Here is a 54,430-nt window from a genome sequence, read left to right as displayed (position 1 = left end):
GCCAGCGCGTCCTGGCCCGTGGTGTCGCCCGGCAAGGCGTCGTACGCCTTCTTGAGGTTTTCGGCAGCGTTCTGGACAGCCGAGCGTTCGGCCTCCTTGAGCTGGCCCGCGTTCTCCTTGACGCTGTTCCAGTCGTCCTGGACGGCCTGGTGGGCCTCCTTGATCTGGTCCTTGGTCGCGGACGACGGGTTGAGCGCCCTGAGCTTGGCGTTGTCGGCCTTGAGCTCGGAGAGGTCGGTGCACAGCTCACTCGCGGCCTGGGTCGCGTCCTCCGACGGCGAGCTGCTGTCGTCGGAGCAGGCGGTGAGACCGAAGAACGCGGTGGCGCAGAGCACGCCGATGACGGGAAGACGCTTCATGGGAACTCCTCGAGCGAGACGGCGCAGGTACGGATGTGCGGATCCACACGGAACCCATCACCACATACACACGGTCGAGCACATTCCGCATCCGCGCCCGCGCCGTCCGGAGCCCGCACAGCCCTCCCGCGGTCCGGCTCCTCACCCCGGTTCCAGGCGGGTTGCCTTCCGGCTGACGGCACACGGATACCGACTCCGGCGCAGCGCCGGGCGGGTGAAGCCGCCACGGCATCACGGCCGCGCCGGCCCGACGACCACGGCGGAGCCTCAGGGGCCCGACTCCGATGTCCCGAAGCCGTCATCGCCGGGTAGCAGCCCGAGCATGTCGAGCAGCAGCTCGCACTCCGCGGGGCTCTCGGCATGAGCGGCCACCGCACGGCGAGCCGCCGCACGGTCGGCCGGAGCAGCCTCGGACGGGGACAGCACAGCCAGATCGTCGCACGCGAATGGATCTTTCATGAGGCGATGCGACCACACCGCCGACGGAACGGCAGCCCGCCGTGCTCCACTCGCCACGACCGCTGACGGAATCGAGCCCAAGGCGGCCCGACGCCTCCGTAGCGCTTGGATCCACCTGTCGGCAAGCCACTCACGCGCTGGTTTCCCCCGCGGTGATCAGGGCCGCGACCGCCGGCAGACCGGCCTCGGCCAGGGCCCGGCGCTGACGGTCGGCCGACGTCCCCTGCTGGAGGAGCCGATGGACGAGCGAGCTCACCTCGCGGTAGTCACCGTTCTCCTCAAGGGCGGGGCCGATGTGGCGCAAGAGCATGCACAGCACGTCCCCGCTGCTCCGCAGCCGCCCGTCCGGGTCCACCAACGTGCCGCTCATCCCGTGCCGGGCGGCGTGCCACGTCGCGGCCTGCAGGAGCTCCGGTCGGCACAGCGCGGGAGCGGCCCCCGCCTTCTCCTCGGCGATCGCGGTCGCGGCGAGCCCGCGGACGACACCGGCGAGCATCACCGCGTCGTCCGCCTCCAGCTGCACGTCACAGCAGCGCACCTCGACGGTCGGGTACCGCTCCGAGAGCCGGGCGTGCCAGTACAGCTGCCCCCGGTCCGGGATCACCCCCGATTCCACGAGCCCGTCCACCCGCGCCTCGTAGTCCGCGACGCCCGCGAAATACGGTGGTGGACCGCTGACCGGCCAGCGGCCGAAGACGATCGTGCGCCAGCTGGCGAAGCCGGTGTCCCGCCCGTCCCACAGGGGCCCGTTCGAGGACATCGCCAGCACGGTCGGGAGCCAGACGCGCAGCCGGTTCAGGACGGCCACCCCGGTCTCGCGGTCGGGGACGCCCACGTGGACGTGCATCCCGCAGATCAGCTGCTCGTCGACCAGCAACCGGGCCTCGCCCCGCATCTTCAGATACCTCGCCGTACTCGTGACGGGCACCGGGGAGACGTCCCTGACCGGGGCGGTGGCGGAGATCGCGATACGGCACCCGTTCGCCTGCGCGGCGGAGGCGACCGCGTGACGCAGCCGCAGGAGATGCCCCCCGACCTCCTCCAGGCCCGTGCACACGGGCGTGGCGACCTCGATCTGAGCCTGGAGCAGCTCGTCCTGGACCTCCCCCTCGTCCGCGATCGGCGCCAGGCGGGCCGTGGCCCGTACCTCCTGCACGAGCGGAGCGGGGAGGAGCGTCTCCGGGTCGACCAGCAGGTACTCCTCCTCGACCCCAACAGTGATCATGCTGGGTGGCTACCCCGAACCCGCCGTGATCACCCAGGTGAAGGACTATTTCGGCACGATAGGGCGCAATATGCGCCGCCCGGGCCGGATGGGCCCAAGCGGGTCACAGGCCGAAGACGCCGCCTTCGACGAGGATGAGCAGGCCGAGGGCGATCAGGACCAGCGGCAGCAGGACGTGGCCCCAGCGGGCCAGCGCCTGGGCGATGACCGGACGGGTGGCGAAGTACCGGCCGGCGAAGCACCACACGGCCACCAGGACGAGGAACACCACGGCGTACACGCTCATCCCGCCGATGCCGGCGGTGGCGAAGACGGGCACGTAGACGCCGATGTTGTCGCCGCCGTTGGCGAAGGTGACCGCGGCGACCGCCAGCGGGCTCGGCCCGCCCTCCCCGGCCCGGGCATCCTCCTCGTCCTCACCGCTCTGGCCGTGGTCCTTCCACGCCTGCCACGCAGCCTTGAGACCCAGCGCGAGCGGCAGAAGACCGAGGTAGGGGATGGCGGACTCGGGCAGGAACGTGGCACCGAACGCGGCGGCGACCGCGACGGCGAGGATCGCGGCGAAGCCCAGGTACTGGCCGAGCACGATGCGGCGCGTGGAGCCTGGGTGTCCGGCGCCCCGGGCGAAGAACAGCGCCAGGACCAGAATGTCGTCGATGTTGGTGACGGCGAACAGCCCGGCCGCCTGCCCGATGATGCCCAGGTTCACGAGTGGGTGCCTTCCTGCCGGTGCCGTGGTGCCGTGGTGCCGGGTGACGCTACCGGGAGCCCGTGCCGGCCCTGCCGGCGGGGCGGGGCCCGGTCGCGACCGGGACACCCGCGTCGGGCCCACCCCGCCCGGCTGCGCCCCCGGCTCATGAGCCGAGCGCGTCCTCGATGCCCTGCTGCCAGTACGTGACCGTCAACGAGCTGTCGTAGTAGACACCCGTGGCGGGCAGCGGAGGGGTGGCGGACGCTCCGCCGCTGCTGTGGGGCGTCCGGCCCTGGAAGGCGATCGCGAGGCGCTGTCCGGTCGTCCCGCCCTCGCCGCTGCCGTCGGCGGCCGACAGCATGGCTCCCGCGTAGCCCGACTGGCCGGGCGCGAGGGATACCACTGCCTGGGGCTGGGTCTCCTTGCGCGCGGCCGGCGCCCATTGCATCTCGTCGAAGCGGAGGACCGGATAGTACGTCAGATCGCAGACCTTCGAACCGGTGTTCTTCACCGTGATCAGCATGTGGTTGAGCGGACGGGAGACCGTCTGGACGGTCACCTCGGTGTTGGAGCCGTTGCACAGGACGCGGTTGCCCGCGGCGGACGGGTCCGACGGGCCCTTCGCGTCCCCCGGGGCGCTGCCGGTCTTCGCGCCGCCGGACGTCTTCGCGCCTCCGGTCGTCGTCGCGGAGCCCGTGGCCGGGGTGCCCGACGTCCCCTGCCGACCGGCCGTGGGGCTGGGGGAGTTGCTCGCGCCGCCCGTCGGTGACGGGGTGGCGGTGGTGGAGCCCGGCGGGGACGCGGCTCCTCCGTCCTTGATGCCCGTGCCGTTCTGGCACGCGGTGAGGGCGAGCGCGGCGAGGGCGACAGCGGCCGCGCTCGCCAGCCGTCGGGCCGTCCGGGGCCGGGACGCGGGGGCGCTGCTCGTGGTGGGGGTGCTGCGGAACGCGGTCATGGCTGATTCCCCTTCATATGACATGGCTGCGGCGGTCGGTCGAGGTCGGCGCCGGGAGCGGTGTGCTTGGATGGCTCCAGCCTGTGCGGTGATCCGTCCCAGCCGCGACACCCGATGGGAAGTCAGGGATGCTGGAACGCTGGAACAGGCTCTGAGCTGCTGAAACAGTCCGCTCCTGGGACGCGGGACGGGACACGGGGTGGGAGGAACAGTGTCGGAAGACACTGCTGAGGCCGGGTTCGCGCGGCTGCTGCGGGAGTTGAAGGACCGGTCCGGGCACAGCTACGGAACGCTCGCCAAGCGGCTCCACATGAGTACGTCGACGCTGCACCGCTACTGCAGCGGCGACGTCGTCCCGACGGACTACGCGCCGGTCGAACGCCTCGCCCGCCTCTGCAAGGCCTCGCCCGATGAGCTCGTCGAACTGCACCGGCACTGGGTGCTGGCGGACGCGAACCGCCCCCGCAAGGGCGGTGAGCCGGGCGGCAGGGCTGCGGCCGGCGCCGCCAAGGTGACGCGGCGATCGCCGGAGGAGCCCGATCCCGGTCCGGCGACCGAGCCCGCGCCGCCCGCGCAGGCGCCCGTCGAGACGCCTCCGGCTGACCCGGCCGACCCGGCCGATCTCGCCGCCCCGGCCGACCTCACCGATCTCGCCGACCTGGCCGAACCGGCCGATCCTTCAGGCCGGCCCGCGCCGAAGAAGCGCCGCCGTCTGCGCAGGGCCGTCCTCGCCGGGATCGCCGTGGCCGCCGTCGCGGGGGCGGCCGTACTCACTGCGAACCTGTCGGCACGAGACGCCGGTGTCCGGGACGGCCCCGTCGGCGCCGCATCCCTCGCGGACGGCGAAGGGCGACGTACGGATGGCGGGGCGGCGTCCGAGGCACCGCCGGGAACCTCGCCCACGCCCTCCGTGCCTGCTGCCCCCGGCGCCGGGGCAGCTACCGAGGCCGCCGGTCCTGGTGCCGGGACCGAAACCGGAACCGAAACCGGAACCGGAACCGCGACCGGCACCGCCGCGGCGAGTCCGCCTCCCGCCGGCCGGGGCGACGGCACCCCGCCCGTTGCGCCGGTGAAGGTGACCACCCAGCCGCACACCTGGGAGACCCCCTGCGGCCAGCACTACCTGATCGAGAAGCCTCCGGCCCAGGTGGCCCCGCCGCCCCTGGAACGGGACGCTCCCGCGTGGGTGGCTGCGGCCGGAGCCGTCCCCGCGGGTGAGCAGTACGTCACGCTGACCCTTCAGGGCTCCGGCAAGGACACGGTGGTCCTGGACAGCCTGACCGTCCGTACGGCCGGCAAGCGTGCGCCGCTCGCCTGGAACGACTACGCCATGGGCTACCCGGGCGTCGGCTGCGGCGCCGGCGTTCCGACCCGCTCCTTCACCGTGGCCCTCGACGCCACGCGCCCGGCCGTCGTGCCCGAGGCGGGGCAGCCGAACTTCCCGTTCAAGGTGAGCGAGTCCGAACCGGAGGTGTTCTACGTCAAGGCCGACGCCTCCGCGTACGACGTGAGCTGGTACCTGGAACTGGCCTGGTCCAGCGGCTCCCACCACGGCACCCTCAAGATCGACAACAACGGCAGGCCGTTCCGTACCAGCGGCCACAACGGGCGGCCCGGCTACGAATTCCCCCTCGGCGGCGACGGATGGGTCAAGGCGGGAACGACTTCCTGAGAGACGGCCTAGGCGAAACCACCCCATACGGCGGCTCCGCGCTCCGCGGCGCCGACGGCGGCGTCGATCCGGTACGCGTCGTCCGTCGCGTCGCGTCCGCCGGCGGCGTGGTCGTACTGGCCGGCGAAGACGTGTTCGCCGGCCGGGACGGTTCTGCCGGGTTTGAGGGTCCACCGGTAGACGAGGAAGCCGCCTTCGTCGCGGGCGGTGAGGTCGAAGTCCGTGGCGGGGAGGGTCCGCCAGCTGCCGGTGTCCTTCACCCCCTCGGTCAGGGCGATCCGCAGCTCGACGACGAGCGCGGTGAGCGGCTTCCCCGCCTTGAGGGTGACGTTGCTCTGTGCCCAGTAGGCGTTGCTGTGGGGGTCGACGGAGCCGTCGGCCCACAGCGGGCCGTCCTCGGTGCGGGAGCCCGCCGCCGGCGGCGTCGTGCGGCCGGCGGCGGCCGTCGGGGCGGCTGCCGCCGGGTTCCGGGGCGGGTCCGGGGCGTGCACGACGGCGAGGACCGTGAGGGCGCTCACCGCCAGGGTCCCGGCGGTGGCCACGGCCGCGAGGACCACCTTGGGCCGGGGCAGGGCGCGGGTGCGCGGCCGGGCGTCGGGTTCGGGACGGGCCATGCCGCGCTCGACCCGGGCCAGCATGCGGGCGCGGTCGGGCCGGTGGGCATCGGCGCTCTCGCGCAGCAGGCCGCGCAGTTCGTCGGTCACCGGCTTCCCCTCCCCACCAGCTCGTCGGCGGCCCGGGCACCGAGCAGCCTCTGCAGTTCCGCCGTCCCCTTCGAGGTCTGGCTCTTCACCGTACCCACCGATATCCCGAGCGCCGCCGCGGTGTCCTTCTCCGAGAGGTCGAAGGCGTACCGCAGTACCACGCAGGCGCGTTTGCGGAACGGCAGCCGGTCCAGTGCGGCCCGTACGTCCATGACGGCGGCCATGTCCGGGCCGTCGGTCCGCTGTGAGCGGTGCGACCAGAACAGCAGGACGCGGCGCCGCTCGCGCACGGTGCTCCGGATCCGGCTGCGGGCGAGGTTGGCGACGATCCCGCGGGCGTAGGCGGCGGGGGAGTCGGCGCGGCGGACCCTGTCCCAGCGGTGCCAGAGCGCGACCATCGCGTCCGCGGCGAGGTCGTCGGCGGCGTCCGCCTCTCCGGTCAGCAGGTGTGCCAGGCGGGCGAGTTCGGCGTGGTGGCGTTCGAAGAACGCGTGGAAGTCCGCGGCCGCCTCATCTTCGGTCATGGCCTCGGTACGGCCTCTCGGTGCGACGGCGACGGGGGCGTTCTCGGGCAGGTGCCGGAGCCTAGCAGCCGGTTCGAGCGCTTGTTCGGCTACTTCGGGCCGCCGGGGCAGGGTCCGCATGCCGGTGCTCATCAGCCCGTCGGGTTCCAGCCGTCGGTGCCGGCCAGGTAGGCGCGGGCGGTGTGGGCTGCGGCCTGGTCCGGGGCGAGCTGGGGCCGGTTGGCTCCCGTGCCGGCGCCGGGGCCCGTGTTGGCGTACTCGGCGAACCGGGCGGACTTCCAGGAGAAGCCCCCCATGTCGGTCCATGGCCCCTCGGTCTTCACGGCAGCGGGCAGGCTCGTGTTGCGGATCACCAGCTGGCCGACCGCGCTCGCGCCGGGGTGCCAGGGCCGGCCCAGGAAGTAGGTCCCGGGCCGGGCCGGGCTGCTGATCGTGCTGTCGGTGATGAGGATCCCGTACGGCTTGGCCGCGTCGGTGTTCGGCGCGGCGAGGTAACCGTTGTTGCCGCCGGCCGCGGCGCCCCGATCGCGGAGGGTGATGTTGACGTGGTCGTAGACGGCGGTGGCGTTGCCGAAGACGAAGTCGACGTCGCCCGCGATGAAGCAGTGGCGGAAGTACTGCCGGTACTGGCCGGTGGCCGAGGGAGCCCAGTTGAGGACGGTGTCCTGATGACCGATGAAGCGCGAGTTGACGTACTCCTGGCGGTCGCCGGACGCGTTGACCGCGACGGCCTGGGTGTCCTTGACGTCCGGGTGGGCCGACCTCTCCCAGGTGTTCTGGACCGTCACACCGGTGACGGTGATGTCGTTCGCCGAGAAGGTCGCGGTGGCACTGCCCGCGGTGCCGTACGTGCCCCCGCCGGGCTTCGGGGTGCCGGAGGCGTTGTCGTACGTGATGACGACGTCCTCCGCGTTGCCGGTGGCGCCCTTGAGGGTCAGCCCGGCCTTGGAGGCGGGGACGTTCACCGTCTCGCGGTAAGTGCCGCGCGAGACCAGGACGGTGTCGCCCGCGCCCGCGGCGTCGACGGCGGCCTGCACGGTGCGGTGGGTCGCGGAGCCGTCGGCGGCGACCGTCAGCGTCCGGCCGCCGGCCGGACCGGAGGGGGCGGGAGCGGAGGGGGCGGGGGCGGCCTTGCCGCCGGATTCGGTGAGGACGCCGGCGCCCGCCTTCGCGGCCAGCTTCGCCGGCAGTCCCGCGGCGGGTTCCAGTCCGGCGGTGAGGGTGGGCTTCCAGCCGACGGTGGCCTTGATCTTCTTCCCGGCGTCGGCGGAGTTGTGGGCGGCGACCAGATCCACGGGGGAGCCGCCGACGAGGTTGCCGCTGCCCGCGACGGCTCCGGTGCCGTCGCCGCTGAGCAGCTGCGAGGTCTTGCGGTCGGACGAGAGCTTCCAGTAGTTGTTCTGCGCGACGACCTGCGCGCCGGCGCGGGAGTTGACGCTGTAGCTGTGCGCGTAGCCCTCGGACGCCGTGGTGTCGTAGTAGTTGTCGTACAGGTGGATCTGGCCCACCCGGGCGAGCGGGGCGCGTTGGACGATGCCCCTGAAGACGTTGTGGTGGAGCGTCACCCGCAGCTTGGTGTCCTGGTCGCTGCTGCCGATCAGCATCGTCTTGTCGTGGTGGGAGAAGGTGTTGTACCCCACGGTGACCAGGTCGGAGGCGTTGGTGATGTCGAGGGCGCCGTCGTGCACCTGGTACTCGCGGCCGAAGCGGACGGGGTTGGCGGAGTCCGGGTGCGGGGCGTCGGAGAAGCTGTTGTGGTCGACCCAGACATGGGTGGCGCCGCGCAGGCTGACGGCGTCGTAGGCGGAGTTCCAGTTGCCGGTGGAGCCGTCGGTCGGATCCCACTGCGGGAAGCAGTCGCGGACGTCGGTGAGCGACAGGTTTCGGATGATCACGTTGTCGGCGTTCTTCACCACCAGGCTGCCGCCGGTGATGCCCGCTCCGGTGCCGGGCACACCGATGACGGTGGTCCGGGCCGGCACGGTGAACACCATGCGGGCGGCCTGCCTGGCCTGCGCCGCCCTGCGGGCGTTCTCCTGGGAGCCGGAGGGCATCTTGGCGCGGCCCCAGACGGCGGGATCGTAGGCCTTGAGGTAGGAGTCGAGCGAGTAGCCGGTGCCCTCGGCGTAGTCGGCGCAGCTCTGCGGCTTCCCGCTGTCATCGGTGTTGGCATCGATCAGGCCCTTCACCCGGACGATCCGCGGGGCGTCGGCCGGGCCCGCGGCCAGGGCCTTCGCCAGTTCGGCTCGGGTGGAGACGGTGAAGACGCGGGCCGCGGCCGCGGCGCGGCCACCGGTGGTGCCAGAGCCGCTCGCGGCCCAGCCGTCCCGGGCGGGCAGCACGCCGTGGGCGAGGTCGGCCGGCGCCACGGCATCGGCCTTCACGACCAGCGGTACGGCGCCGAGACCGGCGGCGGCCAGGGCGGCCGCTCCGACCAGGGCAAGCCTTCGACGGCCGGTGCGGCGGCGGTGCGGGGAAGCGGACATGCGCGGTGGCTCCTTGGGGTGAGGTGCACTGTTCACCCCTCAGTTGCCGCCGGAGCCCGAAAGGTTGCCGGGCGCTGGACGGGATCTGCCGACCACGGTGAATCCCGCCGAGCGTCCACGCGCACCGTGACACCGGCTGGAGCGGCCGGCGGTAGGGCGGCTGCCGAGCGCCCGGTCAGCAGCCGCTCGGGGCGGACGGGGGGACGAAGGTCGCCGCGAGGGCGCGGTCCTGCTTGACCTTCACGTCCATGGCGCCCCGGCCGGCCGCGGTGTAGGAGGTCGGCATCTGGAGGTCGGACGGCAGGTCGGCCTCCGCGATGTCGGCGCCCACGTGGACGACCGACAGCGAGCCCCGGCATCCCGAGGACTGCGGCGGCACGCTGCCGTCGACGATCCCGTCCGCCGGGCCGACCGCGAGGACGGGCCGGTCCATGAAGACGTACCGGAACTCCTGGCGCGGGGAGGGCCGGGACAGGCCCGAGGTCGTCCCGCCGCGGGTGACGTCCACCCAGAACCGGCTGAGCGTCACCTTGACCGGGGCGCAGGGGCGTTCGGTCGGATCGGGCTCGAAGCTCAGTCCGTCGCCGTCGATCTTCAGGGCCTTGCTGCCGTAGGAGCCGCTGGTGCTCTTCAGCCGTGCGAGGTAGGTGGTCAGCTTCTCCGGGTCCATGACTCCGGTGTCCACGCACGCCGCACTCGGGGCTGCCGAGGTCGGGGCCGGTGCCGACGGAGCGGTCGTGGCGGGCGGTGAGGTTGCCGCGGCCGCGGATGGCGAGGGTGTCGGGGGCGTGGCCGACGCCTTCCCGTCCGAGGACGCGGCCGGCGCCGCCCCGTCCGAACAGCCCGCCACGGCGAGTAACAGCGCCGCAGTGCATGCGGCAACGGCGAGCGTTCTTGATCGGTGACGCATGTGAGCTCCGCTCCGGTCGGGTGAGGTGCGATGTCTGCCATGGTGGCAGGCAGCCGCCCGTCGCGCCGCTGCTTACGCTTCTCCCGCCCGCCCGGCCCGAGTTGACGGCCGGCGTCCGTGGACAGCGAGATTCTCTGACGCCCTCGACACCGGCGCCGCCGCGACGGATCTCAGGCCGCCCCGGTCCGCGTCAGCCGGCGAATCCAGGCACCACCAGGCCGGACTCGTACGCGATCACCACCGCGTGGGTCCGGTTCTGCGCGCCGAGCTTCGTCAGCACGTTCCCGACGTGGGTCTTGACCGTCTCCAGGCTCACCGTGAGCGACTCGGCGATGTCCGGGTTGGACAGGCCGGTGGCCATCAGCCGCAGCACCTCCTCCTCCCGCCCCGTCAGCGCCGCCTTCGGCAACGCCTCGGCGGAGCCCAGGGGGCGGGCGGCGACCATCCGGCTCAGTGCCGCCGGGAAGAGGATCGCCTCGCCCGCCGCCACCACCCGTACCGCCTCCGCGATCTGCTGGACCGGAAGCCGTTTGAGGACGAAGCCGCTGGCCCCCGCGCTGAGTGCGGCGGTGACGTAGCCGTCGTTCTCGAAGGTGGTGATCACCACGACCTTCGGCGGCGGCCCGGCCGACCCGGCGAGGAGTTGCCGGGTGGCCTCGATGCCGTTGCACCGCGGCATCCGCACGTCCATCAGGACCACGTCCGGCCGCAGCCGCCGCGCCTGCTCGACCGCCTCGACGCCGTCGGCCGCCTCCCCGACCACCGCGATCCCCGGCCGTGCCGCGAGCAAGGTGCGCAGGCCGCTGCGGGTGACCTCGTCGTCGTCCGCGATCAGGAGTGTGACGGGGGTGCCGGCAGGGCTGGTGCCGACGGGGCCGGTGCCGGCGCCGGTCGCGGCGGCGGAGCTTGCGTCAGGGCTGGTCGTGACGGCTTCGCTCGCGTCAGAGACGATCATGCCGACCACCGTACCGGCACCCGGACCGCCAACCGCCAGTGCCGCGGCCCGTCCGCACCGCCCTCGATCTCACCGAGCGGCAGCCGCACGCCCTCGGCCGGTCCGGGCAGCCCGTGACCGGATGCCGGGCTCCTTTCACCACTACGCTGCCCGTCATGAGCTTGGAATGGGAACAGGTGGTCGTCGACGCGGCCGACCCCGTCGCGCTGGGACGCTGGTGGGCCGAGGCCCTCGGCTGGGTCGTGCTGAACGACGCGCCCGACGAGTTCGAGATCCGACCGGAGGCTGACCGGATCCCGGGCCTGATCTTCGAGCCGGTCCCGGACGGCAAGACGGCGAAGAACCGTCTCCACCTGGACTTCCGGCCGGACGACCAGCGCGCGGAGGTCGACCGTCTGCTGTCCCTCGGGGCGCGCCGGGCCGACGTGGGGCAGGGCGAGCAGTCGTGGGTGGTACTGGCCGATCCCGAGGGCAACGAGTTCTGCGTGCTCCGGTCGCGGCAGGGCTGACGGGCGTCCTGTCGACCCCGCGCGACCCGGCCTGTACCCAGAGCGCCCGGTCTGCGGCGTCCCGGAGCGATCCCGGACGATCGAACATACGATGGGCGGGAACCGGCGCGGGCGGCTCGCCGTGCCGCCCGCCCAGACCACTCGGGGTGGAGACGTATGGCACAGGCCGCCGACGCAGCGCGGACCGTCATCCTGACCGTGGACGACGACCCGGGAGTATCCCGCGCGATCGCCCGTGACCTGCGGCGCCGCTACGGGGCCACGTACCGGATCGTGCGCGCCGAGTCCGGCGAGTCCGCGCTGGAGGCGCTGCGCGAGCTCAAGCTGCGGGGCGACCTGGTGGCGGTGATCCTGGCCGACTACCGGATGCCGCAGATGAACGGCATCGAGTTCCTCGAACAGGCCCTGAACGTGTACCCGGGCGCGCGGCGCGTGCTGCTGACCGCGTACGCCGACACCAACGCGGCGATCGACGCGATCAACGTCGTCGACCTCGACCACTACCTGCTCAAGCCGTGGGACCCGCCCGAGGAGAAGCTCTACCCGGTCGTGGACGACCTGCTCACGGCCTGGCGCGCCAGCGACTACCGGCCCGTGCCCGCCACCAAGGTGGTAGGGCACCGCTGGTCGGCGCGCTCCTCCGACGTGCGGGAGTTCCTGGCCCGCAACCAGGTGCCGTACCGCTGGTACTCCTCCGACGAACCCGAGGGACAGCGGCTGCTGGAGGCCGCCGGGACCGACGGACAACGGCTGCCCCTGGTGATCACTCCGGAGGGCACCGTGCTCATCGAGCCGGAGGCGCCCGACCTGGCCGCCCACGTGGGCCTCGCGACGACGCCGACCGCCGACTTCTACGACCTCGTCGTGATCGGCGGAGGCCCGGCCGGGCTCGGCTCGGCCGTGTACGGGGCCTCCGAGGGGCTGCGGACCGTACTGGTCGAGCGGTCGGCGACCGGCGGGCAGGCCGGCCAGAGCTCCCGCATCGAGAACTACCTCGGCTTCCCGGACGGCGTATCGGGCGCACAGCTCACGGACCGCGCCCGCCGCCAGGCCGGCAGGTTCGGCGCCGAGATCCTCACCGCGCGCGAGGTCACGGGGCTGGAGGTCAGCGGTGCGGCGCGCGTCGTCCGCTTCTCCGACGGCACGACGGTCGCCGCGCACAGCGTCATCCTGGCGACCGGCGTGTCGTACCGGCAGCTCCACGCACCGGGCTGCGACGACCTGACGGGCTGTGGGGTGTACTACGGCTCCTCGCTCACCGAGGCGGCTTCCTGTCAGGGGCAGGACGTGTACATCGTGGGCGGCGCCAACTCCGCCGGGCAGGCGGCGATGTACCTGGCCCGGGGCGCGAAGTCGGTGACCCTGCTGGTGCGCGGGGAGTCCCTGAGGGCGTCGATGTCGTACTACCTGATCCAGCAGATCCAGGAGGCACCGAACATCACGGTGCGAACCCGGACCGTGGTGGAGGCAGCGCACGGTGACGGGCACCTGGAGCAGCTGACACTGCGCGACGTGGACAGCGGATCGACCGAACTCGTCGACGCCCAGTGGATGTTCGTCTTCATCGGTGCGGCCCCGCTGACCGACTGGCTGGACGGCACGGTGCTGCGCGACGAGCGCGGCTTCATCCTGGCCGGACCGGACCTCACCCCCGACGGGCGTCCGCCTGCCGAGTGGGAACTGGACAGGCCGCCCTACCACCTGGAGACCAACATTCCCGGCGTGTTCGTGGCGGGCGACGCGCGCGCCCAGTCCGCGAAGCGCGTCGCGTCCGCCGTCGGAGAGGGAGCCATGGCCGTGATGCTCGTCCACCGCTACCTGGAGCAGTCATGAGCGGGCAGCCCATGCCCTGCAGCCCGCACGAGATCGCCTCGCTGTTCCTGTTCGAGAAGCTCTCCACGGAGCAGCTCGGGCGGCTGTGCGCCGAGGGGCGGGTGGAGCGGTTCGAAGCCGGTCCGGTGTACACCGAGGGCGACCCGGCCACCTGCTTCTACGTGATGATCGAGGGCACCGTCGTGCTGTCCCGCCGGGTCGGCGGCGACGACGTGGAGGTGAGCCGCACCTCCCAGCGAGGGGTGTACTCCGGGGCCATGCAGGCGTACCTCGGCGACCGGGTGCCGCAGGTGTACACCAACTCGATGCGGGTGGCCGAGCCGACGCGGTTCTTCGTCCTGCCCGCGCAGTCGTTCGCGGACGTCATGCGGGAATGGTTCCCGATGGCCGCCCACCTGCTGGAAGGGCTGTTCTTCGGCTCCAGGAACACCCAGCGGGCCATCGGCCAGCGTGAACGGCTCCTCGCCCTCGGCTCGTTGTCCGCCGGGCTCACCCACGAGCTCAACAACCCGGCCGCGGCAGCCGTCCGGGCCACCGCGACCCTGCGGGAACGGGTCGGCAAGATGCGGCACAAGCTGGCCGTCATCGCCCAGGGCGACTACTCCCGCGAGGCGATCGCCGACCTCATCGAGATCCAGGAACGCACCGTCGAACGCGTCGCGAAGGCGCCGGCGCTGAGCCCTCTGGAAGCGTCCGACCGCGAGGACGAGCTCGCCGACTGGCTCGACGACCACGGCATCCTGGAGGGCTGGCGGATCGCGCCGACGTTCGTGCAGGCCGGGCTGGACGTGGACTGGCTGGAGCAGGTCGCGGCGTCCGTGGCCGAGGACATCCTGCCGGGGGCGATCGGCTGGCTCAACTACACGGTCGAGACCGAGCTGCTGATGGACGAGATCGACGACTCCACCAACCGCATCTCCCACCTCGTGGACGCCGCCAAGCAGTACTCGCAGCTCGACCGCGCCCCGCACCGGGTCGTCGACGTCCACGAACTCCTCGACAGCACCCTGCTGATGCTGTCCGGGAAGATCGGCTCCCGGATCCGGCTGGTCAAGGACTACGACCGCTCCCTGCCGGACGTGCCCGCCTACCCGGCGGAGCTCAACCAGGTGTGGACCAACCTCATCGACAACGCCGTCTTCGCCATCGGGAGCACCGGCGGCGAGGGCACGCTGACGGTCCGCACGGCACGGGAGGGGGACCGGCTGCTGGTGGAGTTCCGCGACACCGGGCCAGGCGTCCCGGCGGACATCCGCAGCCGCATCTTCGATCCCTTCTTCACCACCAAGCCGGTCGGCGAGGGCACCGGCCTCGGCCTGGACATCTCCTGGCGGATCGTCGTCAACAAGCACCACGGCAGCCTCCAGGTCGAGTCCTCGCCGGGCGACACACGCTTCCAGGTGCTGCTGCCGCTGACCGCCCCGGAGACCGAGAGCGCCGCCGAGACCGAGACCGAGACCGAGACCGAGACCGTTCCGGAGACCGAGACCGAGGAGCCCGTATGACCGACATCAACGGAATCGACCCGAGCGTCCCGCCCAGCGGCACCGGCTGCGGCGACTGCGACGCGGTGGGCGGCTGGTGGTTCCACCTGCGACGCTGTGCCCAGTGCGGCCACATCGGCTGCTGCGACTCCTCGCCCGCCCAGCACGCCACCGCCCACTGGAAGTCCAGCGGTCATCCCCTGGTGCAGAGCTTCGAGCCGGGCGAGGAGTGGTTCTGGAACTACGACACCGACGAGCTGTACGAGTCCGGCCCCGGCCTCACACCACCGGACTCCCACCCGGCGGACCAGTCGGTGCCGGGACCGGCCGACCGGCTTCCGCAGGACTGGATGGGCCGGCTGCACCGCTGAACGCTCCGCCCAGGAGCCGTTCCAGGTTCTCGTCCGAGAAGAACTCCGCGGGCGAGGTGACCCCCGCCGCCACCCTGGCGAACCCGTCCATGGCCGGACGGCTGCGCGATACCGCACCGAGCAGCTGTTGCATCTCGGGTGGGGGCGGGTCCAGTGCGGCGAGCTCGGCGGTGAACTCGTACATCGGCATGACCTGTCCGTCCCTGTCCTCCTGGGCGTCCTTCATGGCGCTGTCGAAGCTCCGCCTGCCGGTGAAGGTCTGGTCGAGGGCCCGCGCACAGAGTTCCGCGTCGCGGAAGGCGTCCTGGATGCCCTGTGCGGTGATGAAGTCCTTGAGGTAGCCGGCATCTCCGACCAGCGCCCAGCCGGGGCCGTACGGTCTGCGGAAGTGGTTGGGGACCGCCATTCCCACGAGGCGTTCCACGCGGGTGGCCGACGCGAGCCGTTCGGCGAACGAGGGAACCAACGCCATGGTGGCCAGGTAGCCGGCCTCGATGTCCGACCGGTTGGCCTCGAAGTCGCGCATCGGCAGGCCGCAGATGACCACGGTCCGGTCGTCGTTGGTGGGCCACGCGGCAAAGGCCCGGTCGGGCCGGACGTAGGTCTCGAACCGGCCGTTCATGGGCAGTCCCGTCCAGTAGGAGTAGTAGCTGCACTGGAGCTTCGGCTTCTCGGCGTACGCCACGGCGCCGACGGCCTTCGCGACGAGCGAATGGATCCCGTCCGCGCCGACGACGACGCGGGCGTACTCCGTGACGCCGCTCCCGTCGGCGCCGTGTCCCCTGATCCCCGTCACGGCATCGCCGTCGATCACGAGGTCCTCGACGGTGAAGCCCTCCCGCACCTCCGCCCCGGACTCCCGGGCGGCGTCGACGAGGATCTTGTCCAGGACCGTACGTCGCGGGGCGTACGAGGCCCGGAACCCGGCGCCGGCCGGTGAGCCCTCGATGGTGAAGGGCCCGAAGTCGAAGCAGTAGGTGTCGATCGGCGGACAGCCGCTCGCGACCACCTGGGGGAGCAGTCCCCACCTGTCCAGTGCAGCGAGGCCGGGCGGGTGGACGAGATGGGTGGACACCGTGTCGCTCGGGAACCTCGCCCTGTCGACCGCGAGCACCCGGTAGCCCCGGCGGGCCAGGAGCATCGCGGTCGGCGCGCCGGCGCACCGTGCCCCGACCACGATGGCGTCGTAGTTCCGGTTCGTCATGACGATCACCTGCCGGTCGTTCGGCGGCGAAGGGGGAGCCCCTCCGGTCGAGAGTTCGTACGGTGAAACGCTAGGCGGCGCGAGCGGGCCGCCGCGTCCCCAGAACGTCCACTCCTGCACGTGGGTAGTTCTTCCCGGCCGTCAGACGAGGCCGTGCTTGTGGGCGTACGCCGTGGCCGCCGAACGCGATGACACTCCGAGCTTGGTGAAGATGTTGCTGAGGTGACGGGCAACGGTCTTCTCGCTCAGGAAGAGGTCGTCCGCCACGGCCCGGTTCGACTTCCCCACCGCCACGTGGCGCAGCACCTCCAGCTCACGGGCCGTGAGCAGTCCCGCCGCCCGGGTCGTGGCCTTGAGCGCGAGTTCCTCGGCGCGCAGGAGGTCCGGTGCGGCCCCCAGCTCCCGGAAGACCGACTCGGCGGCCTCGATCTCCAGCTGCGCGGTGATCTCGTCACCGGTCTCCCGGCACGACAGGCCGATGAGCAGGCGGGTCCGGGCGGCTTCGTACGGTGCGTCGAGGTCGCGGAACATGGCCGCAGCATGGCCGAGCGCCGCCTGGGCGCTGCGCGCCTCACCGGCGGCCAGGAGCACCGCGCCCTCCGCCTGACCGCCGACCGCGGCCAGCAAGGGGGAGTCCAGGGCCTCGGCGGCCACGGCCAGTTCCTCCGCGGCGGTCCGCGCGTCCTCGATCCGGTCGACGGCCAGCATGACCTCCACGTACGCCGGCAGGATCCGGTACCGCAGGCTTCGGTCGCCGGCCGCTTCGAGTGCGGTGCGGATCGCGCGTTCGGCGGCCCCCGTGTCCCCGGTCGCGAGCAGCGACAGCGCCACGCCCGGCTGCGCGCTGTGCCCCCGTCTGCTGGCCTCCCGGTAGGCCAGCTCCGCCTCCTCGTACTCCCCGCGCATCCGATGGAGCTCGCCGAGCTGGTAGTAGGCGGCGTCGGCGGACTCCGAGGCGGGCTCCGAGCGCATCCACCGGCACGCGCGGTTCGCCTCCTCCAGGGCGTCCGCCCAGTCCCCGTGCAGCCGCATGATCTCGACGCGATGGGCCAGGCAGATGCCGCGGTAGGGCACCAGCTCCTGCTGCGCGGAGCACCACCGGGACAGCTCGGCCGTCCACTCCCGGGCCCGGCGCAGGTCGAAGGCCTCATGGCAGGCCGAGATCACCGCGCAGTAGGCGAGCCCGGACACGACGGGGGACACCTCGCCCGCCGTCACCGCGACCATGGCCTCGTCGAGCAGCTGGACCCCTTCCCCGGCCCGCCCGAGCCGGATCAGGCTCTCGCCGATGCAGACCATGGCGAAGGTCATCAGGTCCGGATCCCCGAACCGCGTCGCGATCGCCAGCGCCCGCTCGGCCACGGCCCGGGCGTCCGCCGTGTCCCCCGCGAGATAACTCCGGAGCCCCCTCAGCGCCAGGAGGTACCCCTGCTCGACACAGGCGGGCTGCGCGGCATCGAGGAGCCGCTGCGCCCGTGCCATCCAGCCGGCGCCACGGGACCATTCGCCGCTGAGCACCAGGTCCAGCCCCAGCCAGAACACGCAGCGGACGGCCCGCGGCACGTCACCCCGGGTCAGCCACGCATGGTGGGCCCTCGTCCACAGGTCGGCGCTCTCGGGAGCCTTGCCGATCAGGTGCGCGGCGAGGGCGAGCCGCTCGAGGCCGTCGGGATCGAGCGGCTGGTGCCGGTCGGCCTCCGACAGGACGGCGAACACCTCCCGCCACGCGTGCCGCGACCACGCTTCGTCGGCCGACGGCAGCTCTGCGGCTGGGTTCATGCCCCCAGTCTCCACCGAGTGGCACCGTTCGGCGCCACTCGGTGCCATTGCGCGCACCAAGCAGCCCATGAATACGCGTGGCGTCACAATGGACCGGATTGGCTTCCCTGTATCTCCGCAGGTCAGAGCAGGTGTGTGCGAAACCTGCGCTCCTCTTGGTCTCGCAAGCCTTGCAGATGGCGCCATGATGGTGCCATCATGGCGTCATGGACCTCACCCCGTATGTCGACACCCTCCGCCGCGAACTCGCGGTGGCTGCCGAAGCAGGCGGGCAGGACGCCCGCGAGCTGGCCGAGCGGCTCACCGCGCCGCTGGAGTCGGCGACTCGTCTGACCCTGCTCAATGTGCTCTCCGCCGCGATGGACGAGGTCACCCGCGAGCTCGCCCCCGGCTCGGTCGACGTACGTCTGCGCGGGCTCGACCCCAACTTCGTGGTGATGCTGCCGCCCTCCCACGGCGGCCCCGCGGAGCCGGCCGCGCCCGTCGAACCGGTCAAGGCGCAGGCGCCCGCCGACGGCGACGAGGGCGGCACCGCCCGCGTCAATCTGCGTCTGCCGGCCCACCTCAAGGCGCGCGCCGAGGAGGCCGCGAGCCGCGAGGGCCTGTCGGTCAACGCGTGGCTGGTCCGGGCCGTGTCGGCCGCGGTCGACGGCGGTGGCGCGCCGCGTACGCCGGAGAGAACGCGCACCATCGGACAGAACTTCACGGGCTGGGTGCGCTAGCCGCGCCCGCACCGCCCCACTTCATCCACACCACGTCCCACCAGCGGGGACGACCCCAGGACTCATGAGGACGGTACAGCCATGCCTTCTTTCGACACTCCCGAACCGATTTCGGCCACCGCCCACGTGGACGCCGGTTCCATCCGCTTCATCGCGGGCGACCGCCTCGACACGGTCGTCGAGGTGCTGCCCCGCGACCCGAAGCGGGACCAGGACGTGCGGTCGGCCGACCAGACCGAGGTCACGTACGCGAGCGGTGTCCTGACCGTCAGGACGCCCAAGCAGCGCTACCTCTTGGGGCGCACCGGCACCGTCGACGTGACCGTCGAACTGCCGACGGGTTCACGCGTCGACATGACCGGCGCCTGGGCCCAGGTGTTCGGCGAGGGACGCCTCGGTGAGGTGCGCGTGAAGACCTCGTCCGGCGACGTCCGCCTCGACACCACCGGCCCGCTCCAGCTGACCGCCTCCCACGGCTCGATCACCGTCGACCGGATCGAAGGCATGGCCGAGATCAGCACCAGCTCCGGCAGCCTGCGCGTCGGCACTGTCGCCGGCCCCGCCGTCCTGAAGAACTCGCACGGCACCACGACCGTCGGCGCCGCGACCGGCGACCTGCGGGTGAGCGGCGCCAACGGCGACATCGACATCGCGCGCGCCGAGGGCTCGGTCGCCGCCACCACCGCGCACGGCACTCTGCGCGTCGCCGAAGTGGCGCGCGGCACCGTCCAGTTGGAGACGTCCTACGGCGCCATCGAGATCGGCATCCGCGAGGGCACCGCCGCCTGGCTCGACGTCAACTCCGACCACGGGCAGGTACGCAACACGCTGACCGCCTCAGCGGCGCCGGAGGAGACCGAGGACACCGTCGAGGTCCGCGCCCGGACCCGCCACGGCAACATCGACGTGCGCCGCGCCCGGGCCTGAACACCGGCCCCACGAACTCGCCCACTGCTCCCAGCCCCTTCAGCCTTCGAACGGAGGGCTCCATGCCTTCTTCTGTCATGCCCACGCCAAGGCAGGGCGACCGTCCGCGGTCGCACGCCGCCGTCTCCGCCCTCGCTCTGCGCAAGTCGTACGGCGAGAAGACCGTCCTCGACGGCATCGATCTGAACATCCCGGCCGGATCCGTGTTCGCCCTGCTCGGGCCCAACGGCGCCGGCAAGACCACCACCGTGCAGATCCTTTCCACGCTCATCGCCGCCGACAGCGGCCAGGCCGAGGTCGCGGGCCACGACATCGCCACCGCCCCGCAGGCCGTGCGCGCCGCGATCGGTGTCACCGGTCAGTTCTCCGCCGTCGACGGGCTGATCACCGGCGAGGAGAACATGCTCCTCATGGCGGACTTGCACCACCTGTCCAAGCGCGAGGGCCGCCGCACCGCCGCCGAACTGCTGGAGCGCTTCGATCTCACCGAGGCCGCATCGAGGCCGGCGTCCACCTACTCCGGCGGCATGAAGCGCCGCCTCGACCTCGCCATGACCCTGGTCGGAGGCCCGCGGATCATCTTCCTCGACGAGCCCACCACCGGCCTCGACCCGCGCAGCCGCCACAACATGTGGCAGATCATCCGCGAGCTGGTCTCCGACGGCGTCACCGTCTTCCTCACCACGCAGTACCTGGAGGAGGCCGACCAGCTCGCCGACCGTATCGCCGTGCTCAACGACGGCAAGATCGCGGCCGAGGGCACCGCGGAGGAGCTGAAGCGGCTGATCCCCGGCGGGCACGTCCGGCTCCGCTTCTCCGACCCGGCCGCCTACCGCGGCGCGGCCTCCGCGCTGCGCGAGGTCACCCGGGACCACGAGGCCCTGGCGCTGCAGATCCCCAGCGACGGCAGCCAGCGCGAGCTGCGCTCCATCCTCGACTGGCTGGACTCCGCCGGCATCGAGGCGGACGAGCTGACCGTGCACACCCCCGACCTCGACGACGTGTTCTTCGCCCTGACCGGCAGCACCGACCAGCGCAAGGAGGACCTCCGATGAGCTCCCTGTCCCTCGCCTTCCGCGACTCGAACACCATGCTGCGCCGCAACCTGCTGCACGCGCGGCGCTATCCGTCCCTCACCCTGAACCTCCTGCTCACGCCGATCGTCCTGCTGCTGCTCTTCGTCTACGTCTTCGGCGACGTGATGAGCGCGGGCATCGGCGGCGGCGGCGCCGATCGCTCCCAGTACATCGCCTACGTCGTGCCGGGCATCGTGCTGATGACCATCGGCGGCACCGTGGTCGGGACCGCGGTGTCCGTCTCCAACGACATGACCGAGGGCATCATCGCCCGCTTCCGCACAATGGCGATCCACCGCGGGTCGGTGCTCATCGGGCACGTCGTCGGGAGCGTGCTGCAGTCGGTCGTCAGCGTGGTCCTCGTGGGCGCCGTCGCCGTGGCCATCGGCTTCCGGTCCACGGATGCCACGGCCCTGGAATGGCTGGCGGCCTTCGGGCTGCTGGTGCTCGTCGCCCTGGCGCTCACCTGGATCGCCGTCGGGATGGGCATGGTCAGCCCGAACGCCGAGGCGGCCAGCAACAACGCGCTGCCGCTGATCGTCCTGCCGCTCATCTCGAGCGCCTTCGTCCCGATCGACGCGATGCCGGGCTGGTTCCAGCCGATCGCCGAGTACCAGCCGTTCACCCCGGCCATCGAGACCCTGCGCGGGCTGCTGCTCGGCAGCGGGATCGGCAACAACGGGTGGATCGCGGTCGCCTGGTGCCTGGCTCTCTCGGCCCTCGGCTACTACTGGTCGAAGGCGTCCTTCAACCGCGATCCGAAGTAGCCGGGACGGCCGCGCGGGCGCACCGCGCCCCTAGCCGGCGGTCAGCGCAGCGTCCAGCATCCGGCGGGCGACCGCCGTGAGTTCCGCCAGGTCGGGCGCTGGCCGGGTGCGGGCCAGCGCGCCGACGAGGCGGTCGAAGAGCACGCCTTCGGTCCAGGCGACCAGCAGCTCGGCTGACTCCCGGGGCCGGGCGGCGCCCAGCGCCGCCAGGACGGCGGCCGCCCGGGCGCGGGACGCCAGGCCCGCCTGATGGAGGGCGGAGGCCAACTCCGGCGTGCGCGCGGCCTCGAGGCTGAGCTCGTAGCGGGCGAGCTGGCGCTCGCGGCCCGTGGTCAGCCAGCGGTGGAGCAGCGCCCCGACCGCGGCGGCGACGTCCTCCCGCGAGGCGAGCTGCCCCGACTCGACGTCGTCCAGGTCCAGTTCCGAGATGCGCGCGTAGCAGGCGCCGATCAGGGCCGTACGGGTGCGGAAGTAGTACGAGGTACTGCCCGCGGGCAGGCCCGCCGCGGTGTCGATCGCACGGTGCGTGAGCCCCCGCAGGCCGGCCGCGGCCACGGTGGCGATCGCGGTGTCCGCGATGAGGGTACGGCGGTCAGGGGTGGACATGCCCTCACTCTACAGTTGTAGAGTGAGGGCTCTACGGATGTAGAGGGTCTGAACCGAACCGAAGAGGTGTTCCATGCCGAAACGTCACGCGGTGGTGGCCGGGGCCGGAATCGGCGGCCTCACGGCCGCCATCGCACTGCACCGCCGCGGCTGGCACGTCACCGTCTGCGAACGTGCCCCCGAACCCCCCACCACCGGCGCCGGCATCGGCCTCGCCCCCAACGCCCTGCGCGCACTCGACGCCATCGGCGTCGACGCGGCCCGCGCGACCGGCAGCGCCGTACCCACGACGATGGGTCTGCGCCGCTCCGACGGCCAGTGGCTCACCCGGACCGGCACCGCGGACATGGCGGCCCGCTACGGCCTGCCTCCGATCGCCGTCCCGCGCCCGGCCTTCACCGCCGCCCTGGCCGCCGCGCTGCCGCCGGAGGCCCTTCGCTACGGCACCGCCGTGACCGCCGTCGACGACGCCACGGGCCGCCCGACCGTCCGTACGTCCGTCGGCGCGGACCTCCCCGCCGATCTGGTCGTCGCAGCCGACGGCATCCACAGCCCGCTGCGCCGCGCGTACTTCCCCGCGCATCCCGGCCTGCACTACATCGGCGAGACCGCCTGGCGGGCCATCGTGGACGCCCCTGACCTCCCGATCACGGACATGAGCGAGACCTGGGGGCGGGGCGAGCGGTTCGGCGTGACCCCGCTCTGCGACGGCCGGTTCTACCTCTACGCCACCGCGGTCGTCCCGGCCGGCACCCGGTCGGCCGACCCCCGCGCCGAACTCCGGCACCGCTTCGGCTCGTGGCACGACCCGATCCCCGCCCTGCTGGACGTCGTCGGCCGCCTGGCCCCCGACGACGTCCTCCGGAACGACCTCTACGACCTGGCCGCTCCGCTTCCCCGCCTGCACCACGGCCGGATCGCCTGGCTCGGCGACGCCGCCCACGCCATGGCCCCCAACCTCGGCCAGGGCGGCTGCCAGGCCATCGAGGACGCGGTGGTCCTCGCCCACCTGCTGCCCGCCGGAGACAGCGGAGGCGGGGGCGGAGGGGGCACGGACCCCGTCCCGGCCGCCCTCGCCGCGTACACCGCCGCCCGCCGGGACCGCACCGACGCCGTACGCGTCCGAGCCCGCCGGATCGGTCGCCTGGGCGCCCTCCGCAGCCCGCTCGCGGTGGCCGCCCGCGACCTCGCGGTCCGTGCCACCCCCGCCCGCCTGGCCCTGCGCGGCATGGACGACCTCTTCAACGGCTTCCGCCTCCCCGGCTAGCAGGAGCCCACCGCCCGCGTGGGGGCGCCTTCCCGGAGGTGCACCGCATTCGGTGGATCGCCGTACACGTGGCGCCGGATGAGGGCAGGCTGGAGGGACGGACCGGCCGCCGCAGCCGGCCCGGCCGGGCTGGAGGGGGTGTCGTGGTGGACGCGGAGCTGAACGAGCTCGGGGCGGCGCACGAGGGTGCGGTCGGGGTCCTGCTGGCCGACGGAAGCGAACCGGGCCCGGTGCACTTCGACGTGGGCAGCGGCGCGCAGGTCCCGTCCTCGACGGCCTGGCACGCCTACGACGGCCGACGGGGCCGGCCGAAGGCGGCGGTGCTGCGGGGGGCGTGCGCGTGCGGCTGGCGAGGACCGGCAACCTACCCGCTGGACTGGGCACGCCTCGGCGACGGTCCCCTGTGGGAGGCCGGCATCGACCTGACGGGCCCGCTCGCCGATATCGGCGCCCACCTGAGCGTGATCCGGGACAGGGCCGTTCCGCTGCCCGAACCCCTCACCGCGCTGCTGGTCCAGCTGACGGACCAGCTCTCGGCGGCCGCGGTGCAGAGCCCGCTCGTGGCCCTGAAGGCCTTGGCCGACCTGCGGTACCTGGTAGCCGGTGCCGGCCAGGACGCGGCGCGCGCGGTACGGATCGCACAGATCCCCTGGGAGGAGGTGGCGGTCGCGCTCGGCACGAGCGAGAAGGCCGCCCGCCGTTACGTGACGGGCTACCTGCACCCCTGAACCCGCTTCGGCCGACGACACCGGGCGACGCCGGCGTCCGCAGCTCCTCCTGCCGCGGTGGTTCCGCGGCAGGAGGAGCCGAAGGGCACCCGTCAGGTGCGGTACGCGAAGTAGACCGCGTCCGGGTAGGACGCGATGATGCTCGCGAGGGACTTCCGGTACGTATTGGTGGAGTGGTAGGTGAGGTACGGCATGCCTGCGCTGCTGCGGTACGTCACCATCATGGAGTGGTCCTTGGACCCGTCCTTGTTGAAGTCCACCTGCAGGATGTCACCGACGTCCGTCTGATAGACGTTGGCCAGGTTGGCGGCCCGCTTGTTGGACAGCGTGAACCACGCCCACTCGTTCGCACCGACCCAGGAGTCGGACTGGCGGGCGCCGTCGTACCACCAGTTGCGGTAGTCAGACGTGGAGCCCGGAACGGCCTTCCAGCCACCCGCCTTCAGCGCCTGGCTGATGAAGTTGGTGCAGTCACCCCCGGCTCCGCTGAACTTGCGGTACGCCGGGTTGTAGTTGCTCCAGTACTTCTCCGCGTACTTCGCCATGGCGGCGTAGTCGTACGTACCGCCGGTCTTCGCCTTGGGCTTGGCCGGGGCGGGGTACTTGGTGGACGCGGGAGTGCCGTCCGGGTACTGGTTGCCGTCGTCCTTGACCACGTTCGGCTTGGCTGCCACCGGCTCGTTGATCGCGACGGGGCCGTTGTCCTGGGACTTGATCGAGGTCAGTTCCCAGCCACCGCCCCGCTTGCTGGTGAGCGTCAGCTCGTAGCGCGTCCGGAAGTCGGTGGTGGCCGGCTCGTCCCCGCGCAGTTTCTTGTAGGTGAGCGTGGTCTGCTCGGTGACCTGGACGGTCGCCTTCCCGCCGGTGACCGTGGCACGGTCGACGGCGACGCGGGTGTCGGCGCCCGTGTAGGCCTCGCCGAGCTCCGCCAGCCGCGATTTGCGCGACTGCAGCGACGAGATCGCGGCGTCCTCGTCCTTCTTCAGCTGGGACGACATCCGCGTTTTCGTGGAGTTTTGGCCGGAGTTGCGGTGTGCCGGCTGATCCTCGACCAGGGCCTGGGTGCGCTGGGACAGCACATCGTCGGCTATGCGGGCAAAAGTGTCGGAGGTGGCACGATCGGCCGCCTCGGGCCCTGTACCCGCACTCGCGGAGTACGCGAACATGCTGCCGGACGCCAGGGCTACGGTCAGGGCCGCGATGGCGGCGGGCCTGAACCTCTTAGGTATCACTGTGTTTCCCCTTGTCACCCGGTACACACGAACCGGGGGAGGGCATCTTCGCACAACTGGGCGACTCTTTCGTCGCGTTCCGCTTCGCCGACGGCCACCAGGCCCCGTCGCCCCGCCTGCCGGGCGCTCCGCCTCCGTTTCGCCACCGCGGACGGCCCGCCCGGAGCCTATCGGCGAGATGCGGCCACCACCTGGCCGACTTCACAGCAAGTGCATCTAGGGTGTGTGGGAAAGCACGGCACAGGGGGCATTCGGAGTGGGCAGGCAGGATTCGGCTGCAAGAGGGCGAGCACGGGGCAGGCGCGCGGCTCCGGAGGGTACGGAGGGTACGGGGGAGACCCGGTCGGGCCGCCGGGACGCGCGCGGGGCGCGCCGCCGCCCCCGGTCGGGGGCCGGCCGGTTCGGCGCCCTCGCGCGGGCGGGAGCCGGCCGGCTCGGAGCCCTGGCACCGGCCGCAGCCGTGGCGCGTACGCAACTGCGGCGCCTGCGGCCCGCCTTCCCGAGACCGGGCCGCAGCGGCTGGCGCCGGTGGATTCCCTCGTGGCGCCAGTGGCTGGGTGCCTGCGTGTACGCGTTCGTAGCCCTGACGGGCTTCGTCGCGTACGCGTACGCCACCACGGACATACCCGACGATCTCAACTCTTTCGCCCGGCAACAGGACAATGTCTTCTACTGGGCGGACGGCTCCACGATGGCCCGCACCGGCTGGGTCAGCCGGCAGGAGATGCCGCTGGACAAGGTGCCCCCCCAAGTCCAGGGAGCCGTACTCGCGGCCGAGAACGCGAGCTTCTACACGGATCCCGGGGTCTCTCCGTCCGGTGTCCTGCGCGCCCTGCGCGCCGGGGTGACGGGGGGCGAGACGCAGGGCGGGTCCACCATCACCCAGCAGTACGTGAAGAACGCCTACCTGAGCCAGGACCGCACCCTGTCCCGGAAGTTCACCGAGATCCTGCTCGCCGTGAAGCTGGACAACCAGAGGGACAAGAAGCAGATCCTGCAGGACTACCTCAACACCAGCTGGTTCGGGCGCGGCACCTACGGCATCCAGCGCGCGGCCCAGGCCTACTACGGCAAGGACGTCTCGCAGCTCAACCCCAGCGAGGGCGCCTTCCTGGCCTCCCTCCTCAAGGGCGCCGGGCTGTTCGACCCCGCCCTCAGCAAGGAGAACCACGACCGGGCCGTCGAGCGGTGGGCCTGGATCCTGGACCGCATGGTCGACACCGGCCGGCTCTCGCGCGCCGAGCGGGCCACCTACACGCGGTTCCCCGAGCCCACGGGCGCGTCCCTCCCCGGCACTCCCGGCGCGCAGACCGGCTACCTGGTCGAGCTGGCCAAGGCGTACGCGACCAAGACCGGCCACATCCCGGACGCCGAGTTCGACCTCGGCGGCTACCAGATCTACACGACCTTCGACAAGACCCGCATGACGGCCCTGACCGCCGCCGTCCAGGAGGCGCAGAAGGACTTCGACCCTGAGCGGCGCCCCAATACGGACAAGAACGCCAAGATCGGCGCGGCGAGCGTCGCCCCCGACGGGCGGCTGCTCGCCGTGTACGGCGGCCCCGACTACCTGAAGCAGGGCTTCAACGAGTCGAACGCGACGACTATCCCCGCCGGCACGGCGTTCACGCCGTTCGTCTACGCCGCCGCGCTGGAGGAAGGGGTGCTGCGCACGCGCGGCAAGGCCCGTACGCCCGTCTCCCCGTCCACCCCGTACGACGGCAATGACCAGGTGACCGTGCAGACCCCCGAGGGCCCGTACTGGGACCGCAGCGGCAAGGTCGTGAAGGGCCGCAACGACGGCGGCCGCAACTGGGGTCAGGTGACCTTGCGCCAGGCCGTCGCCAACTCCGTCAACACCCCCATGGTGCAGCTCGGCCTCGATGTCGGCCTCGACCGGGTGGAGTCGTTCGCCGAGCGCTCGGGCCTGCTCGGATCGAGCCTCGGGCCGCGGATCCCCACGTTCGCACTCGGCGAGAACTCGACCCCCAGCGCGATCCGCATGGCCGGCGCCTACGAGACCTTCGCCGCCGACGGTATGCACACCGACCCCTACTCGGTGCGCTCCGTCACCCGAAACGGCGCCGCGCTGCCGCTCGACGCCCCGAAGCCGACCCGGGTCGTGAAGGCCGAGACCGCCCGCGCGGTGACGGACGCCCTGCGGTCCGCCGTCACCGAGGGGTCGGCGAAGGCGGTGGCCAAGGCGCACGCCGGCGCCGCGGGCAAGACCGGAACGACCGCCGCGAACACGGCGGGCTGGTTCGTGGCCAGCACCGAGCAGGAGTCCACGGCCGTCGTGGTCTACCGGATGGCGCTGACCGACCTGGTGCCGCTGCCACTGGCGGGACTCGGCGGCGATGCCCCGAACACGCCCGGCAGCGACCGGGCGCTGCACCTGTGGTCGAACTACATCAAGGCGGTGAAGTAGGCCGGCCGGCACGCGCCGCCCGGTTCGCCCGGCGGCCCTCGCGGCGCGCCGCCGGGGCCCGGCTACTTGATCAGCTACTTGATCAGCGCGGTCCAGTCCGGCGCCTGCGCCGGGTCGAGCGTGCGCAGCTGGGCCAGGACCTTCGGGTCCTGGGCGTCGAGCCAGTCCGCCAGCTCCCGGAACGACACGCAGCGCACGTCCTGGCGCGGGCAGACGTCCTTCATCACGTCCTCGACGGCCTTCATGTAGATGCCGCCGTTCCAGTCCTCGAAGTGGTTGCCGATGAACATCGGCGCCCGGCTGCCGTTGTAGACACGGTTGAAGCCGTTCAGGTACGAGCCGCGGGTCTGCGCCTGCCACCCCGCGAACTTCGCCGGGTCGCCCTGGGTGCTGTCGCCCGACTGGTTGTAGAGGAAGTTGAAGTCCATGGACAGCACCTGCAGCTCCTTGCCCTGGAGGGGCACGAGCTGGAGCGGGAAGTTCCATATGCCGTCCTGCTTGGACGGCCACAGCTGGAAGTCACCCGAGGAACTCGCGTCATAGCGCCAGCCGTACGGCTTGATCGCCGTCAGGAGGTTCTTCTGGCCCTCCAGACAGGGCGCGCGGCCGCCGACCACCTCCCGGTCCGGGTCGAAGGGCAGGGGCGCCTCCTTGGTGAACCCGGTGTTGGTCTTCCAGTTCTTGATGAAGGAGTACGTCTGGTCTATCTCGCTCTTCCATTCGGTGGGGCTCCAGTCCCCGCCGCCCTTGGGCCCGCAGAAGTGGCCGTTGAAGTGCGACCCGATCTCGTTGCCGTCGGTCCAGGCGCCGCGCAGTTGGCCGAGAGTGGACTGCACGTGCGGGACGGTCGGGTACGAGATGGCGGCCGCGCCCGGACCGTGCTGGGGCGGGCTGTAGAGCGTCTTCTTGCTCTCCGGCAGCAGGTAGATGCCCGTGAGGAAGAAGGTCATGTGGGCCTTGTTCGCCCGGGCCACCTGGCGGAAGTGGGAGAAGAGGTGGTCGTCGCCTTCCAGCGCGCCGTCCCAGGAGAACACCACGAACTGCGGCGGCTTCTCGCCGGGCTTGAGCCGCTCGGGCTTGAGCTGACCCGGCTGCGGCCCGGTGTAGGAGGTGGAGCCGTCTCCCAGGACCTTGACCTTGCCGTCCCAGGGCTCTTCCGCGCCCTTCGCGGCGGCGGCCCCGTCGGCCGCCGCGCCCGGTGCCGAGAGCTTCGCGTCGCGCTGGCCGGTGTCCGAGGAGCCCAGCGTGAAGGCGTACGCGGTGGCGGCGGCCCCGCCCAGGGCGATCACGGCCACGCCTATGCCCAGGCGCCTGCGGTTCTGCGCCTTCCTGCGTACTTTGCGGCTGCTCCGGGACTCCGCCCGGGTGCCCGCGGCGGCGTCGGTGTCGGCCATCGCTATCGTCCCCCCTGCTCACCGCAGCAGGGCCGCGTGTGGATGCTTCGTACGAATATAGAACTTGTCGTCACTCCTCCCGCACCCCGAGCCCCTCCGGAACGTCGCTTCACAGCCAACCCACAGTCCGGTCAGGGACGCTCGCCCGTCCCGGGCGGGGCCTGCTGCCCGGCGCCACCGCGTGTGCGCCTCGCCAGGGGCGGGATCCTGCCGAGGACCACGAGCCGGTGGCGCAGGGCCATGACGACCACCGCCGTCGCGAGGATGACCACTGCGCCCAGGCGCAGGATCGCGTCGTAGGCCTCCTCGGGCGGCCGCTGCGGCGTCATGGCCGAGATCGCCGCCGCCGTCCCGGCCAGGGCGATCGCACCCAGCGTGACCAGGAACGTCAGCAGTACGCCCGATGCCTCCCCCGCCCTGGCCGGCGCGACGACCTGCTGGGTCGCCACGCTGGAGAAGGTCCAGCCCAGACCCAGGCCCAGGCCGCACCACGCGAACACCGGCACGTACAGCCACCAGGCGGTGACCTCGGTCAGCGCGTACATCCCCGTGCCGGCGACGACCCCGGCCAGCGCCATCACCGCGGTCGGCCGCATGTGCGGGGCCAGCCGCGCCCCGAGCGGCCCGCTGAGCGCCACCAACAGCGCCGGGGCCAGGAACACCGTGCCCGCCAGGAGCGGCGAGAGGCCGCGTACGCCCTGGAGGTAGAGGGTGGCGAGGAAGACGGTGACGCCGTAGCCCATGTTCGAGAGCGAGCCCATCCCGGTCACCAGGACGTACGGGACGTTCCTGAACAGCCGCAGATCGACCAGTGGGTGCCGGGCCAGCCGCTCCCGCAGCCAGAAGAGGCCGCCGGCCACCACGGCCACCGCGAAGCAGGCAAGGGTGCGGGCGCTGCCCCAGCCCCAGGCGTCTCCGCGCTCCACGGCCAGCGTCAGGGTGGCCAGCGCGCACACGATCAGGGCGCAGCCGAGGAGATCGAGCTGGCGCGGCACCGACGTATCGCGCGAGTCCGGGACGTACGCGAGGGCGGTGAGCAGGGACAGCAGGCTCAGCGGCGCCATCAGCCAGAAGATCCAGCGCCAGCCGGGCCCCTCGGTCAACCCGCCGCCCACGAAGGGCCCGAGCGCGGTCCCGATGTTGGCGACGCCGAATACGGCGCCCAGGGCCCTGGCTCGGCTCTGCCCGGGAAAGGTGTTGGTGATCACGGAGACGGACACCGGGAAGACGAACGCCGCGCCCACCCCCTGTGCGATCCGGGCCACCACCAGCGGACCGAGGCCAGGAGCCAGCGCGCAGCCCACGGACCCGACCGCGAACAGGGCGGTCCCGGCCAGCAGGGTGCCGCGCCGCCCGAAGACGTCCCCCACCCGGCCGCCGACGATGAAGAAGCAGCCGATGGCGAGCATGTACGCGGACAGCGTCCACTGCGCGGCCGAAACCGTGACACCGAGCTCCGCCGAGATGCCGGGAATGGCGAGATTGAGGGCGAAGAAGTCGAGCTGGATGCAGAACAGCGCGACCGCGACCGCAACGAAGGCCCCCCTCCGCCCCGCCGCCGAGGACTCAGCGCGCATGAGGGCGTTCCTCTCAGCCGGCGCCGTCGGGCACCGCCGATGGGCCGCGCGGTGTGCCCTCATCCCATTGTGGAGCGGCCCGCTGCGCTCCGCAGCCCGGTCCCGCTCCCCGCCGCGGGGTCCGGTGCGCCGGCGGCACCCTGCCGGCGGCGGGTCAGGCCTCAGGCGTCCAGGGGCCGCCAGGCGGGGCCGTCGCCATCCTGCTGGACGTGTCCGAACACCACGTCGGCGAAGTGGACGCCGAAGCCGATCGTGCCGGGTTCCGCCAGCTCGGCGACGAGGCGGCGGCGGTGGCCGGCGGTCAAGGCGGGGTCGTGGTCGAAGGCCGAGGACCAGTCGGGGCGGTCGACCTGGATGGGGGAGTGCATGGCGTCACCGAAGGCGATCAGGCGCCGTCCGCCCCCGGTGATGACGTACTCGGCGTGCCCGACGGTGTGGCCGAGGGTGATCCGGACGCGTACGCCGGGGAAGATCTCCTGCCCGTCCGTGATCGTCCGCACGCTCCTCGCGAGGGCCGCGACCTGCTCGGTCATGCCCTCGGCCTCCAGGAGGTCGCGCCGGTCCCACTCCGGCTGGGAGATCAGGTAGTCGGCGCGGGAGAACACGGGCCGGTCACCGCCGGGTGCCGGGTGACAGGCCCAGCCGAGGTGGTCGGTGTGGAGGTGGGTGAAGGCCACCGCTTCGATGTCCTCGGGGTCGCGACCGAGTGCGGCAAGGCTGTCCTGGAGGGCGCCTCCGTGGATCCTGCTGAGGGGGCCGTCCGGCCCCTCGTACGTCTGCGGGCCGAAGCCCGCGTCGATCAGCAGCGCGCGGTCGCCGTGCTCCACCAGCAGAGCGCCGACGCTCCCCACGAGGTGGCCCGTGGCGTCCAGGTACTGCGGGTGCGCGGCCCACACCTCGTCGGTGGTGTCCGGGAGCATGGGCAGCGGCCGGAACCGCACCTCGCCGTCCGGCACGTACGACACCTTCGTGTCGCCCAGCAGTATCGAGCGGATCCCGGCCGGCCGGCTCAGTCGTACGTCCTGCACAAGCGTCAAGTCAGCCATGGGAGCTCTCCTGTGAGTCGTCATCAGGTCGCCGCGGCGTCTCCCGCGGCGACGAGGCCAACCATAAGCATCAAGTTCGAATCATTCAAGCTAGAAAGGTTTCGTCTTGACGGACTTGCTAAAGTGGTGGCATGACGATGTCACCCGAGCAGCAGGCCATCGCGGAGCGACAGCTGTGCGGGCTGGTGAACGGACTGGCCCAGCGGATCGCCGAGCACGTACGGGAGCGCGCCACCACCTTGGGCCTCACCGCGTCCCAGGCGACCGCGCTGCGGGAGATGAGCGGGCCGATGACCATGCGCGAACTCGCCGAACGCATGAGCTGCGAGCCCTCCAACACCACCTTCGTCGTCGACAAGCTGGAGAAGCAGAGCCTGATCGAGCGCCACCCGCACCCCACCGACCGCCGCGCCAAGCACCTCGTCCTCACCGCCGAGGGCACCGCACTGCGCGAACGTCTCCTCGGGCTCCTGGCCGTGGACTCCCCGCTGTCCGGCCTCACCCCGCAGGACCAGCGCGCACTTCACGGCCTGCTGGAGCAGGCCATCACCCCCGCGTGAGTCCGGGGCGGCGCAGCGCTCGGGGCGCGGGGGCGCCGCGAACCGGACCTGCTGGGGGCCGCATCCGCGTGAACGCGGGCACAGCCTCCGCGTTCACTCCGCAGGTGTGGGCGTGATCCGGCGGGTGGCGGAGCGCAGTGCGAAGGCCATCACCACTTCGAACACGCCGAGCAGGACGAGCCACAGTCCCAACAGCCGTGTCAGGGCGACGGCGGAGTCCACCGGGAAGCAGAGCACGACGACTCCGGCGACGGCGCCGAGGACGCCCAGGCCGAAGAGCAGGCCGCGATGCACGAGCGCGCGGTCGGCGATCGCGACGTAAGCCCTGAGCACTCCGGTCAGCAACCAGTAGACCCCGACGATCAGGGACAGCGCGCCGATCGTCTGCAGGGGATGTCGCAGCACCAGGACGCCGGCCAGGAACGCCAGCATGGCGATGAGGACGGTCGCCATTCTGCTGCCGCCCCGGTCGCCGCTGTGCGAGAAGGCCGTGACGAAACGGAAGCCGCCGGCCACCAGGAGCTGCAGACCGATGATCACGGCCAGGATGTGCAGCGTCTCATCGGGCCAGACGAGTATCAGGATGCCTGGGATCAGGGTCGCAAGGGCGAAGCCGAGTGCCCAGCGCCACGAGCTTCCTAGCTGCTTGAGGACGTCCTCGGGGTCGCTGTGTGTGTACTGCGGTGCCGCGTCGGGGGTCATCACGCCTCCTGGGCCAGCCGAGCGGCCCGCGGGGGCGCCTCGAAGCCGCCGGACATGCCTCATTTACCCTTCAGGCCCATTTTAGGCCGTTGTGGTCTGCCTCGCTGATCCCGCGCCCGCCTCTTCGACGAGCCCTCCGGTGGCCAGCCACCGTGGTGCACAGGGGTTTTCCCCCGGTCAAGCCGGAGGGAGACCCCATCGCGACCGGCTCCCGCCCCAGGCCATGATCATTTCGCCGCAGTGGCACACCGAACCGAGGAGTGATCAGCATGACCGCGCACCACCAGGCGATCGGCCGACGGGGGCTGCTCACCGCGACGGCCGGGCTCGCGGCCACCGCCCTGCTGGCCCCGGCAGCCTCCGCCGCACCCGCCACCAAGGCGACCGGCGGCCGGCAGGCCGACGCGCTCCGCACCCTGGAGCGCGCCGCCCACCCGCTCCGGTCGACGGAACCCGGCGGCACCACCACCGACCTGCGGGCGCTGGGGGCCATGATCGGAGACGCCGAGGTGGTCGGACTGGGAGAGGCCACCCACGGCTCGCACGAGTTCTTCGCCATGAAGGAGCGCGTATTCCGTCACCTCGTCGAGGAGAAGGGATTCACCACCTTCGCCCTGGAGATGAGCTGGACGGCCGGCCTGCGGATCGACGAGTACCTCCAGGGCGGCGCCGGCGACGCCCGGCAGATCGCAAAGGAGACACTGACCGGATCCCCCTGGGAACGCGAGGAGTTCGTCAGCCTCATCGCCTGGATGCGGCGGTACAACGACCGGCACCCCGGCCGGAAGGTCCACTTCATGGGCAACGACGTCGGAGCACCCAAGCTCGGCGACGCCGCCTTCGACCGGGTCACCTCCCACGTCCGCGCGAGCCACCCCAAGGACCTCGCGCGCCTCGAAGCGCTGTACGCGGGCCTGCGACCCCTCGACGACGTCTTCGCCTACCTGCGCAAGCCCCTCGCCGAACGACGCGACAACGCCGCCACCGCCCAGCAGGCACTCGACCTGGTCACCGCGAACAAGGGCGCCGGCGGTGAGGCCTACGAATGGGCCGAACAACACGCCCGCAACATCGCCCAGACCTTCGCCTTCGCCTCCCTCGACCTGTCCGATCCGAAGTCGGTGTCCGCCGCGGAGCACCTTCGTGACCGGGTCATGGCCGACAACACCGCCTGGTGGCACCGCCGCACCGGCGCCAAGATGCTGTTGTCGGCGCACAACGGCCACGTGGGCTACCTGTCCACCGACCCCGTGATGTACCCCACGACTCAAGGCGTCTTCCTGCGCAACGCCCTCGGCCGGGGCTATGCCGCCATCGGCTTCACCTTCAACCGGGGGTCGTTCCTCACCGGGACCACCCTCGGCGGAGCCTGGGGCAAGGTCACCGTCCCCGCGGCCACCCCCGACATGCACGAGTACACCCTCGACCGGGTCCACCACCGCGACTACTACCTCGACCTGCGCACACTGCCGGTCGCGGGCCGCAGCTGGCTGAATGCCCCCCGCCCCGTCTACGACGCCGGCTCCTCCTTCAAGAACGACCCGCTCCCGACCCTCGCGATCAGCCAGGCCTACGACATCCTCATCCACCTGCACCAGGTCCACGAAGCCACCCCACTCTGACCAGGCCACGCACGGAGCTACCGGCGGTCCCAGTCGAGGCGGAGGACGGCGAGGTCGTCGGTGTGGCGTCCGGCGTTGAGTGCCCTGCTCTGCTGGATGAGGGCGTCGAGGTGGGTGGCGGGGTCCGCGGGCGGCAGCTGGTTGATCAGAGTCAGGAGTCCGTCGGCGCCGAGTCGCCCGTCGGTCGCGCCGTTGTGTCCTTCCGTGAGGCCGTCGGTGTAGAGGGTCAGCGCGCCCGCGTCCGGGAGGGTGACGACGGTGGCGGGCCAGTCGCGCAGCGCCGGGGCGATGCCCAGCGCGATCCCGTGTTCGGCCGGCACCTCCCGGGTCTTTTCCGCGGTGGTCAGCAGGGGTTCGTGGTGGCCGGCGAGGTGGAGGGTGGCGGTGGCGGCCTTCTGGTCGAGCGTGAGCAGGGTGCAGGTGGCGAACAGCGGCTGGGTTCCGCGCTCGGCGATCAGAAGACGTTCCATGAGGTGGAGCAGATCGGTGCCGCGGTGTCCGCCGAGTACGAGCGAGCGCCAGGCGATGCGCAGGCAGACGCCGAGTGCCGCAGCGTCGGGGCCGTGTCCGCTCACATCGCCGACGACGGCGTGCAGCAGCCCGTCGTCGCCCTCGACGACGTCGAGGAAGTCCCCTCCGAGCAGCGCCCTGTCAGAGCTGGGCAGGTAACGGGTGGTCACTGTCACGGCGGAGGTGTCGAGGATGGGCTGGGGCAGCAGCCCGCGTTCCAGACGGGCGTTCTCCTCCGCGCGCAGGCGGGCCGACTGGGCTTCGGCGGCCGTGCGCTCGGTGTGGCTGCGGTAGACGGCGTAGCGCACCGTGCGGCGCAGCAGGTCCGCGTCGACCTTGCCTTTGACGAGGTAGTCCTGGGCTCCGGCGGCCATCGCTTCGGAGCCTGCCTGCGTCTCGGACAGGCCGGTCAGGACGATCACCGCGGTATGCGGGGCCAGGCTGCGGACGGTGGTGACCGCGGCCGTGCCCGACACGTCCGGCAGGTGCAGGTCGAGGAGGATGCAGTCGATCGCGCGGGCTGCGAGCTCGGTGCGGGCCGCGGCCACGGACGTGCTCGTGGTCAGCTCGAACCGCAGCTCCGTATCGAGGAGCAGTTCCTCGACCAGCAGGGCATCGGCCTCGTCGTCCTCTATGAGCAGGATGCGGTACACCGGTTCGGCCTGCGCCGCTCGGGGGGCAGCTGTCATGGCCGCGGTCATGGCATGAGCTCCGCGTCGGACCGGACCACTTCCGCCATCGTGGACGGGCCTGCGAGCCCGGGAGGTTCGCAGGCGAGGGTGAACGCGATGCGGGTGCCGTCCTGGTGCTCCGGGTCGACGGCGATGGTCCCGCCGTGGAACTCGACGATCTTCTTGCACATCGCCAGGCCGATGCCGCTCCCGGGATAGACGTCCTTGGTGTGGAGCCGCTGGAAGATCACGAAGACCTTGTCGGCGTACTCGGGGGCGATGCCGATGCCGTCGTCGGTGACCGTGAACCGCCACAGCGCGCCTTCGGCGACGGCCGTCACATGGATGTGCGGTGCCTGTCCGGGGCGGTGGAACTTGATCGCGTTGCCGATCAGGTTCTGCCAGAGCATGCCCATCTGCGTGGGGTCGGCGACCAGGGTCGGCAGCGGGTCGTGAGTGATCAGCGCCCCGGTCTCCTCGATGCTGACGCTCAGCGCGGACAGGGTCCGGTCGAGGACCTCGTCCAGGTCGACGGCCTGATGGGTGTGGTGGACCCGGCCGACCCGGGAGAAGTCGAGCAGGTCGTTGATGAGCGTCTGCATGCGGTTCGCGCCGTCGACCGCGAAGTCGATGTACTGGTCGGCGCGGGCGTCGAGCTGCCCTCCGTAGCGCCGCCGCAGCAGCTGGGTGAAGCTGGAGACCTTCCGCAGCGGCTCCTGCAGGTCGTGCGAGGCCACGTACGCGAACTGTTCCAGCTCGGCGTTGGACCGCTGGAGGTCGGCGGTCTGCGCGTCCAGGCGCCGCCGGGCCTCCTCGCTGAAGGCCAGCTCCCGTACGAGGCGTCGGCGCATGGACTCGATCTCGCCGCTCAGGCGCCGCAGGTCGGCGGGCCCGGTCGAGGTGATGGGGTGGCCGAAGTCACCGCCGGCAATGGTGCGCGCGTCCGCCCCGAGCTGTTCCAGCGGCCGGTTGATGCCGCGGCGCAGTGCTTCGAAGACCAGGCACGCGAGCAGCGCGATGACTGTGGCGATCGCCCCGAACACCCAGTTCCGCAGGGTCATCGTGGCCATGAGGTCGTCCCTGGCCCGGGTCCGGTCCGCGCGCAACCGTTCCTGCTGGGCACTCAAGGCCGCGCGGACCTTGTCGAAGGCGGTCTTGCCCTCCGCGGCGCGTTCTGCGGCCGTCTGCGAAGGCGCGCCGGGGGGCACCGCGGCGATCGGCCGGGCGATCCTCTCCTGCCAGGTCTCCACGGTTTCCTGCACCGTCCCCAGGTCCCTCAGGGCTGGGGCGTCGCCGTGGAGCAGCTCCGAGAGCCGGGCGATGTCCGCCTTCTGCTCGTCGAGGCCTTGCCGGTAAGGGCCGAGGAAATCCGGTGCGCCGGTGAGCCCGTAGCCGCGGATCCCGGTCTCCTGGTTCAGCAGGGCTGCTTCCAGCCGGAACGCGGTCGACAACGCCGGGGACCTCACGTCCACCAGATCCTTGCTGATCGACGCCGTACGCCCCAGCACCCAAGCTCCCGTCACCCCGAGCAGGGTCAGCACCGCCAACGACACGGCCACCCCGACGCGAAGCCACCGCCGGGTCGTCCACGTGGAGAGCCTCCGCGCACGCGGCAGCTCCTCGTCCCCGGTCATCCTCTGATACCCCTCCGCAGTGACGGCCGCCTTCAAACGGGCGCAGCGCACACTGTAGAGGGCATTCGACAACGATTGTTGTCGTAGGTCGTTTCGGGGCCTAAGGTGCCAGGTATGCCGGGCAAGAATTTCGTATTGCGGACCAATCCGACGGAGACAGCCGCTGTCGCGGACGCCGTGGTCGGCGGCCTTGCACGGCACCTTGCCCTGGAACTCCTGCAACATCCCCCGCACCCGACAGCGGACGATCCGGCGCGGGCCCTCAGCCTGCTGCACCTGCTGGAGCACCTTCAGCGGGCTGCTGAACGGCTCCAGCGGGCAGCCGCATTGGACGCCGCGCGCGCAGGTGCCGGATACCCCCAGATCGGCCGGGCATGCGGCATGACCCGCCAAGGCGCCCGCCGCCGCTGGCCGGGGCTCTTCAACCACACCGACGACGCACCTACGGAGCACCAGACGATGAACGCCCCCGCCCGCCCGTTCGATGTCCTTCTCGTCGAAGACGACGTCGCCGACGCCATGCTCATCGAGGAGGCCCTCTCCGAGCGCGGGGCCCGCAACCTGGTCCAGGTCGCCGACGGTGTCGCGGCCCTGGAATACCTACGCGACCCGGACAGCGTGCGTCCCGACCTCATCGTGCTCGACCTGAACATGCCCCGGATGAACGGCCGTGACCTGCTCCGGGTCCTGAAGAACGACGCAGAACTGCAGACCATCCCGGTCGTGGTCCTCACCACCTCCTCGGCACCGGACGATGTCGTCGGCGCCTACAGCAGCCACGCCAACGCCTACGTGACGAAGCCCGTCAACCTGGAGGAATTCGAGCGGGCCGTGCAGAGCATCGACTCCTTCTACCTGGACACCGCAACCCACCTGCCGCGCACCTGACACCGGCCGCGGCTAGGAAGCGTCGCCCAGAGCGGCGGTCCACCCGTGCCGTCGAGCCGGGGCAGGCTGAGGACGATCGTCCCGGCGGGACGGCGTTCACGTGCATGGCCCCGGCTCGGCGGGGCAGTCTGACGGGGCCGCCGCGCGCAGCCGTCTCCGATGCCGGGTGACGGGCCCGCCGTGTGGTCCGCCACTGCGTCCGCAGCTCGTCGGACGCGTGCCGATGCATGGCGCGTACGGGATGGCTGGCGGAAGGATCGGGGTCTACGGTTGAACTAGGCCTGATGCGAAGGTCCCCGTCGGCCGCAACAGCCGAGCGGAGAAGGGCTGTTCCGCTCTTGCAGGGGGGTCCCGAACTACTCAGTCCCAAGGATCGCCATGCCCCTCCATGACAGGCGACGTCTCGTCACGCTCTGTGTAACACCGCTCATCGCCCTGTTCGCCCTGGCGCCCACCGCCGAGGCCAAGGCGCCGCTCCCCGCCGGGCCGGCCTTCTGCGGTCTGGGCCCGCCCAAGAACGCCTACGAGCGCGGGTGTGACGACGGCTACCTCGCGGGGTTGTCAGCCGGCGCCAGGAACGGCAGCCCTCCCGCGTGTCAGAAGCTTCCGCCGCCGTTGTCGCCGGTCAATCCCAACCCGTACGAACAGGGCAAGCTCGCGGGCTACAAGTACGGCTACGACCGTGCCTACCAGGCCGCGTACCAGAAGAACTGCGCCAACCGGCCGACGCCGCAGCCCACGCCGAACCCGAACCCGCGGACCGCGCAGACCCCGGCGAGTATGGCCGCGGCAGGACAGGCAGCGGGGAGGGAATTGGGCCTCCAGGACGGCAAGACCTGCATGCGGACCAACGCGCGCCTGGTCCCGCCGCCGACGCCCGACCCGCTCGTCATCGCCTACCAGAACGGCTACAACGTCGGCTACGACACCGCGTACGACGAGGCGTTCCGGCAGCACTGCCTCAGCAAGACGAACCCCTGACCGTGGCGCATCCGCAGGTCAGGGCCCCGATTGACATTGTCTTGGGGTCGTCGTTGACTGGAAATGAACGACACGAAGGCAACTGATCAGAAAGGTCGCGGCCATGTATCGCCGCCGTCCGAAGCTGGTTGCCCGGCCGCTCCTCGTGGCTTTGGCCCTGTCACAGGCGGTCGCAGTCGGGGGACTCACCGCTCAGCCTTCAGCGGCGGCCGTCGTCCGGGGTGACTACTGCCAGGACACGGCCGACGCCTATTCTCAGGGCTGTCGCAAGGGAGCCGACGAGGGCTGGGGTGTGGGATCCCTGTGCAAACCGAAGCCCGTTCTGTCCCCCGGCGACCCCTGGAACCAGTACCGCCACGGATACGTCAACGGCTTCAACGCCGGTTACGACGCCGGGCTCAGGGTCTCCGGATGTCCGCCGATCTCGGGTCCCGTCCCGGCGGAGACCACGCCGCCACCGCAGCCGCCACCTGCGCCGCGGGTCGACCCGGAGCACGAACGCAAGCGGCCCGAATTCGAGGCCAAGTGCTCCGCCAAGATCCCCTCGACCGCGACGCCGGAAGCGCGGAACCGGATGATGGCCGACTGCATGAAGGATGCGGGCTATACCTGGACCGCTCCCGACCCGGCGGTCGAACAAAAGCGCCTCGACGCCGAGGCACAGTGTTCCGCGAAGATCCCCGCGACCACGGCGTCCGAAGCGCGGCAGCGGATGATGGCCGACTGCATGAAGGAACACGGCTACACCTCGACCCCAGCCCGCGATCACCGTTGACGATGAGCCGCCGGGCCCCTTCGCCGCCACCTCCAACGGCCGGCCGCCTGGGTGAAAGGCGCTCGAAGCAGGGCCGGCGGATCCGGGGATGGGCGCATCCGGCGAGCGCCGCCGCGCAGGGTCGTTCAGCGGCCGAAGGTCCGTCGGTACGCACCGGGCGTCGTGCCCAGGACGGCCCGGAAGCGGCGTCGCAGGTTGACGGCGGAGGACAGGCCGACCCGGATCGCGATGGCCTCGACCGGCAGCTCCGTTTGCTCCAGCAGCACCCGGGTCGCGTCAAGGCGCTGGGTGAGCAGCCACTTGCCGGGGCTGTGGCCGAGCTGTTCGGCGAAGCGCCGGGCGAGTGTGCGGCTGGACACTCCCGCCTGCTCGGCGAGGCGGCCCACGGTCAGCTCGGTGTCGAGCCTGGACAGGGCCCACTCCAGCAGCGGCGCGAGCGACTCGTCGGTCCTGACGGCCACCGGCTGGGCGGCGTACTGGAGCTGGCCGCCTTCCCGGTGCGGGGGCAGCACCATGCTCCGGGCGACCTGGGCCGCGTAGGCGGCGCCGTGGTCGCGGCGTACCAGGTGCAGGGCCAGGTCGATGCCCGCTCCGGACCCGGCGCTGGTGGCCACGTCGCCGTGGTCGACGTACAGCACGTCCGCGTCGACCTCCACCCGTGGAAACGCGGCAGCGAACTGCTCCGCACGCCGCCAGTGCGTCGTCGCCCGGCGCCCGTCCAACAACCCGGCCTGCGCCAGCACGAACGCCCCCGTACAGATGGACACGACCCGCGCCCCGCGCCGGTGCGCCGCAGACAGGGCGCTCAGGACGTCCGGTGACACGGCCGCCCCGGTCGGCTGCCAGCCCGGAACGACGATGGTGTCCGCGTCCGTCAGCGCGTACAGCCCCGCCTCCACGTACATCGCGGGTCCCGTCGTGGCGGGGAGCGGTCCGGGACGCTCGGCGCAGACCGTGAAGTCGTAGTGCACCGGCAGATCCGGCCGCACGGAACCGAACACCTCGGCGGCGCAGGCGAGTTCGAACGGGGACTGCGGCGCGTTCAGCAGCGCGACCACACGATGACGGCTCATGGCAGGAATGTACCTGAGGGTGTCTTTTCAGACTCTCGGCCGGGGGCCCGCTCCACGCGATCGTGGGCGCATGAGCGAAACAACGCCTACGGGCCCCTTGAAGACCACCGTCCACATCGACGACATCGAGCCGGGAGACGTCGCCCCCGGCATCGTCCGCCGCAGGCTTCCGGCGACCGAGTTCGCCAGCGGCTGGCTGATCGACTTCGCCCCGGACACCGAGTGGCCGGATGTCGACGTCCACGCGACCGAGGAGCGGTACTACGTGCTGAGCGGCGAGGTGATCGAGGGGGAGGAGCGTCATGGCCCGGGCACCTACGTGGTGTTCGCCCCGGGCAGCCGGCACCGCCCCCGCACGGAGGTGGGGGCACGGATGCTGGGGGTCACGGTGCGGGCGCACTGATCGCTCTCTCCGCGGCCGCCGTTCGCCACCCCGGAGGTCACCTCAGCGAGGCCGAAGGGGATGGCAAAAGGCGCCCGAGAGCCGGGGCGTCGCCCCTGCGGGGCCGAGCGGTTGCTACCGATCCTGAGCCTGCATCAGAAGGTGACCCCGGCGGAACCGCTCCTCGGCGCGCGGCTCGCGCAGCATCCTGCCGGCTTCGACGAACCCGGCCTCGCGGGCCAGCCCCGCGAGGTCGTCGACCGGCCATCGGTAGGCCGTCGCCACCTTGTGGTCGAACGCCGTCACCGGACCGCCCTCGGACTCGAAGAAGGCAAGCAGGAGGACGCCGCCCGGTCTGAGAACCCGGCGGAACTCGGCGAAGTACGAGGGAATTTCCTGCGGCGGAGCATGGATGACCGAGTACCAGGACACGATGCCCCCCAACTCGCCGTCGGCCAGGTCCAGGGCGTCCATCGAACCGACCTCGAACCGCAAGTCAGGATAGGCCTCACGCGCAAGACTGATCATCACGGGCGAAAGGTCGACGCCGAAGGCGTCCAGTTCCAGGTCTCGCAGGTGCGCCGTCACATATCCGGGACCGCATCCCAGCTCGGCGACGGGCCCGGCATCAGTGGCCCGCGCGAGCTCGGCGAACGCGGCGAGGACCGAGCGGTCCAGCGGCAGATCGGCGAGCCCGTCGCGGACGAGATCTGCGTAGCGAACGGCGACGGCGTCGTAAGCATCTTGTGTCGCACGGAGGTACGAGGGGAGTTCGGTCACAGGGGACGATAGTAGGGCTTGCACGGTCTGGCCGGCGACCGGTTCTGCTTCCGGCAGGCAGGGGGAGATTGCCAGGCCTGGCCGCGTCCGTAGGTCACTTGACGCATTCCTTCAAAGGCTCGGCGGCTGCGACTCTGGCCCGGAGTCTGGGGTCGACCTTGTTGTCGATCGCTTCCGCACCGGTCCGCGCCTTCAGTTCTTCCGGCGTGATTTTGGAGGGGACAAGGGGTTTGGTGCTGTCGCGTCTCCACCATGCGCCGGAGGAGTCACGGAACCAGACGGTTTCCACCTCGATCCTGGCATCCGCCGTCCATGAATCCCCGAGGGAAACCACCAGGACATCGGGTGTGAGGGTGACCTTTGCGCACGGAGGAAGCGTCTCGAACACGATCAAGAACACCTTGGAGTTCTCTGCGGGCTTCGGAACGCCCTGACACGATCCGGCTGAGCACGCCGAGGCGGGGGAGGAGTCCATATGGACGGAGTGGTCGAGGCAGAGTCGGGCGAGGCAACGTCGGCGCGTGTGGCACGCCGTAGCCGCATTCGGCGTGCTGCACTCTCCGGGGGGATCGTTGGCGCGCTCACACCCGTGCCCCTCGCCATCCGCGGCACGGAAGCCCTGTTCGCGTATGCGAGGACCTGTAACCCGTAGCCGTAGGTCCGCGCGACTTTCACGGGCCGCGGCGGGCTGAGGGGCTCAGCGCGGCGGCGGGTGCGTGGCGAGCCAGTGACGGGCGATCTGTTCCCGCGTGGTGACCCATGCCCCGCCGCGCTGCGCCACGTGCCTCAGGAAGCCGTCGAGCGCGCGGATGCGGCCGGGCCGGCCGATGATCCGGCAGTGCAGGCCGACGCTCATCATGCGCGGGCGGTCGGCGCCCTCGGCGTGGAGGGCGTCGAAGGTGTCGATGAGGTAGGAGAGCATGTCGCTTGCAGTGGTGAAGCCGTGGACGATCAGGAACTTGAAGTCGTTCGCGTCGAGGCTGTATGGCAGTACGAGGTGCGGCCGGCCGGCCGCTTCGACGTAGAACGGCAGGTCGTCGGAGTAGTCGTCGGAGTCGTAGAGGAAACCGCCTTCCCCGGCGACGAGGCGCCGCGTGTTGGGGCTGGTCCGGCCGGTGTACCAGCCGACGGGACGGCGTCCGACGAGCCGCTCGATCGTCGCGATCGAGCGGGCGATGTCGGCGCGCTCGGCGTCCTCCGGCACGTGGCGGTAGTCGATCCAGCGCCGGCTGTGGCTCGCCACCTCCCAACCGGCGGCGGCCATCGCCCGCGCCGCGTCCGGGTTGCGTTCGAGCGCCTGGGCCACGGCGTAGACGGTGAGCGGCGCCCTGTGCGCCGCGAGCGTGCGATGGATGCGCCAGAAGCCGGCGCGCGAGCCGTAGGCGAACATGGATTCGACGTTCAGATCGCGTCCCCCTGCCACGGGCGGCGCGCCGATGAGCTCGTGAAGGAAGCCCTCGGAGGAGGGGTCGCCCTCAAGGACGCTCCGCTCGCCGCCCTCTTCGTAGTTGAGGACGAGGCTGACGGCGACACGGGCACCGCCGGGCCAGGCGGCATGCGGCGGCTCGGCGCCGTATCCGACGAGGTCGCGCTGATGCTCGGACACGGGCGGCACCCTACCCCCGCGCCCCGTCGCGAACCGTGGGGCCACACCAAGTGACCGGGCCGCGGAGGGCCATTTGGCCGGATGGGCTCACACGGAGGCCGGGACGCGCGCGCACCCGGTCGGGGCGCGCCGACGAACGCAGCAGTCGTCTGATGCGACATGAAGATCGCACCGGTCGGCATCGGCATGTTTGTGGTTTCCGCCAGTACGACGCCCCGGCCCAGGAGAGCAAGACTTCCCACCAGGGGCGTCGGCCTGTCTCGAAGGCCGACGCCGAGGACAAAGGGGGAACATGATGAGCGGTCAGCTGTACGACGAGATCGGTGAGGCGTTCGAGGGCTTCAAGACCCTCCCTCTCGCGCGCTACGGGGAGGTGCCCGGTTTCCTCGCCCTCGTCGGCGACGTGAACGGCAAGTCGATTCTCGACCTGGCCTCCGGAACCGGCTTCTACAGCCGGGAGTTCAAGCGCCGCGGCGCCTCCCACGTCCTGGGCGTCGACATCTCCTCCGCGATGGTCGAAGCCGCGCAGGCCCTGGAGGACAGCGACCCGCTGGGCGTGCACTACGAGGTCGGCGACGTCGCCGAGCAGCGCACCTTCGAGCAGCGCTTCGACATCGCGGTTGCGGTCCAGCTGTTCAACTACGCCGAGGACGTCGCCACCATCGAGCGGATGTGCCACAACATCCACCGGAGCATCGCGGACGGGGCCGAGTTCTTCGTCTTCACGCAGAACCCGGACTACCGTTTCGACGGGCCGTCCCTGGCCAAGTACGGCTTCCTGTGCGAATCCCTCGGTGAGGAGACCGAGATCGGGCCGCGCGTGAGGATCACCGCGCTCCTCGACCCGCCGATCTCGTTCGTCGCGAACCCGCCCAGCCGCGAGGTCTTCGAGAAGTGCCTGCGGGCGGCCGGATTCAACGAGGTCACCTGGGTCCCCCTGGAGATCTCCGCCGCCGGCGTGCGTGAGTACGGCAAGGACTTCTGGGAGGACTACGCCGCGAACCCCCCGCTGACGATGCTGCGCTGCCGCGCCTGACGCCGAGCGGCCCGTCCCCGGTTCGGCTGCCCGGTCCGGCCGGGGACGGAGAAAGTCTGGCTGCGCTGTCACATTCGCTCCGCCCGGTGCGTCAGTGCTGTGTAGATGCCAATCGAAGGAGCAGCGGTCATGACGAGCACCACTTCCATCTCGCGGATGCCGAACCCGGGCGAGTTCGTTCCGGAGCTGAGCGACATCAGTGCCGCCCTGTTCCGTGCCACGGGCAACCGCTCGGTGCCCCGTGCCACGATGAGCCTGGTCCACCTGCGGGCCGGCCAGATCGTCGGTAACACCTACCTGACCATCTTGAACACCGGTTTCCTGCGCAAGGCCGGGGAATCCGAGGAGCGCATCACGGCCGTGTCCTCGTGGCAGGACGCTCCGTATTTCACCGAGGCGGAGCGGGCGGCACTCGCCCTGGTGGAGGCGGTCCTCCAGCCGGCCCCGCACGGCAAGGAGCGTGTCTGCGACGAGCTGTACGCGGAGGTCGCCAAGCACTACGACGAGAAGGCCCTGGCCACCCTTACCATCGCCATCGGCCAGATCAACTTCTTCATTGCCCTGGCCGTCATCGGCAAGCCGCAGCCGGTCGCCTCCCTCGCGGACCAGCAGTGGGACTGACCTGGTCCCTTCACCGTGCCCGGTCGCGGCCCCGGCGAACAGGATGAACAACGAGCACCCCGTGAGGTAGGCGAGGTCGGCGGCCCTCGCGAGCATCCCTTCGCGGATGCTCGCGAGGGTGATTTGGCCGGTCGGCAGGGCCACCCTGTGGTCAGCGAGTGTCGGTGCGCTTCTCAAGGCGGGTGCCGTGGCGAAGGGTGATCGACATCAGGTCGCTGGGGGCGTCCAGTTCCAGGCGGTGCCAGCGGCCGCGGGGGACGACCACGGCGGTGCCTGCCTGCAACTGCACCATGTCCTCGGCGCCGCCGGGCCCGGCAGGACGGAGGTAGAGGCGGACGCCGCCGGTCAGGCAGCACACTGCCTCCTCGGCCTCCGGGTGCATCTCCCAGTGGTCGGAGTGAACGTCGGCGTCGGTGGCCACGTGGAACGTGGCGATCTGCCAGGCGCCGGAGTCGCCGCTGGTCATACGCCGTTCGGCGACTCGGACATCGCCATCGGGGCAGATGTGCAGCGCCGAGGCGAAGAGGTCGATCGCTGAGATGGGTGTCGTCTTCATGACGGAGTTCCTTCCAGTCGGCTCTCTGCGGGGGCGACGGGTCGCGGGTGAGGTGTTTCCGCCCGGCGGCGGGGCAGCACGCCGATCGCCACGACAGCCGCGAGCACGAAGAGCGCGGCGGAGATGGCCAGGCCCAGGGCGTAGCCGTCGTTGAGCGCGGCGGGATCGGTGGCCGTGCCGGTGCGGTGTGCTGCGGTGGTGGCCAGGGCGGCCAGGCCGATACAGCCGCCGAGTTGGCGGGAGCTGTTCACGAGGCCGGAGGCCATGCCGGCCTCCGGGGGCGCGACGCCGGTGGTCGCGGCGGCAACGATCGGGGCAATGACCAGTCCGACGCCGACTCCGGTGATGAGGCAGGGGCCGAGCACGTCCGTGAGGAAGCCGCCGTCGGGACCGATGAAGGCGAACCAGGCCAGGCCCGCGGCGGCCAGCAGGGCGCCGGGAACCAGGGACGCCCGGGGAGTACGTGCGGCGGTGACGCGGGTCGCGACGAGGGTGCCTGCGACCAGGCTCACGGAGAAGGGCAGGAAGGCGGCGCCGGTCGCCGCGGCACCCATGCCCAGAACTTGCTGCATGTACAGGGATACGAAGTAGAACGCCGCGAATTGCCCGGCCGTGGAAAGGAACACCAGCACATTGGCGCCGGCGATCGATCGGCTGCGCAGCAGGCCGAGGCGCAACAGCGGTGCGGCGGCCCGGGATTCGACGAGGACGAAGGCGGCCAGGAGCATGGCCGCGGCGACGAGCGTCGCCAACGTGACCGGTGATCCCCACCCTTGGGCGTCGGAGCGCACGACACCCAGCACCAGCAGCCCGACTCCGCCGGTCGACAGGACGGCGCCGAGCACATCCAGCCTCTCGCGCCGGGCGGGGGGCGCTTCGGCGGTTACGCCTGCGCGAACCAGCGCGAGAGCCACCGCCACGATGGGCAGATTGATCAGCATCACCCAGCGCCAACCCGCGTACTCGGTCAACAGCCCTCCCGCCAGCACGCCCAGTGCTCCACCCGCGGCGTTCACCCCGCTCCACACCCCGAGCGCACGCACACGCCGCGGGCCCTCGGTGAAGGTGGTGGTGAGCATCGCCAGCGCGGCCGGGGCGGCCGCGGCGGCCCCCACACCCTGACCGGCGCGGGCGGCGATCAGCTGCCAGGGCGCCTGGGCCAGCCCGCCCGCCAGCGAACACAGCCCGAAGACGGCCAGGCCAAGTACCAACAGCCGACGCCGGCCGTACAGGTCGCAGGCGCGGCCCCCCAGCAGCAGAAACCCGCCGAGCGTGAGCGCGTATACGTGCACGACCCACGACAGGCCGAGGGGCGCGAACCCCAGGGCCGCGCGCATCGCGGGCAGCGCGACGTTGACCACCGACAAGTCCAGGGCGACGGCGAACTGGGCGACGGCCACCGCCGCCAGCACCACTCCGGGGCGCCCTCGTAAGTTTTTATACATGTAAGGAAAGTAACCCCAGGGGGTGGCCCCTGTCGACACCTGGGGGATGATGAGGGCATGTCGCAACCGCCCGCTCCGCGCAAAACCCTCGGCCGACCTCCCCGCATCTCCCGAGAGGAGGTCGTCGAGACGGCCCGCCGGATCGTCGCCGCGGACGGCATGGACCGGCTGACCATGCGACGGCTGGCCACAGAGATCGGCAGTACGCCGATGGCGCTCTACCACCACGTCCGCAACAAGGAAGAACTGCTCGTCCTGCTGCTGGACGACTACGCCGCCCACGCGCTCCAGCGCCCCGAACTCCCCGCCCAGCCTCGCGAGCGGGTCGTCGTCGCCGCTGCCGCGATCCACGAGGCGCTCGCCGGCTGCCCCTGGATCGTGGAGGTGCTGACCGCCGACGACCTGATGTCCACATCCGCCCTGTGGTTCGTCGAGCAGATCGTCGACGGCCTGGTCGAATGCGGCCTGACCCCCGAGCGGGCCGTACAGGGGTACCGCGCGATCTGGTACTACACCGCCGGAGAGATCGTGGTCCGGACGACAGCGGCCCGGCGGCGCGCGGACGATGACCGTGCGACCTACCGGGAGCGGGTCTTCGCCGATCTCGACCCCGGCGAGCTACCCCGCTTGGCCCAGGTCGCGGACCAGTGGGCGCCGCTGACCGCCGAGGACACCTACCTGGAGGGGCTCCGAGCCCTGGTGGACGGCCTCCTGACCCGCCGTTGACCTGCACAAGGCGAGAGGAATCCGCCACCAGGACTACGGAGCCATGGACTTCGGGCCCGGTTTCCGGACCGGAGCGTCAGCTGGTGGCCAGGGTGCGGTCGAGGAGGGGCAGCAGGCGGTCCCAATGGCGCTGCAACGCGCCGGCGTTGAAGGCGTCGGTGTCGGACATGGTGAAGCCGTGGAGGGTGCCGGGGTAGATCTCGGAGGTGTAGCCGACCCCTGCGGCCTCCAGGGCCTGGTTGAGCTCGCCGAGGGCCTCGGGCGTCATGTCGCCTTCGGCGTGGCCGAGGTGGACCTGGGCGGTCAGCGCGGACAGGAGGCGCTGCAAGCCCTCGGGCCCGTCGGCGCCCACGGGGCCGTGGAATGCGGCGACGGCGGCCACTTGGCCGGGGTGGGCCGCGGCGGTGCGCATCGCCAGCAGACCCCCTATGCAGTAGCCGGTCACCGCGACGGGTCCGGCGCCGACCTCGGGCTGGGTGGTGAGGAACCTGAGGTACGCGTCGGCGTCGCTCAGGACACGCTCGGTGGTGTGCGCCTCGATCAAGGGCATCAGCTGGGCGAAGACCGCGGGCCGGGCCTCTTCTCCGATGTGCTCGGGAAGTTCGATCACCGGTGCCGGGCCGTGCCGGTAGAAGAGGTTGGGGACGAGTACGTAGTACCCGTGCCCGGCCAGCTCGCGGGCCATCTCCCGCAGCACGGGCCGGATGCCGAAGCCGTCCGGGTACATCAGCACTCCCGGGTGCCGCTCGCCACGGTCGGGGAAGGCGGCGAAAGCGTCGGCCAGGCCGTCCGCGGTGGGAATGTGCAGCATCTTGGTGGGCATGAGTTCTCCTGTCGTGGTTGACGTGTCGAGCTGTGATCAACACGACAGGAGGAGGATCCCGCGCAGCAGCGCCGGATCCTCGGTCCAACAGCGGGCCGGCACCAGCCCGTACGGCGCTCAGAGGAGCGCCGGGTCACCAATCCGTGTGTGGCGCAATGCCGTCCCGGTAGTCATGCTGCAGAACGTAGCCCACGGGACTGGATCGACGCCAGCCCTCCCCAGTCCGCAGCGCTGTCCGGGAGCGGGTGAAGAGGTGCGCTCGGTCCGCCCTTTGCCGACGCACGGCCGTCCGTCGGCAGCCCGGACCCGGCCGGCGCGGCGGCCGGCCAGCAGATGATGACGGGCGGCCGACGCTCAAGAACCGCACCCGGACCGCCGGCCCCGTGCGCGAAGGGCCGCCTCCAGCCGGGCGATGTCCTCGGCGTCCTTGGTCCGCCGAGGCCTGGAGGGATCCCAGACGGGCATCATCCGCTTGATCTCGATCTGCGCCAGCGGACCGACGATCGCACACTGCAGACCACCGACACTGCCCGGCCCAGCATCGAGCATTCCCTCGGGCCAGGGCGCACCGGCCCAGGGGCCCCCGGCGACCACCACACGGCCGGCAGCATCTCGATCCAGGAACGTGAAGCTGCTCTCCAGCCCGTCCTTGCCGAAATCGAGCTGCAAGTCAGGCGGCGGCCCTGGGATCGGTCGATAGCCGCGCTGGAGCAAGCCTTCCGCAAGGGCCCCGGCATCGTCCGCCCAGGCGAACCAGTCGATGTCCCCATGGTCTCGCGTGATCTCCCCGAGGAAGAAGTCCATGGCCCAGCCACCACGAAGCCACACCGGGACCCCAAGAACTCCGGCAACCTCCACGACCTCAGCGATCAGCCGGAGCTGTTGATCAGCACGTCCCATATCCACAGCCAAGCAGGCTAGGCGGCAACCGCTCTGCCCAGCACATGATTTGTTCCCCCGCAGAGCCGACAGACAAGCCCTTCCCCTGTCGGACCAGCCGGACCAGGTCCTCGGGTCATGGGGTGCTCGATCACGGTGAATGCGCTTTCGAGGTCGCCCGCTACTACGCTATCCCGCGTTGCGCGGCGAAAGCCGCCGCCCAATCCGGTCGAACAGCTCCGTCAGCGGCTCGCCGATGTCCCGACCGAACTCGGTCAGCCCGTAGGTGACCTGGGGCGGTGTCGTCGGCTCGACCTCCCGCCAGACCAGGCCGTCCTGGACCAGCGCGCGCAGGGTCTGGGCGAGCATCTTCTCGCTGATGCCCTGGATGCTCTCGCGTAGCTCGTAGAACCGGAGGTCGTGTCTCCGCAAGGAGATCAACACCCAGACACCCCACCTGCTGGTCACGTGGTCGACCACGTCACGCGCGGGGCAGTCGGTGTGAAACACCTCATACCGAGTCCCCGCCTCGGCCCGTATGTGCTGCGCGCTTTCCGTCACGTAGTGAGCTTACCCAAAGGTATGTCCTTACCAGGAGTTAGCCCGGCCCCTACCGTTCAGCCACGGAAGACACCGGACAAGGAGCTGTACATGATCGTGGTGACCGGGGCTACCGGGAATGTGGGCCAGCTGTTGACGCGGGCATTGGCCGAGGCGGGCCAGCAGGTGACGGCGGTGTCACGGCACGCCGCGGCCGTGCCGGACGGCGTCCGCCACGTGGTGGCCGACCTGGCCGAGCCGCCCAGCCTTGAGCCCGCGCTGGCCCGAGCGAAAGCCCTCTTCCTGCTGCTGCCCGGCGACTTGCACGCCGCCGGAGCCAGCCCGGCCGACATCATCGGCGCAGCCGAGGCCAGCGGGGTCCGCCGGGTCGTCCTGCTCTCCACGCAGGGCGTGGCGACCAGGCCGTTCGGCGCAACGCGGATCGCGATGCGCGGGCTGGAGGATGTGCTGCGGGAGTCAGGCCTGGAGTGGGTCATCCTGCGGCCGGGCGGCTTCGCCTCCAACGCCCTGTGGTGGGCCGAGTCCATCCGCGCGCAGCGGGTCGTCGCCGCTCCCTTCGGCGACATCGGGGTGCCGATCATCGATCCGGCGGACATCGCAGAGGTCGCGGCGGCGTGCCTGCTGGATGACCGGCACACCGGCGGCGTGTACGAGCTGACCGGCCCGGAGGTGATCACGCCGCGCCAGCAGGCGGAGGCCATCGCCGCCGCGCTGGGCTCGCCAGTGCGGTTCCACGACCTCACCCGCGACGAGGCCAAGGCCGCCATGGCCCGGAGCATGCCGGCCGAGCTCGCCGAGGACACCCTGGCCATCCTCGGTTCGCCGAACCCGGACGAACTGCGCGTCAGCCCGGACGTCCAGCGGGTCCTCGGCCGCGCCCCGCGCCGGTTCGTCGACTGGGCCACCCGCAATATCGCCGCGTTCCGCTGAAACGGGTCAGCGCCGCCGGAACTGCTCGGCGTGCTCGGCGATCGATGCCGCGGGCGCGGTGCTTCTCGTAGTAGGCCCCGGCGCCGGAGGAGACCCGCACCGATGAGGATGCCGGGGCGATCAGGACGTCGATGAGGCGGTCGTGGAGGGTGGGCGTGCGATTGCGGCCGGTCAGCCGTGGTGCTCCGTCAAGTGGGCGAACGACACCCGGGCGAGGGCGTCGAGGGTTTCCGGCGTCGCCTCCGGCACGAGGGTCCGGAACGACGCGGCGAAGGCTTCCGACTGCGTGCGGAGCGTCCGTACCTCCAGTGCCTGGGTCAGGCGGGGGATCACCTCGTAGGAGCAGTAGGGGTGTTCGGCGGCGATAAAGGCCAACAGGCTTTCCGCGTACGAGCCGTGCTCCCCGTCGTACGCCCAGGAGTCCAGCGCGAGCAGCAGCGGGAACCGGGCCCGTACCTCCCACCGGGCCAGCGGGACGTCCTCGTATCCGGCGGGCCGCTGACGGTCCGCGAGCCGCAGCAGCATCGCGAGCTCGGTCATGAACTCGGGCACGCTCCTGGTCCCGGCGGCCGTCGTCCATGCCCGGCGGGCGTCCTGCGGGCAGGTCGCGAAGAACTCCTCGCTGAAGGCCGTGGCCAGATAGTCCAGTTGGGAGGCGAGCGGCTGTACGGTGTGCCGCCAGGCCGCGTCCCAGTGATCGGTCCGGGTGACCCGCGTGAGCCGTAGCACCTCCCACTCCAGCGGATCGGACCCGCCCGCGGCGAGCCCGACGAGGTGCGCGATCGGTCCGCTGGTGAACATGCCTTCAGGATGCAGCGCCATTACTCCCCCTTCTCGTACTGGGCCCATCCAATCGCCCTGCGGACATGGCTGTCGCACCGGGTGGGCGCCGGGGAGGCAGGAGTCACCCGGGGCACTCGGCCCCCGGCATGGGAACCGAGGCGCGCACCGGTCAGGGCTTGAGGCAGTTGTCGCGGAATGCCTCGTCGTAGGCGGTCTGGTATCCGAGGCGGTAGCCGTTCTGGTACGCGAGGATCAGGGTGTTGGGCTGGGTGGGCGGCACCAGGTCCGAGTGTTCGCGGGTCGGCGGGTTGCACTGTTTGGCGTCTTCCCGCCCCCACCCCTCGCCGGCCGTCTTGCCCGCAGCGAACATGCTGTCGGGGGTCTGCTGCTGTGGCGGCGGGGCGTCCGGCTTCTTGGGCGGCTCCGGTGTCTTGTTGCAGTTGGCCGCGTACGCCTTGTTGAATCCTGCGTCGTAACCGTTCCGGTAACCCTGCGCCTTGCCGCGCTCGTAGTCGTTGGGATTCACGGGCGACAGGGGCGGGGGCAATTTCTGGCAGAACGGAGGGCTGCCGTTGCGGAGGCCGACGCTGTATCCCTCGGAGTACCCTTTCGCGCAGCCCTTGTGGTAGGCGTCGCCAGGGCCGCGTCCCGCAAGGTGGCACGGTGCCGGGGCTGCGGCGACCAGCCCGGACGATGATTCCGGCGTACTCGACGGAGATGCCGCGAGGCTCGGCGAGAACGCCATCAGCGTCAGTACCGGGGCCGCGAACGCGGCGAGGAAACGGGTCCGGTTCTGGGGCATGAGCGATTTCCCCCTTCAGGAGGCCGTCAGCTCCCGAGCCCTCTCATTTTACGCCTGTCGCCCATGGCCCGCGGGGGCAGCGCCGCGTTCGCGCCGGTGGGGGGCGGAGCGACCTCAGGACGAGTCTGCGTAGCGGGTGGCGATCGCGGCGGCGCGGTCGCGCAGGGAGGTGCGCAACGACTGCGGGGTCAGGGCTTCCGCGTCCGTGCTGAGCTGCCACAGCGCCCATTCGGCGTGCCGGGAATCCTGGAAGGTCACCTCCAGCCGCAGCCGGCCGTCTGCGTCGGGTTCTTCCGCGCGGACAGCCAGCGCGGTGGCCAGCAGGTCCTCCCGCCGCGCCGGGTTCACCCGTACCTGCACGGTGATGTGGTCGCCGCCGGAGAGGAACCGGGCGGAGCGTTCCCGCCAGATCCGGTCCAGATCGACCCGGTTCGGTCGCTGTGCCGCTTCGGGGAGTTCCTCGGCGGCCAACACCCGCGACAGCCGGTAGGTGCGGTCCGCGCCGGATCTCGTGGCCAGCAAGTAGGCCCGGTCGCGTACGGTGACCAGCCCGATCGGGTCCACCGTGCGCCACTGCGCTGTCTGACCCGTGGCCGCGTAGTGGATGCGCAGCTTGTGTCCGGCGAGCACCGCGCGCCTGACTTCGACCATGGTGGTGTCGGGCACCTCCTCGACGGCCGACCGGCGTGAGAGCAGGTCGGTCTCCGGATCGACGAGAAGTCGCTGGGCCGCGTCGCTCGCGGTGGCCCGGTGGCTTGCGGGCAGCGCGTCGGCCACCTTCCGCATGGCCGAAGCGAGCGCCGAGCCGAGGCCGAATGCCTGCTCGCCGCGCCCCGATCCGGCGGTCAGCAAGGCGAGGGCCTCGTCGTGGTTCAGTCCGGTGAGCTCGGTATGGAAACCGGGCAACAGCGCGAAACCGCCGTGCCTGCCGCGCTCGGCGTAGACCGGGACGCCGGCCGCGGACAGCGCCTCGATGTCACGCAGCACGGTGCGGGTGGACACCTCCAGCTCGCGGGCCAGCGTGTCCGCTGTCAGCCGACCGCGCTGGCGCAGCAGCAGCACCAGTGAGACCAGCCGGTCGGCGCGCATACGAGAACGTTAACGGAATACATGACGGAGGGTGTCGTGATTTGTTGGGAGGCTCGTTCACGCGACGTCAAAGCCTGCGGCGGTTACCGAGCCGATGGACGTACG

General features: G+C 71.4%; 52 protein-coding genes and 2 pseudogenes (1 of these 54 only partly in view). 22 read left to right on the top strand and 32 right to left on the bottom strand.

Going from position 1 to position 54,430, the window contains the following annotated elements:
- The 4 genes from ACZ4TG_RS00535 to ACZ4TG_RS00520 form a co-directional block, all read right to left on the bottom strand.
- Nucleotides 1-359, bottom strand: partial view of a hypothetical protein gene (locus ACZ4TG_RS00535; RefSeq protein WP_468159058.1) — the 5' portion only. The gene continues 70 nt to the left of window position 1, outside the view; the window shows 359 of its 429 coding nt (coding positions 1-359); its start codon is at nt 357-359; its stop codon lies beyond the left edge, outside the window.
- A gap of 589 nt (nt 360-948) precedes the next feature.
- Entirely contained in the window at nt 949-2,043 is a 1,095-nt protein-coding gene (locus tag ACZ4TG_RS00530) for a carboxylate-amine ligase (RefSeq protein ID WP_468159057.1), read from the bottom strand.
- Between the two features lie 103 nt (nt 2,044-2,146).
- Nucleotides 2,147-2,752, bottom strand: coding sequence for a cadmium resistance transporter (locus ACZ4TG_RS00525; RefSeq protein ID WP_468159056.1), 606 nt, complete (start codon nt 2,750-2,752; stop codon nt 2,147-2,149).
- A gap of 145 nt (nt 2,753-2,897) precedes the next feature.
- Nucleotides 2,898-3,689, bottom strand: a complete 792-nt coding sequence (locus ACZ4TG_RS00520) for a DUF4232 domain-containing protein (protein WP_468159054.1) — start codon at nt 3,687-3,689, stop codon at nt 2,898-2,900.
- A 211-nt stretch (nt 3,690-3,900) separates the two neighbouring features.
- Between ACZ4TG_RS00520 and ACZ4TG_RS00515 the strand changes: the two genes are divergently transcribed.
- On the top strand, nt 3,901-5,361 hold the full coding sequence (locus ACZ4TG_RS00515) for a helix-turn-helix domain-containing protein (RefSeq protein WP_468159053.1): 1,461 nt from the start codon (nt 3,901-3,903) through the stop codon (nt 5,359-5,361).
- Between the two features lie 8 nt (nt 5,362-5,369).
- On the opposite strand, the gene ACZ4TG_RS00510 is transcribed toward ACZ4TG_RS00515, so the two are convergent.
- The 6 genes and pseudogenes from ACZ4TG_RS00510 to ACZ4TG_RS00485 form a co-directional block, all read right to left on the bottom strand.
- On the bottom strand, nt 5,370-6,065 hold the full coding sequence (locus tag ACZ4TG_RS00510) for a hypothetical protein (protein WP_468159052.1): 696 nt from the start codon (nt 6,063-6,065) through the stop codon (nt 5,370-5,372).
- Entirely contained in the window at nt 6,062-6,589 is a 528-nt protein-coding gene (locus ACZ4TG_RS00505; RefSeq protein ID WP_468159050.1) for a SigE family RNA polymerase sigma factor, read from the bottom strand. Before ACZ4TG_RS00505 ends, ACZ4TG_RS00510 begins: the two co-directional genes overlap by 4 nt.
- A 131-nt stretch (nt 6,590-6,720) precedes the next feature.
- Nucleotides 6,721-7,653, bottom strand: a pseudogene (locus ACZ4TG_RS00500) (pectinesterase family protein); the annotation flags it as partial.
- Between the two features lie 81 nt (nt 7,654-7,734).
- Nucleotides 7,735-9,075: pseudogene (locus tag ACZ4TG_RS00495) on the bottom strand (pectate lyase family protein); the annotation flags it as partial.
- A 175-nt stretch (nt 9,076-9,250) separates the two neighbouring features.
- Nucleotides 9,251-9,760, bottom strand: a complete 510-nt coding sequence (locus ACZ4TG_RS00490; RefSeq protein WP_468159049.1) for a hypothetical protein — start codon at nt 9,758-9,760, stop codon at nt 9,251-9,253.
- A gap of 415 nt (nt 9,761-10,175) precedes the next feature.
- On the bottom strand, nt 10,176-10,940 hold the full coding sequence (locus ACZ4TG_RS00485) for a response regulator transcription factor (protein WP_468159047.1): 765 nt from the start codon (nt 10,938-10,940) through the stop codon (nt 10,176-10,178).
- 155 nt (nt 10,941-11,095) lie between these two features.
- On the opposite strand from ACZ4TG_RS00485, the gene ACZ4TG_RS00480 reads away from it, so the two are divergent.
- The 4 genes from ACZ4TG_RS00480 (at nt 11,096) to ACZ4TG_RS00465 (ending at nt 15,137) form a co-directional block, all read left to right on the top strand.
- Nucleotides 11,096-11,449: a VOC family protein gene (locus ACZ4TG_RS00480; protein ID WP_468159045.1), complete on the top strand. Its 354-nt coding sequence runs from the start codon at nt 11,096-11,098 to the stop codon at nt 11,447-11,449.
- A gap of 156 nt (nt 11,450-11,605) precedes the next feature.
- Nucleotides 11,606-13,282, top strand: a complete 1,677-nt coding sequence (locus tag ACZ4TG_RS00475) for an NAD(P)/FAD-dependent oxidoreductase (RefSeq protein WP_468159044.1) — start codon at nt 11,606-11,608, stop codon at nt 13,280-13,282.
- Entirely contained in the window at nt 13,279-14,787 is a 1,509-nt protein-coding gene (locus ACZ4TG_RS00470; protein WP_468159042.1) for an ATP-binding protein, read from the top strand. Before ACZ4TG_RS00475 ends, ACZ4TG_RS00470 begins: the two co-directional genes overlap by 4 nt.
- Nucleotides 14,784-15,137, top strand: coding sequence for a UBP-type zinc finger domain-containing protein (locus ACZ4TG_RS00465; RefSeq protein ID WP_468159041.1), 354 nt, complete (start codon nt 14,784-14,786; stop codon nt 15,135-15,137). The genes ACZ4TG_RS00470 and ACZ4TG_RS00465 overlap by 4 nt, the downstream gene beginning before the upstream one ends.
- Here the strand turns inward: ACZ4TG_RS00465 and ACZ4TG_RS00460 are convergent.
- Both ACZ4TG_RS00460 and ACZ4TG_RS00455 read right to left on the bottom strand, forming a co-directional pair.
- Entirely contained in the window at nt 15,046-16,341 is a 1,296-nt protein-coding gene (locus tag ACZ4TG_RS00460) for an NAD(P)/FAD-dependent oxidoreductase (protein ID WP_468159040.1), read from the bottom strand. The genes ACZ4TG_RS00465 and ACZ4TG_RS00460 overlap by 92 nt on opposite strands.
- Nucleotides 16,342-16,482: 141 nt before the next feature.
- Entirely contained in the window at nt 16,483-18,120 is a 1,638-nt protein-coding gene (locus ACZ4TG_RS00455) for a LuxR C-terminal-related transcriptional regulator (protein WP_468159038.1), read from the bottom strand.
- 206 nt (nt 18,121-18,326) lie between these two features.
- Between ACZ4TG_RS00455 and ACZ4TG_RS00450 the strand changes: the two genes are divergently transcribed.
- The 4 genes from ACZ4TG_RS00450 (at nt 18,327) to ACZ4TG_RS00435 (ending at nt 21,612) form a co-directional block, all read left to right on the top strand.
- Nucleotides 18,327-18,842: a toxin-antitoxin system HicB family antitoxin gene (locus tag ACZ4TG_RS00450; RefSeq protein ID WP_468159037.1), complete on the top strand. Its 516-nt coding sequence runs from the start codon at nt 18,327-18,329 to the stop codon at nt 18,840-18,842.
- Between the two features lie 81 nt (nt 18,843-18,923).
- Nucleotides 18,924-19,769 (top strand): DUF4097 family beta strand repeat-containing protein, encoded by an 846-nt coding sequence (locus ACZ4TG_RS00445; RefSeq protein ID WP_468159035.1) that lies wholly within the window; start codon nt 18,924-18,926, stop codon nt 19,767-19,769.
- 77 nt (nt 19,770-19,846) lie between these two features.
- Nucleotides 19,847-20,824, top strand: a complete 978-nt coding sequence (locus tag ACZ4TG_RS00440) for an ATP-binding cassette domain-containing protein (protein ID WP_468159033.1) — start codon at nt 19,847-19,849, stop codon at nt 20,822-20,824.
- Nucleotides 20,821-21,612 (top strand): ABC transporter permease, encoded by a 792-nt coding sequence (locus ACZ4TG_RS00435; RefSeq protein ID WP_468159031.1) that lies wholly within the window; start codon nt 20,821-20,823, stop codon nt 21,610-21,612. The genes ACZ4TG_RS00440 and ACZ4TG_RS00435 overlap by 4 nt, the downstream gene beginning before the upstream one ends.
- A gap of 30 nt (nt 21,613-21,642) precedes the next feature.
- Here the strand turns inward: ACZ4TG_RS00435 and ACZ4TG_RS00430 are convergent, their stop codons facing one another.
- Entirely contained in the window at nt 21,643-22,218 is a 576-nt protein-coding gene (locus ACZ4TG_RS00430) for a TetR/AcrR family transcriptional regulator (protein WP_468159030.1), read from the bottom strand.
- Between the two features lie 73 nt (nt 22,219-22,291).
- Here ACZ4TG_RS00430 and ACZ4TG_RS00425 point away from each other — a divergent pair, with 73 nt between their 5' ends.
- Nucleotides 22,292-23,485, top strand: a complete 1,194-nt coding sequence (locus ACZ4TG_RS00425) for an FAD-dependent monooxygenase (RefSeq protein ID WP_468159029.1) — start codon at nt 22,292-22,294, stop codon at nt 23,483-23,485.
- Between the two features lie 143 nt (nt 23,486-23,628).
- Nucleotides 23,629-24,213 (top strand): hypothetical protein, encoded by a 585-nt coding sequence (locus tag ACZ4TG_RS00420; RefSeq protein WP_468159027.1) that lies wholly within the window; start codon nt 23,629-23,631, stop codon nt 24,211-24,213.
- 92 nt (nt 24,214-24,305) lie between these two features.
- On the opposite strand, the gene ACZ4TG_RS00415 is transcribed toward ACZ4TG_RS00420, so the two are convergent.
- Nucleotides 24,306-25,211 (bottom strand): amidase domain-containing protein, encoded by a 906-nt coding sequence (locus tag ACZ4TG_RS00415; RefSeq protein WP_468159026.1) that lies wholly within the window; start codon nt 25,209-25,211, stop codon nt 24,306-24,308.
- Between the two features lie 799 nt (nt 25,212-26,010).
- On the opposite strand from ACZ4TG_RS00415, the gene ACZ4TG_RS00410 reads away from it, so the two are divergent.
- Complete coding sequence (locus ACZ4TG_RS00410; RefSeq protein WP_468159025.1) at nt 26,011-27,873, top strand: transglycosylase domain-containing protein; 1,863 nt, start codon at nt 26,011-26,013, stop codon at nt 27,871-27,873.
- A 74-nt stretch (nt 27,874-27,947) separates the two neighbouring features.
- Here ACZ4TG_RS00410 and ACZ4TG_RS00405 read toward each other — a convergent pair whose 3' ends face one another.
- From ACZ4TG_RS00405 to ACZ4TG_RS00395, 3 genes are all read right to left on the bottom strand, one after another.
- Nucleotides 27,948-29,267: a polysaccharide deacetylase family protein gene (locus ACZ4TG_RS00405; protein WP_468159024.1), complete on the bottom strand. Its 1,320-nt coding sequence runs from the start codon at nt 29,265-29,267 to the stop codon at nt 27,948-27,950.
- A 131-nt stretch (nt 29,268-29,398) separates the two neighbouring features.
- On the bottom strand, nt 29,399-30,844 hold the full coding sequence (locus ACZ4TG_RS00400; RefSeq protein ID WP_468159022.1) for an MFS transporter: 1,446 nt from the start codon (nt 30,842-30,844) through the stop codon (nt 29,399-29,401).
- A gap of 161 nt (nt 30,845-31,005) precedes the next feature.
- Nucleotides 31,006-31,890 carry an MBL fold metallo-hydrolase gene (locus ACZ4TG_RS00395; protein WP_468159021.1) on the bottom strand — a complete coding sequence of 295 codons (885 nt, stop codon included), beginning with the start codon at nt 31,888-31,890 and terminating at the stop codon, nt 31,006-31,008.
- 131 nt (nt 31,891-32,021) lie between these two features.
- Here ACZ4TG_RS00395 and ACZ4TG_RS00390 point away from each other — a divergent pair, with 131 nt between their 5' ends.
- On the top strand, nt 32,022-32,450 hold the full coding sequence (locus tag ACZ4TG_RS00390) for a MarR family winged helix-turn-helix transcriptional regulator (protein ID WP_468159019.1): 429 nt from the start codon (nt 32,022-32,024) through the stop codon (nt 32,448-32,450).
- Nucleotides 32,451-32,543: 93 nt separating this feature from the next.
- Here the strand turns inward: ACZ4TG_RS00390 and ACZ4TG_RS00385 are convergent, their stop codons facing one another.
- On the bottom strand, nt 32,544-33,152 hold the full coding sequence (locus tag ACZ4TG_RS00385) for an HdeD family acid-resistance protein (protein WP_468159017.1): 609 nt from the start codon (nt 33,150-33,152) through the stop codon (nt 32,544-32,546).
- 269 nt (nt 33,153-33,421) lie between these two features.
- Between ACZ4TG_RS00385 and ACZ4TG_RS00380 the strand changes: the two genes are divergently transcribed.
- Nucleotides 33,422-34,774 (top strand): erythromycin esterase family protein, encoded by a 1,353-nt coding sequence (locus tag ACZ4TG_RS00380; RefSeq protein ID WP_468159016.1) that lies wholly within the window; start codon nt 33,422-33,424, stop codon nt 34,772-34,774.
- 17 nt (nt 34,775-34,791) lie between these two features.
- Here the strand turns inward: ACZ4TG_RS00380 and ACZ4TG_RS00375 are convergent, their stop codons facing one another.
- Both ACZ4TG_RS00375 and ACZ4TG_RS00370 read right to left on the bottom strand, forming a co-directional pair.
- On the bottom strand, nt 34,792-35,985 hold the full coding sequence (locus ACZ4TG_RS00375) for a PP2C family protein-serine/threonine phosphatase (protein ID WP_468159015.1): 1,194 nt from the start codon (nt 35,983-35,985) through the stop codon (nt 34,792-34,794).
- A complete protein-coding gene (locus ACZ4TG_RS00370) occupies nt 35,982-37,589 on the bottom strand; it encodes a sensor histidine kinase (protein WP_468159014.1) in 1,608 nt (535 codons plus the stop codon). Before ACZ4TG_RS00370 ends, ACZ4TG_RS00375 begins: the two co-directional genes overlap by 4 nt.
- A gap of 114 nt (nt 37,590-37,703) precedes the next feature.
- Here ACZ4TG_RS00370 and ACZ4TG_RS00365 point away from each other — a divergent pair, with 114 nt between their 5' ends.
- From ACZ4TG_RS00365 to ACZ4TG_RS00355, 3 genes are all read left to right on the top strand, one after another.
- Entirely contained in the window at nt 37,704-38,477 is a 774-nt protein-coding gene (locus ACZ4TG_RS00365; protein WP_468159012.1) for a response regulator, read from the top strand.
- 378 nt (nt 38,478-38,855) lie between these two features.
- Nucleotides 38,856-39,458, top strand: a complete 603-nt coding sequence (locus tag ACZ4TG_RS00360; RefSeq protein ID WP_468159011.1) for a hypothetical protein — start codon at nt 38,856-38,858, stop codon at nt 39,456-39,458.
- A 103-nt stretch (nt 39,459-39,561) separates the two neighbouring features.
- On the top strand, nt 39,562-40,233 hold the full coding sequence (locus ACZ4TG_RS00355; RefSeq protein WP_468159010.1) for a hypothetical protein: 672 nt from the start codon (nt 39,562-39,564) through the stop codon (nt 40,231-40,233).
- A 125-nt stretch (nt 40,234-40,358) separates the two neighbouring features.
- Here the strand turns inward: ACZ4TG_RS00355 and ACZ4TG_RS00350 are convergent, their stop codons facing one another.
- Nucleotides 40,359-41,306 (bottom strand): helix-turn-helix domain-containing protein, encoded by a 948-nt coding sequence (locus ACZ4TG_RS00350; protein WP_468159008.1) that lies wholly within the window; start codon nt 41,304-41,306, stop codon nt 40,359-40,361.
- Nucleotides 41,307-41,376: 70 nt separating this feature from the next.
- On the opposite strand from ACZ4TG_RS00350, the gene ACZ4TG_RS00345 reads away from it, so the two are divergent.
- Nucleotides 41,377-41,709 carry a cupin domain-containing protein gene (locus ACZ4TG_RS00345; RefSeq protein ID WP_468159007.1) on the top strand — a complete coding sequence of 111 codons (333 nt, stop codon included), beginning with the start codon at nt 41,377-41,379 and terminating at the stop codon, nt 41,707-41,709.
- 114 nt (nt 41,710-41,823) lie between these two features.
- Here ACZ4TG_RS00345 and ACZ4TG_RS00340 read toward each other — a convergent pair whose 3' ends face one another.
- The 3 genes from ACZ4TG_RS00340 to puuE form a co-directional block, all read right to left on the bottom strand.
- Entirely contained in the window at nt 41,824-42,468 is a 645-nt protein-coding gene (locus ACZ4TG_RS00340) for a class I SAM-dependent methyltransferase (protein WP_468159005.1), read from the bottom strand.
- Nucleotides 42,469-42,562: 94 nt separating this feature from the next.
- Complete coding sequence (locus tag ACZ4TG_RS00335) at nt 42,563-42,856, bottom strand: hypothetical protein (protein ID WP_468159003.1); 294 nt, start codon at nt 42,854-42,856, stop codon at nt 42,563-42,565.
- Between the two features lie 309 nt (nt 42,857-43,165).
- Nucleotides 43,166-44,074 carry an allantoinase PuuE gene (gene puuE, locus ACZ4TG_RS00330; RefSeq protein ID WP_468159002.1) on the bottom strand — a complete coding sequence of 303 codons (909 nt, stop codon included), beginning with the start codon at nt 44,072-44,074 and terminating at the stop codon, nt 43,166-43,168.
- A 295-nt stretch (nt 44,075-44,369) separates the two neighbouring features.
- Between puuE and ACZ4TG_RS00325 the strand changes: the two genes are divergently transcribed.
- Together ACZ4TG_RS00325 and ACZ4TG_RS00320 are read left to right on the top strand one after the other, a co-directional pair.
- Nucleotides 44,370-45,110, top strand: a complete 741-nt coding sequence (locus tag ACZ4TG_RS00325; protein ID WP_468159000.1) for a class I SAM-dependent DNA methyltransferase — start codon at nt 44,370-44,372, stop codon at nt 45,108-45,110.
- A 129-nt stretch (nt 45,111-45,239) separates the two neighbouring features.
- Nucleotides 45,240-45,731 carry a carboxymuconolactone decarboxylase family protein gene (locus ACZ4TG_RS00320; protein WP_468158998.1) on the top strand — a complete coding sequence of 164 codons (492 nt, stop codon included), beginning with the start codon at nt 45,240-45,242 and terminating at the stop codon, nt 45,729-45,731.
- A 151-nt stretch (nt 45,732-45,882) separates the two neighbouring features.
- Here the strand turns inward: ACZ4TG_RS00320 and ACZ4TG_RS00315 are convergent, their stop codons facing one another.
- Nucleotides 45,883-46,287 carry a cupin gene (locus ACZ4TG_RS00315; protein ID WP_468158997.1) on the bottom strand — a complete coding sequence of 135 codons (405 nt, stop codon included), beginning with the start codon at nt 46,285-46,287 and terminating at the stop codon, nt 45,883-45,885.
- Entirely contained in the window at nt 46,284-47,732 is a 1,449-nt protein-coding gene (locus ACZ4TG_RS00310) for an MFS transporter (protein ID WP_468158995.1), read from the bottom strand. The genes ACZ4TG_RS00315 and ACZ4TG_RS00310 overlap by 4 nt, the downstream gene beginning before the upstream one ends.
- Before the next feature lie 57 nt (nt 47,733-47,789).
- Here ACZ4TG_RS00310 and ACZ4TG_RS00305 point away from each other — a divergent pair, with 57 nt between their 5' ends.
- Nucleotides 47,790-48,458 carry a TetR/AcrR family transcriptional regulator gene (locus ACZ4TG_RS00305; protein ID WP_468158994.1) on the top strand — a complete coding sequence of 223 codons (669 nt, stop codon included), beginning with the start codon at nt 47,790-47,792 and terminating at the stop codon, nt 48,456-48,458.
- Nucleotides 48,459-48,534: 76 nt separating this feature from the next.
- Here ACZ4TG_RS00305 and ACZ4TG_RS00300 read toward each other — a convergent pair whose 3' ends face one another.
- The 3 genes from ACZ4TG_RS00300 to ACZ4TG_RS00290 form a co-directional block, all read right to left on the bottom strand.
- Nucleotides 48,535-49,281 (bottom strand): dienelactone hydrolase family protein, encoded by a 747-nt coding sequence (locus ACZ4TG_RS00300; protein ID WP_468158992.1) that lies wholly within the window; start codon nt 49,279-49,281, stop codon nt 48,535-48,537.
- Between the two features lie 354 nt (nt 49,282-49,635).
- Nucleotides 49,636-50,181, bottom strand: a complete 546-nt coding sequence (locus tag ACZ4TG_RS00295; RefSeq protein ID WP_468159760.1) for a nucleotidyltransferase domain-containing protein — start codon at nt 50,179-50,181, stop codon at nt 49,636-49,638.
- 168 nt (nt 50,182-50,349) lie between these two features.
- On the bottom strand, nt 50,350-50,721 hold the full coding sequence (locus ACZ4TG_RS00290; RefSeq protein ID WP_468158990.1) for a winged helix-turn-helix transcriptional regulator: 372 nt from the start codon (nt 50,719-50,721) through the stop codon (nt 50,350-50,352).
- A 90-nt stretch (nt 50,722-50,811) separates the two neighbouring features.
- Between ACZ4TG_RS00290 and ACZ4TG_RS00285 the strand changes: the two genes are divergently transcribed.
- On the top strand, nt 50,812-51,651 hold the full coding sequence (locus ACZ4TG_RS00285) for an SDR family oxidoreductase (RefSeq protein ID WP_468158988.1): 840 nt from the start codon (nt 50,812-50,814) through the stop codon (nt 51,649-51,651).
- Between the two features lie 171 nt (nt 51,652-51,822).
- Here the strand turns inward: ACZ4TG_RS00285 and ACZ4TG_RS00280 are convergent, their stop codons facing one another.
- From ACZ4TG_RS00280 to ACZ4TG_RS00270, 3 genes are all read right to left on the bottom strand, one after another.
- A complete protein-coding gene (locus tag ACZ4TG_RS00280; protein ID WP_468158987.1) occupies nt 51,823-52,452 on the bottom strand; it encodes a hypothetical protein in 630 nt (209 codons plus the stop codon).
- 151 nt (nt 52,453-52,603) lie between these two features.
- A complete protein-coding gene (locus tag ACZ4TG_RS00275; RefSeq protein ID WP_468158986.1) occupies nt 52,604-52,960 on the bottom strand; it encodes a hypothetical protein in 357 nt (118 codons plus the stop codon).
- Nucleotides 52,961-53,350: 390 nt separating this feature from the next.
- Nucleotides 53,351-54,325: a helix-turn-helix transcriptional regulator gene (locus ACZ4TG_RS00270; protein WP_468158985.1), complete on the bottom strand. Its 975-nt coding sequence runs from the start codon at nt 54,323-54,325 to the stop codon at nt 53,351-53,353.
- Nucleotides 54,326-54,430 lie beyond the last annotated feature (105 nt).

The organism is Streptomyces sp. NPDC028314, assembly GCF_055565795.1.
The sequence above is the reverse complement of the archived record's forward strand: the minus strand, read 5'-3'. Positions and strand labels throughout refer to the sequence as shown.

Bases quoted from the DNA above. Each gene is read 5' to 3' on its own strand.
- ACZ4TG_RS00375 (WP_468159015.1), bottom strand. From the start codon at position 35,985: ATGACCGCGGCCATGACAGCTGCCCCCCGAGCGGCGCAGGCCGAACCG.
- ACZ4TG_RS00475 (WP_468159044.1), top strand. From the start codon at position 11,606: ATGGCACAGGCCGCCGACGCAGCGCGGACCGTCATCCTGACCGTGGAC.
- ACZ4TG_RS00460 (WP_468159040.1), bottom strand. From the start codon at position 16,341: ATGACGAACCGGAACTACGACGCCATCGTGGTCGGGGCACGGTGCGCC.
- ACZ4TG_RS00530 (WP_468159057.1), bottom strand. From the start codon at position 2,043: ATGATCACTGTTGGGGTCGAGGAGGAGTACCTGCTGGTCGACCCGGAG.
- ACZ4TG_RS00445 (WP_468159035.1), top strand. From the start codon at position 18,924: ATGCCTTCTTTCGACACTCCCGAACCGATTTCGGCCACCGCCCACGTG.
- ACZ4TG_RS00440 (WP_468159033.1), top strand. From the start codon at position 19,847: ATGCCCACGCCAAGGCAGGGCGACCGTCCGCGGTCGCACGCCGCCGTC.
- ACZ4TG_RS00520 (WP_468159054.1), bottom strand. From the start codon at position 3,689: ATGACCGCGTTCCGCAGCACCCCCACCACGAGCAGCGCCCCCGCGTCC.
- ACZ4TG_RS00380 (WP_468159016.1), top strand. From the start codon at position 33,422: ATGACCGCGCACCACCAGGCGATCGGCCGACGGGGGCTGCTCACCGCG.
- ACZ4TG_RS00430 (WP_468159030.1), bottom strand. From the start codon at position 22,218: ATGTCCACCCCTGACCGCCGTACCCTCATCGCGGACACCGCGATCGCC.
- ACZ4TG_RS00485 (WP_468159047.1), bottom strand. From the start codon at position 10,940: ATGATCGTCTCTGACGCGAGCGAAGCCGTCACGACCAGCCCTGACGCA.
- ACZ4TG_RS00270 (WP_468158985.1), bottom strand. From the start codon at position 54,325: ATGCGCGCCGACCGGCTGGTCTCACTGGTGCTGCTGCTGCGCCAGCGC.
- ACZ4TG_RS00345 (WP_468159007.1), top strand. From the start codon at position 41,377: ATGAGCGAAACAACGCCTACGGGCCCCTTGAAGACCACCGTCCACATC.
- ACZ4TG_RS00415 (WP_468159026.1), bottom strand. From the start codon at position 25,211: ATGTCGTCCCAGCTGAAGAAGGACGAGGACGCCGCGATCTCGTCGCTG.
- ACZ4TG_RS00455 (WP_468159038.1), bottom strand. From the start codon at position 18,120: ATGAACCCAGCCGCAGAGCTGCCGTCGGCCGACGAAGCGTGGTCGCGG.
- ACZ4TG_RS00450 (WP_468159037.1), top strand. From the start codon at position 18,327: ATGGACCTCACCCCGTATGTCGACACCCTCCGCCGCGAACTCGCGGTG.
- ACZ4TG_RS00350 (WP_468159008.1), bottom strand. From the start codon at position 41,306: ATGAGCCGTCATCGTGTGGTCGCGCTGCTGAACGCGCCGCAGTCCCCG.
- ACZ4TG_RS00355 (WP_468159010.1), top strand. From the start codon at position 39,562: ATGTATCGCCGCCGTCCGAAGCTGGTTGCCCGGCCGCTCCTCGTGGCT.
- ACZ4TG_RS00310 (WP_468158995.1), bottom strand. From the start codon at position 47,732: ATGTATAAAAACTTACGAGGGCGCCCCGGAGTGGTGCTGGCGGCGGTG.
- ACZ4TG_RS00305 (WP_468158994.1), top strand. From the start codon at position 47,790: ATGTCGCAACCGCCCGCTCCGCGCAAAACCCTCGGCCGACCTCCCCGC.
- ACZ4TG_RS00370 (WP_468159014.1), bottom strand. From the start codon at position 37,589: ATGACCGGGGACGAGGAGCTGCCGCGTGCGCGGAGGCTCTCCACGTGG.
- ACZ4TG_RS00465 (WP_468159041.1), top strand. From the start codon at position 14,784: ATGACCGACATCAACGGAATCGACCCGAGCGTCCCGCCCAGCGGCACC.
- ACZ4TG_RS00505 (WP_468159050.1), bottom strand. From the start codon at position 6,589: ATGACCGAAGATGAGGCGGCCGCGGACTTCCACGCGTTCTTCGAACGC.
- ACZ4TG_RS00480 (WP_468159045.1), top strand. From the start codon at position 11,096: ATGAGCTTGGAATGGGAACAGGTGGTCGTCGACGCGGCCGACCCCGTC.
- ACZ4TG_RS00385 (WP_468159017.1), bottom strand. From the start codon at position 33,152: ATGACCCCCGACGCGGCACCGCAGTACACACACAGCGACCCCGAGGAC.
- ACZ4TG_RS00300 (WP_468158992.1), bottom strand. From the start codon at position 49,281: ATGCCCACCAAGATGCTGCACATTCCCACCGCGGACGGCCTGGCCGAC.
- ACZ4TG_RS00320 (WP_468158998.1), top strand. From the start codon at position 45,240: ATGACGAGCACCACTTCCATCTCGCGGATGCCGAACCCGGGCGAGTTC.
- ACZ4TG_RS00425 (WP_468159029.1), top strand. From the start codon at position 22,292: ATGCCGAAACGTCACGCGGTGGTGGCCGGGGCCGGAATCGGCGGCCTC.
- ACZ4TG_RS00285 (WP_468158988.1), top strand. From the start codon at position 50,812: ATGATCGTGGTGACCGGGGCTACCGGGAATGTGGGCCAGCTGTTGACG.
- ACZ4TG_RS00365 (WP_468159012.1), top strand. From the start codon at position 37,704: ATGCCGGGCAAGAATTTCGTATTGCGGACCAATCCGACGGAGACAGCC.
- ACZ4TG_RS00390 (WP_468159019.1), top strand. From the start codon at position 32,022: ATGACGATGTCACCCGAGCAGCAGGCCATCGCGGAGCGACAGCTGTGC.
- ACZ4TG_RS00315 (WP_468158997.1), bottom strand. From the start codon at position 46,287: ATGAAGACGACACCCATCTCAGCGATCGACCTCTTCGCCTCGGCGCTG.
- ACZ4TG_RS00360 (WP_468159011.1), top strand. From the start codon at position 38,856: ATGCCCCTCCATGACAGGCGACGTCTCGTCACGCTCTGTGTAACACCG.
- ACZ4TG_RS00405 (WP_468159024.1), bottom strand. From the start codon at position 29,267: ATGGCCGACACCGACGCCGCCGCGGGCACCCGGGCGGAGTCCCGGAGC.
- ACZ4TG_RS00395 (WP_468159021.1), bottom strand. From the start codon at position 31,890: ATGGCTGACTTGACGCTTGTGCAGGACGTACGACTGAGCCGGCCGGCC.
- ACZ4TG_RS00400 (WP_468159022.1), bottom strand. From the start codon at position 30,844: ATGCGCGCTGAGTCCTCGGCGGCGGGGCGGAGGGGGGCCTTCGTTGCG.
- ACZ4TG_RS00435 (WP_468159031.1), top strand. From the start codon at position 20,821: ATGAGCTCCCTGTCCCTCGCCTTCCGCGACTCGAACACCATGCTGCGC.
- ACZ4TG_RS00325 (WP_468159000.1), top strand. From the start codon at position 44,370: ATGAGCGGTCAGCTGTACGACGAGATCGGTGAGGCGTTCGAGGGCTTC.
- ACZ4TG_RS00470 (WP_468159042.1), top strand. From the start codon at position 13,279: ATGAGCGGGCAGCCCATGCCCTGCAGCCCGCACGAGATCGCCTCGCTG.
- ACZ4TG_RS00280 (WP_468158987.1), bottom strand. From the start codon at position 52,452: ATGTTCACCAGCGGACCGATCGCGCACCTCGTCGGGCTCGCCGCGGGC.
- ACZ4TG_RS00295 (WP_468159760.1), bottom strand. From the start codon at position 50,181: ATGGGACGTGCTGATCAACAGCTCCGGCTGATCGCTGAGGTCGTGGAG.